Genomic DNA, 57,671 nt, shown 5'->3' on the forward strand with positions numbered 1-57,671 from the left:
AGCGGCCCCGGCCGCGATCAGGCTTTGCCGATCGACGATCACCGGTCGCGCCTTGAGACGCTCCTACCGCCAGTCCCGGCAGTCTCTCGCACTGCTGAAGCTTCGGATCCACGGACCTTCCTGCCAGCTCAACTCCTGTGCGAGCGCCCCCGGCCGCGACAGCATCAACGCACGCGATCCTCACCGTCACTGAATCCTGCCGCCGCCACGATCGCGGCATGAGCAGCTCTTCCACCCGCGTGATCGATGCCGTCGGCCAGACCCTGGCCGAGGAATTCGCCCTGCCCGAGCCGGCCACCGCCACCTTGATCGCAGCCCGCCTGCTCAGTGCCATCGTGCTCGGCGGTGTGCTGGGGCTGGAGCGCGAGGCCAAGGGCCGCGCGGCCGGGCTGCGCACCCATATCCTGGTCTGCACCGGCTCGGCCCTGTTCGTAATGGCCCCGCTGCTGGCCGGGGTCAGCGAGGCCGAGGTGACCCGGGTAATGCAGGGCGTGGTGTCGGGAATTGGCTTTCTCGGCGCCGGGGCCATCCTCAAGCTGGACGGCAGCCAGCGCGTGCAGGGCCTGACCACCGCCGCCGGGATCTGGGCCACCGCGGCCATCGGCATGGCGGTGGGCATGGGCATGCATCTGCTGGCCCTGGCCAGCACCCTGGCCGCGCTGCTGGTGATCAGCGTGCTGCCATTGCTGCTGCCGGACAAGCCCGACCCGCAGCCCTGACCACGCCCAGCTACCGGGCGCGGCCTACTGCCGGCGCAGGGTGATCAGGTCGATGCGCGGCTCGATGCCCAGACGCGGCGTGAAGCCATCCCACTGCCCGGCACCACCGCTGACGAACAGGGTCATCTCGCCGATGCGGTAGGCATCGCGCACGAAGCCGTCATTGGCCGGGGCCACCAGCCAACGGTCCATGCCGATGATGTGGCCGCCGTGGGTATGCCCGGACAGCTGCAGGTCCACCTGGCCGCTGGCCGCCACCTCGCGCGCCAGCTTGGGCTGGTGCACCAGCATCAGGTGCAGGGCCGAGGCCGGGTCAACCTGGGCCAGGGTGGCCGCCAGCTCCGGGCCGGGAATCCCGGCCGCCTGGGCGCTGGGCCGACGCGCGGCCAGGTCACCCAGGCCGGACACGGTGAACCCCGCACCCTGGTGCTGCAGGCGCACCGTACGGTTTTCCAGCACCGGCAGGCCGAGGCTGGCAAAGAAGGCCATCCAGTCGGCGTAGTCGTGGTAGACCTCGTGGTTGCCCGGCGAGGCCCACACCCCCAGCGGCGCCTGCAGGCCGGCCAACGGGGCCACCATCGGCCCGCTCACCGCCACCGGGCCATCGACCATGTCACCGGGCAGCACGATCAGGTCCGGCTGCGCAGCCAGGGTGCGTTCGACAATGCCCTGGGTGCGTGCACGGCCCTTGGCCGGGGTGATGTGCAAGTCGGCCAGCACCGCGATGCGCAGGCCATCCAGGCCTTCGGGCAGGCCGGCGATGGCCAGCTCGCTGTGGCGCACCTGCGGCAGCTTCAGCCCATTGTAGATGCCGGCACTGGCCATCACCGCGGCCAGCAGCACCGCCGTGTTGGTCAGCCACGGCGCATGCCAGCGGCGCAAGCCGATCCCCGGCGCACACCGCAGCACGCGCTCAAGCCCGGCATGCAGGCCCCAGCCCAGCGTGCGCAGCAGCACGAACAGCAACAACAACATGCCCAGCACGATCAACCAGCCGGCACCGAGCTGCAGCCAGGACACCGTGGCATAGCCGACCAGGTCCGCCCGCCACAGCACGATCAACAACGGCAGCAGCAAGGCCGGCAACAGCGATATACCGATCCGGCGCCAGCGCGCGCCACGGCTCAGTGCGCCCAGCGGCCACCACAGGGCGAACACCAGCAACGGCAGGATCAGCGATACAAGCAACATTCTCATTGTCGGCAAAACCCGGCCGGCAGTACGGCAAGCAGATGGAAGCCGTGCAGGGTGTCATGCCCGGCGCCGGCGGCCAAGCCCACCGGCGTGACACTGTGGTGCAGGGACAACCCACAGGCAGCGCGCACTGCCCGTGGGTGCGGCCCGGGCCGCGACCGGGGACTTCCCGATTCTCAAGATTCAGCCGCGTCGCGACCGGGGTCGATCCAACAACAGCCTAAGCGGTTGCAGCTGCCATCGGCACCGCCCAGTGGGAGCGGCCCGGGCCGCGACCGGGCGTTTCCCGACTCACCTGGCTCAGTGCAATCGCGAGCGGGGCCGCTCCTGCAACAGCGAAAGCCGGCCGCAGGATGCGATGTTCCCCGCCCCCCGGTGGGAGCGGCCCGGGCCGCGACCGGGAGTTTCCCGATTGACCCGACCCAGCGCATTCGCGACCGGGGTCGCCCCTGCAACAGCTGGCAGGCAACTCAGCCCTGCTGGCTGGCGATCCAGGCCTGCAGCTTGGTGTCCAGCAGGTCCAGCGGCAGGGAGCCGTCCTTGAGCACTTCGGCATGGAAGGCGCGGATGTCGAACTTCTCGCCCAGCTCCTGCTCGGCCTTGCGCCGCAGCTGCTGGATCTTGAGCTCGCCGGTCTTGTAGGCCAGGGCCTGGCCGGGCCAGGCGATGTAGCGCTCGGCCTCGGCCACCGCATCGGGCTCGCTCACCGAGGAGTTGGCCTTCATATAGGCCAGCACCTGCTCGCGGCTCCAGCCCTGGTCATGCAGGCCGGTGTCCACCACCAGGCGCACCGCACGCCACAGCTCGCCCTGCAGGCGGCCGAAGTAGCTGTACGGGTCGGTGTACACGCCCAGTTCGCGGCCCAGGCTTTCGGCATACAGGCCCCAGCCTTCGATGAAGGCGGTCTGCCCGCCGAAGCGGCGGAAGGCCGGCAGGCCGGTCAGTTCCTGCTGCAGGGCCAGCTGGAAGTGGTGGCCGGGGATGGCCTCGTGCAGGTACAGGTCCTCGGCATCCCAGGTCTTGCGGGTGGGCAGGTCGAAAGTGTTGACGTAGAAGATGCCCGGGCGCTTGCCGTCCTCGCTGGGGCTCATGTATTCGCCACCGGCGGCCGATTCGGCGCGGAACGCCTCGATCGGGCGGATCTCGAAGGCGGCCTTGGGGGTCAGGGAGAACAGCTCGGGCACCTTGGCCCCCACCCGGGCTTCCAGCGCGCGGTAATGGGCCAGCAGGGCCGCTTCGTCGGCAAACTCGAACTGCTTGTCGCTCTGCATGAAGGCAAAGAACTCCTGCAGCGTGCCCTTGAAGCCGACCTGGGCCATCACCTGGCGGATCTCGCCGTGGATGCGCGCCACTTCGGCCAGGCCGGTGGCATGCAACTGGGCCGGGGTCTGCGCGGTGGTGGTGCTCTGGCGTGCGTTGTAGGCATACCAGGCCGCGCCATCGGGCAGCGCGCCCAGCGAGACGCTGTCGCGGCAGGCCGGCAGGTATTCGTTGGCGATGAAATCACGCTGCTTGCGCAGGGCCGGCAGCAGCTGGGTGTCGATCAGCTGGGTGTAAGCCGCGCTCAGGCGCTCGCGGTCGGCCTCGCTGAAGTCGGCCGGCATCGTGCTGATCGGGCCCCAGAACAGGCTGTTGGCCGCGCCATCCACCTTGACCACCGCATCCATCTGGCCGATGACCTTGCTCATCAGCACCTTGGGCTGCACCACCCCGGCGGCCATGCCCTGGCGCATGTTGGCGATCTCGGTGTCGATCAACACCGGGATGCGCGCGGCGCGGGCCAGCCAGTTGTCGTAATCGGCCACGGTCTTGAACGGCTGCGCGCTCTGCCCCGACCCCAGCAGCACGGCATAGCTGGCCAGCGAATCCATCTGGCTGACCGGCAGCATCCAGCCGGGGAAACGCTCGCCTTCCAGCGCCAGCTCACGCTCGGACACAAAGATGCGGTAGCTGAGCAGGTCCTGGCCCTGCAGGCCCTCCTCGCCGATGGCGCGCGCCGCGTCCAGCCAACGCTGCTGATAGGCATGCACTTGGGCGCGGTAATCAGCCGCGCCAAAATCGGGCAGCTGGTCATCAAAGCGATGGTCGCCCTGGAAGGTGGCCTGCACCGGGTTCAGCTGCAGCCCTTCTTCCCAGAAATCGGCATACAGGGTGTTCAACTGCTGCGCCGCGCTCTGGCTGGCGGCGGCAACCGGCGCGGCGGCCGGTTCCGGCGCGGGGGAACAGGCGCTCAGCCCGGCGGCCAGGGCCAGGCAGAGGGACAGGCAGATCGGGCGCAGACGGGGCATCGCACAACTCCAGGCAACAGGGCAAAAACCGCCCATCTCAGACGCCGCTTGCAAGGACAAACCAGGCAAAGGGCACGGCGACGGGCCGAACTGGCGATAATACGCCCCGTTTGCTCCCTCTACGCCCCCGGTTGTTGCATGTCCCTGTCCCCCTCTGACGCGCCTGCCAGCGCACCGCAAAAACGCCCGCTCGGCTTCTGGTCGGCCACCGCCCTGGTGGTTGGCAGCATGATCGGCTCGGGCACCTTCCTGCTGCCGGCCGCCCTGGCCCCGTATGGCGCCGCCAGCCTGCTCGGCTGGGGCATCACCCTGTGCGGTGCGTTGCTGCTGGCGGTCACCTTCGCCGCGCTGGCCCGGCGCTGGCCGCAGACCGGCGGCCCGTACGTGTACGCGCGCAACGCCTTCGGCGAGCTGCCCGGCTTCATCGTGGCCTGGAGCTACTGGGTGTCGATGTGGTGCGCGATTGCCGCCATCGCGGTCGCCTTCGCCGGCAGCATCGGCGCGATCTTCCCGGCCTTCACCGCGACCCCGGTGCGCGCGGCCGCCTGTGGCCTGGGCGCGCTGTGGCTGTGCGCAGGCGTCAACCTGCTCGGCGTGCGCGAGGCCGGGCGCATGCAGCTGCTGACCACCGTGCTCAAGGTGGTGCCGCTGCTGCTGTTCGGCCTGGTCGCACTGTGGTTCATCGACACCAGCCACTACGTGCCGTTCAACCCCAGCGAGCAATCGCTGGGCGGCGTGGCCGCGGCCACCGTGGCCCTGACCCTGTGGGCAATGATCGGCCTGGAAGCGGCCACCGTGCCGGCCGATTCGGTGCAGGATGCGCCGCGCACCATTTCCCGCGCCACCGTGGCCGGCACCGCCATTGCCGGCGTGGCCACCGTACTGGCCTGCACCACCGTGCTCGGCCTGCTGCCGCGAGAGGTGCTGGCCGCCTCCGGTGCGCCGATGGCCGATGCCGCCGCCGCCCTGTGGGGGCCGACCGCCGGCCACATCCTGGCCGTGGTGATGGCCATTTCCTGCCTCGGCGCGCTCAATGGCTGGACCCTGCTGGCCGCCCAGCTGCCGATGGCGGCAGCCCGAGATGGCGTGCTGCCGGCCGCCTTCGCCCGTGAGAACCACCGCGGCACGCCGGCCTTCGGCGTGCTGGTCAGCGCCGGCCTGGCCAGCGTGCTGGTGATTGCCAACTACAACCGTTCGCTGGTGGACCTGTTCACCTTCTCTGTGCTGCTGTCCACCGCCGCCACCCTGCTGCCGTACCTGGTCGGGGCGCTGGCCTGGGTCTGGCGTGGCAGCGGCCTGGCCAGCCGCATCGCAGCCAGCGGCGCGCTGGCCTTCAGCCTGTACGCGGTGATCGGCGTCGGCAGTGAAGCCCTGCTCTGGGGCCTGGTGCTGGTCGCCGCCGGCCTGCCGCTGTATGCGTGGATGCGTTACCGCCGCGGTTGACCCCTGACAGGCCAAGGCTCGGCCCACCTGCCGAGCCTTGGCCCACCGGCATCCCGCCCCGGGCGTGCCGCCTGCTGCCGCCAATGGCCAAACTTGGCACAGCAGAAACCGCTCACCGTGCCGTTATGGAGTGTCAGTACTTCCCGGTACGGCCAAGCAATGTGCAGGCACGCCGGCGTGCTTCCCGCGCTTGCTGACGAGCCCTCCATGCCCTGCCCGCCGCCCTGCCCGCCTGTTCCGTGCTCCGCCCTGCCCAGCAGGCCGGCTGCAGCCACATCGGTGCCCGCCAGGCGCGCGCCCGCGACGCCCTCCCATCGCGGCAGCTGCCGCTGTCATCGCGCACGGCCCGCAACGCCCGGGCCGCTGGCCTGCGCACGCCGCAAACGGCGCAGGCAACCGGCTGCCGTCGGCATTCTCCCAGCCCGCATGCACTGCCCCGGCATCCCCGGACGCAGCACGGCCGGCACCGCGCAGCTGCGCATCACTAGCCACACACCATCGCTCCCACCTGCCTGCACAGCGCGGCAGCCAGGCCTGCGCACTTTGCCTCCCCCATCCGTCGGGCTCTCCCTCCCCCGTGTGCCCACGGCATCCCTCCCCTGTCGGTAGCCCTCAATGAACACATACCTGCAACGTTTCAGGATCGGCAGTCGTCTGACTGTTGCCTTCGCCCTGCTGCTGGCCTTGATGCTGACCATCGGCATCAGTGCCCTGCTTGCCGTTTCCGCACTGGACAAAGGCATGCATGCCGTCGGTACCCAGAGCGCCCAGCGCCTGAAGTACGCCAACCAGGTGCTGGACGCCAACAACGGCCTGTTCAACCACCTGCAGGCGATGATCATCGCCTCCAGCCCGGCGCAGCAGGCCAGCATCAACGATCAGTTCCTGCAGACCCGCCGGGGCCTTGTGCAGGCACTGAAAGACCTCGATGCCCTGCCCGCCGATGCGCAGACCCGTACCGCACTGGAACAGATCAACGAGGTCCGCAGCCACTCCATCACCTTCAACAACCAGGTCGCCCAGCTGGCCATGGCAGGCGACAAGGACGCCGCTGCCACGACCATGCGCGAGCAGGCCACCCCGGTACTCAATGACCTGCACAGCAAGGTCGTGGCCTTGGTCAGCCATGAGGAGGCGCTCATGGGCGCCGCCGTGGCCAGCGCCCAGGCCACATCCAGCCAGGCAAACCGGGTGATCATCACCATCATGCTGGGCAGCCTGCTGATCGCCATCGGCATGGCCGTGGCCATCACCCGCAGCCTGACCGGCCCGCTGGGCCGTGCTGCAGCTGCTGCCCGCGACCTGGCCGACGGCAAGCTGGAAGGCAGCGTATTGAGCGGTGGCGCCGACGAAGCCGGCGATGTGCTGCGCGCCATCCAGCACACCCGCGATTCGGTGATCAGCCTCAAGGACGGCCTGGAGGAAATGGCCCGCCAGCATGAGGCCGGGGCGGTGTCCTGGCGCACCGATGCCAGCCACCTGCAGGGCCAGTACCGCGATGTGGCCGAGTCGATCAATGCCCTGGTCAATGACCACATCACTGCAGCGATGCTGGCCGGCGAGATGGCCAGCCGCTATGCCCGTGGTGACCTGAGCCAGGATTTCCCGCGCGTGTCGGGCGAAAAGCAGGTGCTGATGCATGCCATGGACGAGGTGAAGGCCAGCATCCAGGGCGTGAGCAATGAAATCCTGCACATCAGCCAGGCGGCCATGCGCGGTGACTTCAGCGTGCGCGGTGATGAAAGCCGCTTCGAATTCGGCTTCCGCCAGATGGTGGTCAACCTCAACCAGCTGATGGCCACCGCCGACGGCAGCCTGGCTGACCTGTCCGGCCTGTTGCGCGCCATCGCCCAAGGCGACCTGACCCAGCACATGCAGGGCGAGTACGAAGGCGTGTTTGCCCGCATGCGCGATGATGCCAACGCCACCATTGCCACCCTGACCGGCATCGTCGCTGACATCCAGCAGGCCAGCCAGAACATCACCACCGCCGCCAGCGAGATTGCTGCCGGCAGCGCCGACCTCTCGCGCCGTACCGAGCAGCAGGCGGCCAACCTGGAGGAAACCGCCGCCTCGATGGAGGAACTGACCTCCACCGTGCACCAGAACGCCGGCCACGCCCAGCAGGCCAATGCGCAGGCCATGGCAGCCGCCGATGTAGCCAGTGCCGGCGGCGTGGTGGTGGGCGATGTGGTGGCCACCATGGCCGGCATCGAGCAGTCCTCGCGCAAGATTGCCGACATCATCAACGTGATTGACGGCATCGCTTTCCAGACCAACATCCTGGCCCTGAATGCCGCGGTGGAAGCCGCGCGTGCCGGTGAGCAGGGCCGCGGCTTTGCCGTGGTGGCCAGCGAGGTACGCACCCTGGCCCAGCGCAGCGCCAGTGCGGCCAAGGAGATCAAGGAGCTGATCGACGACTCGGTGGCCCGCGTGGCCAGCGGCTCGGCCCTGGTCGGCCAGGCCGGCAGCACCATGCGCGAGATCGTGAGCTCGGTGCAGCAGGTCACCGCGATCATGGCCGAGATCAGCGCTGCCTCGCAGGAACAAAGCGGCGGCATCGAGCAGGTCAGCCAGACCGTGGTGCAGATGGACCAGACCACCCAGCAGAACGCCGCCCTGGTGGAGGAAACCAGCGCCTCGGCCCACGCCATGGAAGCTCAGGCCCATGCACTGGCCCGCGCGGTGGCCGTGTTCCGCCTCTGAGGCCTGCGGTATCGCCCACACCGGTGTCATCGGCCGCACGCTGATGATGCCGGTGGCAGGCGCACATGGCCCGAGCATGGCAAGCAACGGCCGGCACTGCCCGCTAAACTGGGCAACATTGGCCGGATGCGGCCCGGCCCGGCGCCTGGTGCGCCCCATCGTCCACGGAATCACCGATGCGTACCTTTGTCCTGCGCGCCCGCGCCGCCCCCACCGACAGCCAGAAACTGCTGGCCGGCATCGGCCAGGAAGCCCACACCGAAATCCTCGCCCACACCCTGATGAACGCCATCTTCGTGGCCCAGGGCCATCGCGAGGACGTGGTGGTGTACCTGGTGCTGGAAAGCACCCAGGACTTTTCGCGCAGCATCCGTTTCACTGCCCGCGAGATGACCAACATCGGCGGCTTTGACGAGCGCAACCTGCTGGCCAAGGTCGCCGCAGCACTGGATGCCTCGCGCGGCATGGGCAAGGAAGAAACACGCCCGGTCGCCCCCGGCATCGAGGTCAGCACCATCAGCTTCGAAGCCCTGGTCAAGCAGCTGGCGGCCGATCACCAGCTGTACATGCTGCAGCCCAAGGGCACCGCCATCGGCGAGGAAGCCTTTGGCGACAACCCCTGTTTCCTGCTCACCGACCATATCCCGATGCCGAAAAAGACCTTCGGCAGCCTGGAGCGGCTGGGCACCAAGCACCTGTCGCTGGGCAAGAAGATGCTGTTTGCCTCGCAATGCGTGGTGTTGATCCACCACGCACTGGACCAGCGCTGAGCCGGCCGCTCTGATGCCATAAGCCACCTGCCGCCACTGCCATGCGTGGCAGGCACGGCAAGCTGAACCTTGGCGGCAAGGCTGTGGATGCCGCCTGCACACAGCGCCCGGCACCCTGCGCGGCATGCAAGCCATCATCCCACCGCCTGTCACCCTGGCCAGCATCAACCGCGAGGCCTATATCTACCTGGGCGCCGGTGCCGCCGTGGCCTGGCAGCTGGCCCTGCCCGGCGTCGGCCGCGGCGTCGCCCGCCACAGCCAGACCCTGCAGCGCCCGCTGTCGCGCCTACGCGCGACCATGGCCTATATCTATGCGGTCAGCCTCGGCACCGATGCCGACCGTGCCGCCATTGCCAACCACGTCAACCGTGCCCACCGCCCGGTGCAGGGCGAGGGTTATTCGGCCTTCGACCGCGACCTGCAGCTGTGGGTGGCCGCCACCCTGTACCAGGGCGCACTGCAGATGCATGAGTGGTTTGTCGGCCCGGTGCCGCTGGCCAGCCGCGAACCGCTGTACCGCCAGGCCTGGGCCTTCGGCCGCGTGCTGCAGGTACGCGACACACAGTGGCCGCCCAACCACCAGGCCTTCGCCCAATGGTGGCAGGGCCAGCAGGCCCGCCTCGCAGTGGAGCCGGAAGTGCGTGAGTACCTGCACGCCCTGCTCGATGGCCGCCACGCCCCCTGGTACCTCAAGCCGGCACTGCCGCTGCAGTCCTTCGTCACCCGCGCCCTGCTGCCCAAGCACCTGCGCCAACTGTTCGCCCTGCCCTGGAGCGAACGCGACCAGCACCGCTGGCAACGCCTGCACCACTGGGCACCACGCCTGTACTGGAAACTCCCCGCCTGGCTACGCCACTGGCCGGCCAACCATTACCTGCGCAAGCAGCATCAGCAGCGTTGAAAATAACGAGCGTGCTCCATAGGAGCGCCCCAGGCGCGACCAGCGACTGGAACCGTTGCCTGCGTCGTCAGCACGGAAAAGCACAGCCCATGACTCCGTAGGAGCGCCCCCGGGCGCGACCGGTCAGCCCACAACCCGCCCCACCAAACGCGTCCCAACCAATTCCCCGGTGCGCAGATCCAGCGGGATTACTTCCAGACTCAAAACACCGGCGTCATCGAAATTGAACAACGGCAAAGCCTCATCAAACGACGATGTCCTCGGATAGATAAGACTCATCCGCCCCTGACCACCTAGGTATTTCTGACCATAGGCAAAGAGCTGGTAGAGATCAGCCTGGCTGATGCCGTACTTGTTTGCCCGGTTACCGGCATCCAGCCGCTTCCATTTCGCATCGCCCACCCAGCAAAAGCCGGATTGGTCGATGAGGAAATCCGGCTGCAGCTGGAACATCGCACCGCCCTCATGGCGACACAGCGACTGGCTGGCGGCTTGTTCGCGCAGGCGGACGCCAACTGGCAGATGCAGCCGCAGGGCCCAGCCGACGAAGCGCTCGAATACCCGCTGCATCGGAAACAGCAGGCTACGGCCCTGCCACTGCCCCAGCATCGCCAGAGGATTGCGCTCACCCAGAATCATCGCCACCCACGGCCGGATATCGCGGTAATGCGCCATCAGGCGGTCATCGCGCCAGCACTGAAAATCGCGGGTGTTGTCTCGTGAGGCAGGCACCTCGTGGAACACATGCGCCAGCTCGTGGCTCAGGCGCCAGTTGCCCGGATCGCGTGTCAGGCCACGCACCTTGTCCAAGGCCGAACGGATCAAGCGGTTCTCCGGGCGATCGGCATCAAAGACCTGATGCTCCACTTGGAACAGGTGCGCGCGGCCGGCCGGCTGGCGCAGCTGCTGGGCGATGAGCAGACGGCCACGCAGATGGCGCAACTGATCCTGCTCGGCGCGGTAGTCGCAGCGCACACCGCGCTGCACCAGCGTCTCCAGCGCCAGCAGGAACTGCTGCATGATCCATTCGCTGACCGGCATGGTGTGCGTCTGCAGCGATGCCTCGCCCAGATCACGCACCGGCAGATCCAGACAACGTTGCAGCATAGCCAGCAAGGTGGCACGTGAGCGCGCCGGATCCTCGTTGCCATCCACCGTCTTGGGCAGGATCTCGATGCGCGTACCGCAGGGCGTTTCGATCAGACCGACATGGCCATCCAGACGCAGCCATCGCTGGTCTTCCATCTGCACCAGCGACACGCCACCGCTACCCAGCAGCCGGCCCTGGCGGCAAAGCCAGTCAAAGGCTGAAGGTGGAATGCACCGCTGGTGCATCCCTTCCTCCTGCAAGGGCGCGCTCGTCAGTCGCGCATGTTCATGGACCAGGATCACGCCTGCGCTACCGACGCATCCTGGTAAATGCCCATGTAGGCGGCAGGATCATCGAAAGCCTCATCATCCAGCTGCCACAGCCGCGAAAGACCGGGAAGATCGATGCCCTCACCGAACAATGCCGAACTCCCCATGCCCGGTTCGATCAGGAAACGCGGCGCGCTTGCCTTGCGATGGTCATTGAGGACCCAGGCAATCTTCTGCCAGTCCTCGTAAAAGTATTCCTGCAACAGCGGAATGACCTGGCGACGGAACACCTTGGCCAATGCCGCCATCGAAGGGGCATCCTTCAACCCCATGAACCAGGCATGTCCGATCTGGTAGTCGCGCCCCAGGAGTACCGCGATGCGCTGGTTCATGACCGTCAGCATCTGCGCAACGTCGATATCTTCGATCAACACCCCTGCCAGCAATTCCGGCCTGGGTGGCAGTTCGATGAACTCGAAGCGGCGTCGCAGCGCCACATCCAGCGAGGCCAGCGATCGGTCTGCATTGTTCATCGTACCAATCAGATGCAGATTGGAAGGCACACTGAAACGCTCCTTCGAATAAGGCAGCGTTACCGACAGCGCCTCCTTCTGACCATCGCGCTTGGACGGCTCGATCAAGGTGATCAGCTCGCCGAAGATGCGCGAGACATTGCCGCGGTTGATCTCGTCGATGATCAGCACGCGTGCTTCCGGTCCATTTACTTCGGCCTGCCCACTGTCCAGCAGTGCAACCAGGCGATCGCGCTTGATCGCCGAAGGCTCATAGACCGTCATCTGGCTGAAGCGTTTGTCGGTCAGCTCCTGGTACGGGCGCCCCGGTGAGTACTGGCGCAGCCAGCGCACCGGGCGGCTGTGCGTGTATTCGCGATCCTCGCTGTCCACGAATTGGTAGTCGCCGGTGATCTCGCCAATGGCCCTGAACTTCAGATTACCTTCGGTCACCAGGATCAAGTCTCCCGGTTTCATCTGCCGTACGAACACATTCAAGGCTGTTGCCGGGTAACCACTACCCTGCTGTCCGGCTGCCTTCAGACGATCAGTGATGTCCTGCCGGGAGGCCACACCGGTCAGATCCACACCTGAGCCAAAGCCGAGCAAGGCGCAGCCGTTGGCCATGCATTGCTCAAAGATATGACCTTCAGTCAGCGCATCCCCCAGGGACAACTTCCAGATCCGACGGTCGCTGACATCGAGGCCTTCGCTTCCCTCAGTCACGACACGGCTGCGCGCCGCTTCGCAAACGGTCTTGAACACGCCGGGCTCGACACTGTATTCCAGTCCACCACCCTCTTCGGCCGCATTGGCACGGATGCCTTCAACAAAGTCCTCATAGCTGAAGCTCTGGTGGAAGGTCACAAAATGGATGTGGCCACTTTCCGCAAGCTCGTCAAAACGCTGCTTCAGCGCATCACGATTCTTGGCATTGACGGCAAGGAAGCTTGGATCGAGCAGTTCCAGCGCAGCGTCCACTGTGCCGTGTGTCTTGCCGGTACCGGGCGGGCCGTAATAGATGCGGTTGATCGGCTGAAGGCATTTGTCTTCCATGTTGACCTCTGCGTCTGACGCCCCATCTGATATCTGCGTAACAGCAGGGCTGGTGGATTCGGCAATACGGCTCTTCGACTCATGCCGGATGCGGTAGACGCCATCCTCGTCTTCGGCGATGACGATGGCATCTCCTGCACGTACCCCCTTCTGCCGGAAATAGCTTCCCAGACGCTTGCGCAACCTACCGCTTTCGCCGGTCGTGGTACGGAAATCACTTTTGAAGCGCTCACCGGTATCGGTCAGGAACTCCAGCGGCTCGCCGGCCTCAGCATCTGTAGCGCCGCCTCGGACAGTCTCCGGAAACGGAGCACTGATAAGACTGAAAGACAGATAGCCATTGTCGATTGCCCCTTGGGTCAGGGTGATGCGCAAGGGGTTGGCTTCGACCCAATCCCGCCAGACCTTTCGGCTGAATGCCATCAGCGGCTCGTCTTCTTGCCGCATTGCCGCGATTCCGCCATAGAGCTGGCTGAGCGGTGTACGACGATCCGTGGCCGGCAGGCCCATCGCATGCAGAAGTGGTTTGCGGGAAAAGACACAAGGAAAAGGCGCACCGTCCCGCTGCTGGTAATGGAAGGCGATCTTCCAGCGATACGATTCCCCCAGGCGACTGCGGTCAACCACGTCCAGCTCGCCACGACTTGCCGCTTCGGCTATGGCGAGCACCTCGGAACGTACAGCATCGAAAGCTCGCTCGGGCGTGCTGCCGAACTGCTGGTACCAGCCATAGTGCTCGTCATAAGCCCGCGAACCATCGCCCACCTTTGGCGTGCTGTCATTGCGCGAGTAGATCCCGAACTTGAAGGCCGAACCACCCCAGATGCTGCCGTAGCCATCCAGACGCCCTTCCATCCAGTAAGTGAAGCAATCCTTGTCACCGGCACGGGTGTATTCATCCAGTGTCATCATCCTCAGACGGCTGATGGGCCACTGCACCAAAAACTCATCCCAAAGACTTTCATTCAGATCGAATGCCACACATCCCCCTACTGTCTGCAAACGCCATCAAAAGAACATCAATGATGAAAATAAATATTAATCATATCGAATGAATGCAAAACATCCTCAAGGAGAAATACCACATAAAGATATCCATGAGCGCAGAGAGCCCATACCCCCATCACCTTGATCAAGGACTACATATCCCCAGGATCATTTACAACTTAATTCAGCTTAATTCATCCGCCTCCACGCCGAGGAGGCCGGCAATGCAGCACTGAGCCGCCAGCTCATCAAAACCTTCATTAACAATCATGACATCGATCTCATGTCCCTGATCCCCGCAGGCATCAGATCACCTGCTTGATAACGCCACTGACTTCATCACTGCTTCCCAAATATTTCTTTGCAGCAAGATAGTAAAATTATCGACTCTAGCTAGATTCCCCACTGAAAATCAGGCGCAAGACCCGGCACCTACCGCGAGCCAGCAGGAAAAAGCATCGCGGCCGGGGCCGCTCCCACAAAACCGGGGCCTACGAGGCTGTGGGAGCATGCTTGTATGCTGCTTACCGGCTGCCGGCTTCCAAGCTGTAGGTGGTACTGGCCCGGTATTCCCCACCCGGCAACTGGGCGCGCACTTCGACTTGGTGCTCACCGACGGCGAGTTTGGTAGGCAGTGCGCCGCGCCACAGGTGCGGTGAGGGCTTTGCTTCAGGGCTGCGGTCATAGCTGCGCAGGCCATCGGCAAGGTCATCAGCCACGTTTTCCAGCAGCAGGGCCGGGTCCGGCGCGGTGACGCGCTTCATGGGCTGCCAGTCGCCGCCATCGACACGGAACTCCACCTGCGTATCGGCATCACCCATCCACACGTTGGCGTACAGGCCCCAGGCCGGGTAGGCGCCCTGGCGCAGCACCTTGGGCGCGTGCAGGTGCATCTGCGCATCATCCGGGGCGCGGGCGGCACGGTATTCGAGCTGGTAGCCGCCCTGCCCGTCCACATGCAGCAGGCCGTAACCATTGGGCGTGCCATCGGCCATGGTGGCGGCGGGAATGCCGTCCTTGTCGGTTATGCCAGACCAGAACGCGCCACAGGCGGCGCCAACATTGTATTCGTGCAGGCGCCCTGCCCCGTTCCAGCCATCGGCGCTGCTGTAGTAGCGATGCTCCTGGGTGTGGGTGTGGCCACTGAGCACCAATCGCTTGGGGAAGCGGGCCAGCAGGTCGAACAGTTTCTGCCGGTCGGCTGCGCGGAAGTTGGCATCAAACAGCGGCATGTGCAGGCCGATGACCACCAGCCGCGCGTCATCCAGGGTGGCCAGGTACTGCGCCAGCCAGGCGAACTGCTCATCGCGCAGTCCGCCGATATAGGCCGGGCGCTGGCCGGGCTGGGCGATGATGTCGTCCAGGCCAATAAACACCGCCTGCGGCTCTTCCCAGGCGAAGGTGTCCGGGCCCAGCGCACGCTGGAAACTGGTCAGGGCATCGGCATCGCTGCTCGCATCCAGGTCCATGTCGTGGTTGCCGGGGATATGCAGCCACGGCACGCCCAGGCGCGTGGTCTGCGCGGTCAGCGCCGGGTACAGGGACAGGTCGTCATTGGCGATGTCGCCCAGGGTCAGGCCCAGGTGGGCACGGTGCGTGCCGATCAGCGGTTCGATAATGTCGCGGGCGTAGTAACCCACTTCGGTGAGGTCAGCGGTCTGCGAATCGGCAAACAGCAGGCTGCTCAGGGTGGCCGGGGCCAGGGTCTGACGCTGCAGGGCAAAGCTGCGGCACTGCGCCGGACGTGGGGCAGGCGGCAGGCCATAGGAATCCAGCGAGCGCGAATCATCCCGGTGGCGCCAGGTATCGGGCAGGCCATCATGGCGCGCCACACTGGCCCAGCCGGCGGGTTTGACGATGGACACCAGCGCCGCGTCGGAGATCGGCAACAGGTAGTGGCCATGCGCATCGGTACGCACCAGCGCCTGGCCGTCGCTGACCAGCACGCCAGGCACGCCCTCACCGCTGGCTTGGTCGACCACCTTGCCGGAAAAGCACGGCCACTGGGCGGCGGCAATCGGGGACAGGGCCAGCAACAGGCTGGCCGCCAGGACGTGGCGCATGGGGCGCTCCGGAAGGTGATCCAAGGAACGCCCATTGTAGAAGGTCGCGACCGGGGTCGCTCCTACGGGAGCTGGCTGCTTCGGTGGCGCGGCAGTGCCTGCCGGCCAGTACAGCGATGATCGTGCCTGGCATGCCGCTATGGCCGCATCCACTGGGCACATCATGCAAGGCCATCTGCTGCCCGGCCCGGCCTGCCGTGCGCAGCTACCGCATGAATGCGCAAGTGGCTTGCCCTTGGCACTGCCGCCGTCGCTGTCTTTTCAACGCCATCGCCGTGACAAGCATCACCTATCTGACGCGACAACCCGACACATCGGCATCAACGCGAAAAACGGACCATTCCCCCTTGCCGCCCAGCGTGCTATTACCACCCCACAGCCTTGCGCACGCAGCCCGCTCTCGTTTGAAGAGAGATGCGATGACCTTGCCCGCCCGATTGCGCCCCCTGTACGCAGGTGCCCTGGCCCTGCTCTGCCTGCCCAGCCTGATCGCCTGCGCCCGAACCGGAAACGACATGAACCCGAACGCTGCCCATTCGCCCGTTAGCGCTGCCGCCGACCCGATGGCGGAATTTCGCAACCCCAAGCCCCGGCAGGCATACCGCATCACCATGACGATCACCGGGGCACCCGGCCCCTTTACCTGGATGCGCCCGATTGCCCACTACGATGTCACCAACCGCGAATGCTTGAGCCCTCCGAAGGACAACCCGGGCGGGCGCAGCGCGCCGGTACCGACGGCCCCTACGGATTTCCAGCTCACCCAGACCGGCGAAGGGATCTATACCGGCGTGGTCCATGCCGACCTGATGCTGGACCGGGATTACAACGGCCACGGCATCTGCCACTGGGAGATGACCTCGGTGGTGGTGCAGATGAAGCCAACCGGGGCAGCAGGCGAAACGTTCTTTGTACCGGCCATCCCCGGCAACAAACTCTCACCCGGCAACACGCTGACCATTTACTACAACAAGAACGCCTATACCCGCAAAGATGCCAGTGCACTGGGCAACCCAGGCTTCAGTGACCGCCAGCACGTGTCGCCCTCGATAGCGGAATCGGACCTGTTCACCATCACCTTCCGTGTCGAAGAAGAGGCATCACCATGAGCATGGGAAGCCAGCAATACGCTTATCTGGCTGACCATAGCTATGGCCGCAATGAGAGAGGCAAGCAATCTGTAGAACAACTGAAAACCACGATCGAGCCGCCCGATCTCCCCTGGCTGCAGCGGCAACAAGCGAACATGTACAACGGGCAGCGACAGCCCTGATCAAAGCCCCTCGTCATCCACGCTGATGACCTTGCCATCGCGCATGATGAAATCCACATAGCGCTTGCCGTCGGGTTCGTAATCACGCACACGTCCCACAGCCACGCCGTTTTCCATTACTCCTTCACTCTTGAGCGTGCCATCAAAACGCCAGAACGTGTAGGGGCCTTCCTTCTTGCCCGCCGCATAGGTGTACATGCCACTGGGGCGGCCGTTTTCATACCAGGTCCAAGCCTGCCCATGCTTCTTGTCATCGACATAAGGCATGCGTGAGGCGCGTTTGCCACTGGGATAAAATACAAGCTCTTCTTGCCACACGAAGCCGTCACGGGAAATTCTGTTGGCCCGGCGCCCATTGTCATACCAGCTCTCATACAGGCCCGTGCCCCGGTCCTGAATGTAGGTACCCCTGCTCTCACGCCGGCCATTGGCATGCCAGGTTTCATACACCCCCATGCGTTGGCCGGCACGGTAATTTGCCCGGGACTGCAGCTGTCCATCTGGGTAATAGGTCAGTGCCGGGCCGTCCAGCCGGCCGTCGCTGTAGAACATGTCACTTTTGACCTGCCCGTCATCGTAGAACGCCCGGCTGCGCTGATTGAGCTTGCCATCCACATACTGGCCTTCGAACGTGCGGACACCCGCCTCGTTCCAGTAGATATGGCTGCCGCTGTTTTGGCCTTGGCGGTAGCCAACATCCGACGCCTTCTGCCCATTGCGGTGCCAGCTGGTCTGCCGGCCCGTGGCACGCATGACCTGCAGATCAGACTGGGCCAGCAGATTGGTCGGCATATACACACGGATGCTGGTGCTGCGTTGCTTGCCATCAGGCCAATAGCTGCTGATTTCACGCCAACCGTGCGCATCACCGCCATCCAGCACGCGGTAATAAGCCACTTCTGGCAAACGCTCAGGTGTAATCGCCCCCTGCAGCAATACGCCATTGCCACTGTAATAGCCGACCACGCAATGAGCGATGGACTGCACCACTACCGGTGAGTAAAGACAGGGGTAACCATGTCGCTCTGGCTCGGGAATGCCATCGAGGGCATCGGCTGCAGCATGCGAAGCAACACCGAACGACAGCATTGCGGCGAAAATCTTGGGGAAACTCAGGCGCATAATCATTCGCTTGCCATAATTCCGTTTATGGAAAGCGCAGGGTAAGCCATCGTGGCCAGGGTTACTGCGACCGAGCGCATGAAACAGCAGCCGGCTTCCGGCCTGTCCAGCCGGGATCCCGAAAAAAGCCGCCCTGAAGGACACCGTATCGCGCCAAGGTCCGCTCGCACCCGTCAGGCCGCAGCGCGCAGGCGTTGATGGATACCCCATAGCGCTCGGTTCGCGGCCGGGGCCAATCCTGCAAAGGTAGAAGCAGCCCGAATGGAGTCGCTCCCACAGATGCGGCAGGTTTCTTCAGCAGCAAGCGACTGTGGGAGCGTGCCTGCCCGACGGCCTCAATCGTGCAACAGGCTGGGGTCGGCGTGGCGGGCCTTGAGCAGGGTGATCACATCTGCCAGGCCCAGGCCGCGATCACGCAGCAGCACGGTGAGGTGGAAGATCAGATCCGCCGCTTCACCGGTGAGCTCTTCCGGCGTCTGGGCCACGGCAGCCAGGGCCGCTTCGACGCCCTCCTCGCCCACCTTCTGCGCGATGTGGCGGGTGCCCTTGGTGAACAGCTTGCTGGTGTAGCTGCCCTCGGGCATGTCGGCCTTGCGCCGGGCCACCAGTGCATCCAGCTCGGCCAGGAAGTTGCCCGGTGCCGCCGGGAAGCAGCTTGCGGTGCCCTTGTGGCAGGTGGGGCCATCCGGGTTGGCCAGCACCAGCAGGGTGTCGTTGTCGCAATCGACCTTGATGTCGACCACGTTGAGGTAGTTCTCCGAGGATTCGCCCTTCATCCACAGCCGCTGCTTGGTGCGGCTGAAGAAGGTGACCTTGCCGCTGTCGCAGGTCATCTGCAGGGCGGCCTGGTCCATGTAGCCCAGCATCAGCACGCGCAGGTTGGACGCGTCCTGCACGATCACCGGCACCAGGCCGTCGACCTTGGCCCAATCCAGCGCAGGCAGTGCGCTCATATCAATAGACATCACGCACCTCGATCTGTTGCTCGCGCAGGAAGGATTTGAGTTCCGGGATCGCAATCGCGCCACTGTGGAACACGCTGGCGGCCAGTGCACCGTCCACATCGGCCTGGTCAAACACGTTGGCAAAGTGGGCCATCTCGCCTGCACCGCCGGAGGCGATCAAGGGCACCTTGCACAGCGCGCGGGCGGCACGCAGCTGGACGATGTCATAGCCACGCTTGACCCCGTCGTTGTCCATGCAATTGAGCACGATCTCCCCTGCCCCGCGCTGCTGCACCTCGGCCACCCAATCCAGGGTGCGGCGGGCCTCGCTGCGGGTCTTGGACGGATCACCGGTAAACGAGCGCACCCGCCACTGGCCGTCCTCCTCCTTGATCGAATCGATACCCACCACCACGCACTGCTCGCCGAAGGCCTGGGCCAGTTCGCCGATCAGCGCCGGGCGCTGCAGGGCCGGGGTGTTGATGGAGATCTTGTCGGCGCCGGCATGCAGGATGGCGCGGGCGGTTTCCACATCACGGATGCCGCCGGCCACGCAGAACGGGATGTCGATCAGCCGGGCCACACGCTCGATCCAGCTGCGGTCCACGCTGCGCCCTTCCGGGCTGGCGGTGATGTCGTAGAACACCAGTTCGTCGGCACCGTTGTCGCGGTAGCGCAGGGCCAGCTCGACGATGTCGCCCATGTCGATGTGGTCGCGGAACTTGACGCCTTTGACCACCCGCCCCTCGCGCACATCCAGGCAGGGAATGATTCGGCGGCTCAGCATGCCAGGGCCTCGCTCAGTTGCAGGCGGCCTTCCAGCAGTGCCTTGCCCAGCACCGCGCCACCGCAGCCTGCGGCCTTGGCGGCAGCCACATCGGCCAGGTCACGTACACCCCCGGAGGCCTGCACGGCCACGCCGGGCAGCAGTGCCACAAGATGTGCGTAGAGCTCGATATTGGGGCCGGACAGCATGCCGTCGCGGGCAATGTCGGTGCACAGCAGATGTTTCATCCCGGCGTCCGCATAACGCTGGGCCAGCTCGTCCAGGGTGACATCGGCCGTTTCCGTCCAGCCATGTACCGGCAGGCGCCAGACACCATCGGCGCCTTGGCGGGTATCCAAAGCGATGGTCAGGCGCTCTGCGCCGAACTCGGCCAGCCAGCCAATGACGGTATCCGGGTCACGCACGGCCACCGAGCCGACCACCACACGCGCCGCGCCAGCGGCCAGGATCGCGGCCACATCATCACGGCAGCGCACGCCACCGCCGGTCTGGATCTTCAGGCCGGTCTGCGCGCTGATCGCCCCCAGGGTTTCGGCCAGGGTGTAGCCGCCAGCCTTGGCCGCATCCAGATCGACCAGGTGCATCCACTGCGCACCGGTATCGGCGAAGGCCTGCGCACGCGGCAGCACGTCATCGCCATAGGTGGTCTGCTGGTTGTAGTCGCCCTGGACCAGACGCACCACGGCGCCGTTGCGGATGTCCAGTGCGGGATAGACGACAAAGCTCATGAGAAATCCATTGCCAGGAAGTTGCGCAGCAGTTGCTCGCCGGGGCCGGCCGAACGTTCGGGATGGAACTGGGCACCGCAGTACAGGCCGTGCTGCACCATGGCGGTGAACAGCCCACCGTGGTGGCTCACCGCCACCGTATGGCTGGACACCGGTGCGGCGTAGCTGTGCACGAAGTAGGCACTGGCACCGGCTGCGATGCCCTCGAGCAGCGGCGATTCGCGCAGGGCCAGCAGTTTGTTCCAGCCCATGTGGGGTACGCGGATGCCCACGGCCGGATGCAGGCGGCGCACCACGCCGGGCAGCAGGCCCAAGGCATCCACGTTGCCCTCTTCGCTGTGTTCGTACAGCAGCTGCATCCCCAGGCAGATGCCCAACAACGGCTTGTCCAGCTGGCGCAGCGGCTCAACCAGGCCCTGGCTGTGCAGGCGCGCCATGCCCTCGGCAGCGGCGCCCACGCCGGGCAGGATTACCCGCTGGCAGGCGGCCAGTTCATCGGCATCGCGCACCAAGGCCACCTCAACGCCGATACGCTCCAGTGCATAGCGCACCGAGCCGAGGTTGGCGCCACCGGCATCAATCAGGCCGACCGTCGGTTTGCTCTCGCTCACAGCGCCCCCTTGGTGGATGGCAACTCGGTGCCCACGCGGGCAATGGACTGGCGCAGGGTGCGGGCGAAGGCTTTGAAGCCGGCTTCGATCTTGTGGTGGTCGTTGTCACCTTCCACGGTGAGATGCAGGTTCATGCCTGACGCATCACACAGCGAGCGCCAGAAGTGCTCGACCAGCTCGGTCGGCAGGTCGCCCACCTTCTCGCGCTTGAATTCGGTCTTGAACACCAGGTACGGGCGGCCGGAAAAATCCAGCGCGCACGAGGCCTGGGTTTCATCCATCGGCAGCACGAAGCCGTAACGGCCGATGCCACGCTTGTCACCCAGCGCCTCGCGCAGGGCCTGGCCCAGGGCCAGGGCCGTGTCCTCGACGGTGTGGTGCTCGTCGATGTGCAGGTCGCCCTTGGCCACCACGTCCAGGGCAAAACCGCCGTGGCGGGCGATCTGCTCGAGCATGTGGTCAAAGAACGGCAGGCCGGTATCAAAACGGCACGGGCCGGTCGCGTCCAGATCCACCGCGATACGGATCCGGGTTTCCTTGGTATTGCGCTCTACATGCGCACGACGCGGCGCATCGGCCAACTCGTGGGCAATGCCGTCCCAGTCCCACTCACCACCGAACTCATCGGTAGCGAGCTGGAAGGCGCGGATCTTCATGTTGTCGGCAAACTGCACGTCGGTCGGGCGGTCGCCCACCATCGCGCTGCGCGACCAGTCGATCGTGCGGTCCTGCAGGTAGCCCAGCATCATGCCGATGCCCGGCTTGCGGTTGGGGCTGTTGTCGGCCGGGAAGCTGGGGTCGATCAGCACATCGCGGAAGGTGATGCCCTGGCTTTCAAAGACCTGCATCATCAAATCGTGCGGGCCGTCGAATGTGGCTTGCGGGTAGGCGTCGGTGCCCAGGCCGTCCTGGTTGGAGACGATCACGAACTGCCAGCCGGCATCGCGCAGCTTGATCAGCGCCGGGATCACGTTGCGCACAAAGCGCAGCTTCTCGAACGCATCAATCTGGTAGTCGGCCGGCTCCTCGATCAGGGTGCCGTCGCGGTCGATGAAAAGAATCGGGGTCATGCGGTGGCCTTCAAAGCGCAGAGCGTGGCGATCACGCGGTCATTCTGTTCGGGCGTGCCCAGGGTAATACGCAGGGCGTCACCAAGCTGTGGCGCAGCACGCTGGTCGCGCACCACGATGCCGGCAGCCAGCAATGCCTGGAACGCGGCCTCGGCGTCGTGGAAACGAGCCAGCACGAAGTTGGCATCGGAAGGATAGACGCGGCTCACCACGGCCAGCTGGGCCAACGCGTCCTGCAGGCGGACGCGCTCGTCACGGATCTGCACCACGCGCTGGGCGGTAAGCGCACGTGCCTGGGCACTGAGCCCGGCCAGGGCCAGGGCGCTGCACGGGGTGGGAACCGGGTACGGCGCCTGCACACGGCGCAAGACGGCGATCAGCCCGGCATCGGCAATCAGGGTACCGATGCGCGCCGCAGCCAGGCCATGCGCCTTGGACAGCGTACGCAGCACCGCGATATTGGCGTACTGGCCCATCAGGCTGACCGCAGACGGCTCATCGGCAAATTCGCCATAGGCCTCGTCCACCACCACCAGAGCGCGACCGGCCAGCGCCGTGGCCACCCGCACCACATCGGCCAACGGCACGCTCTTGCCGCCCGGGTTGGACGGCGAGCACAGGAACACCAGCTTGGCCTTGCCGGCGATGGCGGCGGCAATCACGGCCTCGATATCCGGCACCAGGCCGTCATCGGTATCGAGCAGCGGCACCTCGATGGCCTTGGCACCCTGCAACCGGGCACTGACCGCATACATGCCGAACACCGGCGGGGTGAACAGCACGCCATCGCGGCCGGGTTCGCACAGGCTGCGCACCAGCAGGTCGATGGCCTCGTCGCTGCCACGGCCAACCAGCACCTGGGAGGCTTGCGCGCCGTAGAGCTCGGCCAGCGCGGTCACCAGGGCAGCCGGCTGCGGCTCGGGATAGCGGCGGCAGGAACCGCCCTCATCACCCGGGTTGGCCCAGGCCGCCTCGTTGGCATTGAGCCAGACATCACCGCTCAATTTGGCGGTGCGCGCGGAGGAATAACCGCCGAAGCCGGCCAGATCCGCCCGCACCAGATTCAGCACGTCGCTCACGGCTGCACTCCCAGGCGCAGGGCCACCGCATTGGCGTGGGCACCCAGGCCTTCGGCGCGGGCCAGGGTGAGCGCACAGGGGCCGATGGCCGCCATGCCTTCGGCCGAGGCCGACTGCACCGAGATCAGGTTCTGGAAGCTGGCCACGCTCACGCCCGAATACGCGCGCGCCGCACCGGCGGTGGGCAGCACGTGGTTGGTACCCGAGCAGTAATCGCCCAGTGCTTCGGGGGTGTAATCGCCCAGGAACACCGAGCCGGCGGCCTGCACCTGGTCCAGCCAGGTGTCCGGCTGGCGCAGGGCCAGGATCAAGTGCTCCGGCGCATAGCGGTTGGAGATGGCAAAGGCCTGGGCGATCGATTCCACCCGGATCAGGCGCGAGGCATCCAGCGCCTGGCGGGCGATGCCTTCGCGGCCGAGCTGGGCCACCTGCTTTTCCACCTCGATGGCCACGGCCGCAATCATCTGCTCACTGTCAGACAACAGCAGCACCTGCGAGTCCGGGCCATGCTCGGCCTGGGACAGCAGGTCGGCAGCAACAAAGGCCGGATTGGCACCGGCATCGGCAATCACCAGCACCTCGGACGGGCCGGCCGGCATGTCGATGGCAGCGGCGCCGTCCTGCGCTACCTGCTGCTTGGCCTCGGTCACAAACGAATTGCCCGGGCCGAACAGCTTGTCGCAGGCCGGCACCTGTTCGGTGCCGTAGGCCATGGCGGCAATGGCCTGGGCGCCGCCGAGCTTGAACACGCGTTGCACGCCGGTCAGACGTGCGGCCACCAGCACCGCCGGGTCGGCCGTGCCGTCCTTGCGCGGCGGCGTGCACAGGATCACCTGCGGGCAGCCCGCCAGCTGCGCCGGCACGCCCAGCATCATCGCGGTGGACGGCAGCGGCGCACTGCCGGCCGGCACGTACAGGCCAACGCGGCCAATCGGGCGGATGATCTTGCCGCAGGTCACGCCGGGGGCGGTCTGCAGCGAATACGGCTGGGCCATGCCCGCCTCGTGGTACAGGCGGATGCGGGCGATGGCATCGACCATGGCCTGGCGCAGTTCAGCCGACACCGCGGCCTCGGCAGCAACGAATTCGCTCTCGCTGACTTCAAAGCTGTCCGGCGCCACGCCATCAAAACGCTGGGTGATCGCGCGCAGGCCGGCATCGCCCTCGCTGCGTACCTGGGCAATCAGGCCCGCCACTGCATCGCGGGTCTGCGCGGCCACGGCCTGCACCGGCCGGGTCAGCGCCGCGGCCTGGCCGGCAGCATCGAGTTCATTCCAGATCAGGGTGTTCATGCCAGCGATTTCTCCACGGCCAGCACCATGAGCTGCGAGGCCCCGGCGCGTTCGATTTCTTCCAGCTGCTGCCAGCTCAGTCCACTCGGGCACATCGCCTGCAGGCGTGCCGGCTGGGCGGTGCCCGGCAGGCGGATCAGTTCGGCACCGGCCGGCAGCAGGCTGCCGATGGACGGCAGGGCCTCATCGGCGGCACTGAACATCACCAGCTTCTGCTCGCGGCTGGCATTGATGCCATCCAGGCGGCGCAGCAGCATCGCCATCAGGCCGGCGCGGCTGTCGGTCAGCTCGTCCACCGGCCCGGCCAGCACAGCGGTGGATTCCATCAGGATCTCCACCGGCTTGAGCTGGTTGGCGCGCAGGGTGGCGCCGGAAGACACCAGGTCGGCAATCAGGTCGGCGGTGCCCAGCTTGGGGGCAATTTCCACCGAGCCGGACAGCTCGACCACATCGGCCTTGATCCCGCGCTCGGCCAGCCAGGCGGTGAGGATGGCCGGGTAGCTGGTGGCAATGCGCTTGCCCTGCAGCATGTCAACGCCGCTCCATTCCCATTCTTCTGGAATGCCCAGCATCAGGCGGCAGTCGCCGAAGGGCAGCGCGCGCAGCGACTGGTAGGCATCGCTCATGCCGATCTGGCGACGGGCCTTGGCCTGCTCGTCCAGTTCGTTGAAACCGACGATGCCCAGATCGCACACGCCATCGGCGATCAGGCCGGGGATGTCGTCATCGCGCACCAGCAGCAGATCCACCGGCAGCGACTCACCAAAGCAGAACAGCTTGTCGCGCGATTCACGCCAGCTCAGGCCACAGGCGGTGAGCAGGGCGCGGGCCGGGTCGGCCAGGCGGCCCTTCTTCTGGATGGCAATGCGCAGACGGTCACGCGCCGGCGCGGCAGGACTTGGGGACATGGGAGCAATCTCGAATCGAATGGGGGATCAGCGCGGGGCAAGGCGGTCGATGGCAACGGCATAGCCGCCATGACCCTGCTCCAGCGTGCGCGCCACGCGCCCGGTGGTGGTCACACTGACCCCGGTGCGTTGATGGATATCGCGATACGGCACGCCATCGCGCAGCAACGGCACCACCCGCCAGCGGTCGCTCATCGCCTCCAGCTCGGCCGGCGTGCACAGGTCACGCAGGAAGGCGATCACTTCCTCGGCACTGCGCAGTGAACCGATGGCCTGGGCCAGGCTGTCCAGCGCCTGCGGATCCGGGCGCTGCGGGGTGGTGACGGGACGTGGCTTCATCTTGTATCAATGTAATAGCGTGCTATTACATTACGCCGCAATGCAGCAGTGGTCAATGCCCCGGCTAACACCAACATGGCCGGCCGGGAAGTCCATTCAGCCCAATGTCGTCCCACTTGGCACCGCGCTCCGGCGATTGCCCCTACTGCAATGCAGTGCACCGAGCCGATGAACACGACCACGCCCGATTTGGCGTCACCCTTGTTGGCCAGCATCATGGCCGCGTCGACACCTGCCCCACACCCAAAACGCCCGCATGGCATTGATCAAAAATCTGCTGGGATCAGGCCACGCTTCAAGTGCGTCAGGCACACCTCCAATCCTGCCAGTGCGGCCACGCACCCGGAAATTTCCGATACAAGAACGCAATATTTCCTGACCTTGCCCAATCACCCATCCGCCAACTACATCGCAGGACCACCCACACCACGCCGTTACCATCAAACCTCATCCCACTGCAGGGGCCAGGCTGCAGGCCCCGCATGACACGCCGCGCCACGTTTCCCTGGAGACAAAGCCATGCAAGGATTGAAAACCGCCCCCACCGGCATGCGTACCGCCACCCGTGCCAACCGCTTGCCGCTGCTTGCCATGAGCGTATTGCTGACAGCCTGCCACGCACCACAGGCCGAGTCGGCTGACACTTCACAGCCCCGCGCGGAAAACACAATCGCCACCACCGCCCCGGCTGCGGAACCGACACCGGCAGCCGGCGATCAAGCCCAAGCCTTGACCACCCAGCCTCCCGCCACCGCGGCAACCGAAACCCACCCCCAGATCGATGCGGACGGCAATCCGTATCGCCCCGATGATTCCTACAGCCGGGCCAACCTACGGCCGCAGTACCGACAGTGTGTCGCGGCCAGCGGAGCCGATATATCCGCACTGCGCGCCTGCATGGATGAAGAATTCCAACGGCAGGATGAGCGGCTACGCCTGGCTTGGGGAGCTATAGCAAACGGCCCGGACAGTTCATTCAAAGACAGACTGGCCGATGAGCAGCACATATATATGCGTGACACCTACCAAAAATGCCACTACGACCCGATAACTAAAGATCAAAACCAATTGATTGCTGCGCAACCCTGCCTAACCAATCGCTACGCCAATCGTTCCGCTGCGCTTGAGGCATTGATGCACAACGCTCCGATGTAGCGACCGGCCCCATCTCACATGATAGCGCGAGAAAAATCAGGCGACTGGACGGCGAAGAGAGCACGCAAAACCGGCACCAGCCAAACCCGCCAGTTATTGAACACAGGCTGCAAGCGGCGCATCGCAGGCTGCTGATTGCCAAACGCTTCCCTAGAGGCAGACCGATGCAAGGATTGAACTGGGCACATGCTTCCAATCACGTCATCGCGCGCACTTCCTGCTGGCCGATCCTTGCACTGAGCTTGACGCTATCTGCTTGTCAGCCCCGGCAGACTGATGCCGCCATATCAGCCCCACCAGTTACGGCAGTGGTGCCCAACCCACTGGGTAAAACCCGATCCACCGCAGAGTTTTCGACATCCCCGGATGCGCCCACTCCCGCCGGACAATACGCATCACCGTCGACCATGGAAAGCACAGACAGCGCGCACATCCTCGCAGAAGAAGACGATGTGCATCTGCCGGATAACTCGTACAACCAGGCCAACCTGCGGGCGCAGTACGAAACTTGCGTATCCGCCAGCGGCGGCGTGACGCCCGCCATTCAAGCCTGTATGGATGAAGAATTCCGTTGGCAGCAAGCACGCTTGCGTAATGCATGGGAAACCATCGCTGATGGCCCGGACAGCACATACAAGGACGAACTGGCCGACGAGCAGGATGCCTACATACGCGATACCGACCGTTACTGCCGCTTCGACCTCACCCCCCAAGGCCAAGGCCAGATGCTGGATGCCCGATCCTGCCGCATCAACCGCTACGCCAACCGTACGGATGCTCTGGAGAAATTGATCAACAAGTGATGCCTATTGCAAAGGAGTGCTGCAAATGGACCATGACGATCTGCAAAAGAAAACCACAATAGCTGGGAAAACCCAGTCGGATGACACACCATCGATCACATCGCAGCGCGCCAACCACCAGGATCCAGCGTTTACAACTGGCGAACGCATTCAGGTCATCGAGCCATATGGCAACACCGACAACACACTCAATCGGGTCATTGCACGCGGGACCTCCGGAGAAGAGGCATACAACGACTTGCAGATCCACCACCCGCGCACAAACCGCGCGGCGGTTCTAACAAGCAATACAGCCTTGACCGACCGACCTTCACAAATGATGGAAGGGCATCTCGAGGCCGTGCGCATCACAGGCGACCGCAACGGCATACCACTCGTGCAAAAGGATCTCATCCTTACTGATGAAAAAGGCTACCGCAGCATCATGATCCCCAATCCGGTTGCCGGCTTTGTGGAGATAAACAAAAACGCCTGGAACTCGGTGAGCATCTGGAGCCAGCCTGCCGGCCACCCGGACCGCGAGTTGTTGGGCCAGGTACTGCATGGCGAACGCGGCAGCTCACCGTACAAGACCGGCGATTACGTCGAGTACGGCGCCCCGTTGATCAAGCAATCCAACGCAGGCACGGGGGCGGTGCATACACATATCGAGCTGGAGCCGGATCAATTCCGGAAGTATCTGGGCGACATGCTCAATGACCGCGTTACCCTGAGCCAGGACACTGCCTCCCGGAATCCATCCACGCGCAGCGCCATGGCCGACGGCATGCTGACCAGAGCCGAGCGCGGCGGTGAGGTCAGGGCCATGCAGGAAAAACTGGCTGGCCTGGGCTATCGGGGCCAGGACGACAAGCCGTTGGCCAGTACCGGCTACTTCGGCGATGACACCTTCGCAGCAGTGCAGGCCTTCCAGCGTGCCAATGGCCTGAAGGACGACGGCAAAGCCGGCAGCAAGACCCTGGCCGCCCTGGACGTGGCTACCGAGGCCAAGCCGCAGCACGCGGCAGGACCGGACATGCGCGATGCATCCAGCCCGGACAACGCCCGCTTCCAGCAGGCCATGGAAAAGCTGCAGGAGATGGAAAAACAACGCGCACACGCAGGATTGCAGCCACTGTTTGCCGACAACCAGCAGGTCGAGCGCACTGCCGGGCAACTGGTGCTGGCGAGCAAGGCAGCGGGCATGGACAGGATCGACTCGGTAGTGGCGCGCCTGGATGGCACCGGCGTGTTCGCCATCCAGGGGCAGTGCAACGATCCGGCCGCACGTCGTGCGGCTGTCGAATGCAATCATGCGCTCTCGCAGCCGCTGGAAGCCAGCAGCCGCCAGGCCGGACAGCTCGATGCACAGCCCCAGCAAAGCCCGCATCAGCAGCAGGATCAAGAGCTCAACCGCGCACGCGGACTGTAAGGCAGGCTTAGATGATGCTGCCCGCCTTCTGCATCAGCCACCGCACGGGCTGCAAGCGGGCATGCGGCTGCGGCCAACGGCCAGCAATCCTTGATTTCCTGCACATCACCCTGTGCTGCACACGGCTGGTGGCATGCGTGATGCCGCCAAAAACCTTTCCGACTTCAATAACGGCGCCGTTTGGAGTCCGGGATGCACTTCCCCATCGAGCAAAGCAAAAGCCCCCGCAACGCGGGGGCTTTTGCAGGGCGTCCAGCCACCGGATCCAGGCCCGATGGCGGATGGCCCGTCAGCGCACCATGGCGCGTGCCTGCTCCAGCTCCACCTGCAAGGTGGTGGCCAGCTCTTCGCGGGCGACTTCGAACTGCTGCTCACGCACCAGGTCCTTGACCGCCACCACGCCGCGGTTGATTTCATCCTCACCGGCCAACACCACGAAGCGGATGCCCGCCTTGGCTGCGTACTGGAACTGCTTGCCGATCTTCTTCGGCTCCATCTGCACTTCGGTGTTGATGCCACCGGCACGCAGGCGACGGGCGATGTCCAGCGATTGCGGCATGGCTGCCTCGTCCATCAGGGCGACCATCGCCTGCACGCTGGAAGCGGCGATGCCATCGATCAGGCCGGCCTCGCGCAGCTGCCAGAACAGGCGGGTCAGGCCGATGGAAATGCCCACGCCCGGCAGCTTGCTCTTGGTGTAGTGGCTGGCCAGGTCCTCGTAACGACCGCCGGAGCAGATCGAACCGATTTCCGGGTGCTTGGTCAGCTGGGTCTCGTACACGGTGCCGGTGTAGTAATCCAGGCCACGGGCAATGGAGAAGTTCAGGCAGTACGCGGTTTCCGGCACGCCCAGGCCACGCACCAGCTCGATCACCTCGCGCAGTTCGGCCACGCCGGTGCGCAGCATGTCGGTGGCATCGGCCGAGGCCAGCAGGGCATCGAGCTGGGCCAGCGCGTCGGCATGGCCGGTGGAACGCACGCCGATGAACTCCAGGATCTTGGCCACGCGATCAGCCGGCAGGTTGAAGCCTTCGCCCATCAGGGTGTCGCGCACATAATCCGGGCCGCGCTTGTCGATCTTGTCGACCTCGCGCAGCACGGCCAGCTGCAGTGCACCGTCAGCCACGCCCTGGGACTCGAAGAAACCACGCAGCAGCTTGCGGTTGTTCAACTGCACCGAAAAGTCACCGATGCGCAGCTCGGTGAACACGGCATTGATCACCGCCAGCACTTCGGCGTCATAACGGATGGACAGGTTGTCCTTGCCGATGACATCGATGTCGCACTGGTAGAACTCGCGGAAGCGGCCGCGCTGGGCGCGCTCGCCACGGTAGACGCGCTGCATCTGGTAACGGCGGAACGGGAAGCTCAGGTCATGCTCGTGCTCGGCCACATAACGGGCCAGCGGCACGGTGAGGTCAAAACGCAGGGCCATTTCCGGGGTGCTCTTGTCACCGGCCTCGGCGGCATTGGCCAGCGCACCGGTGGACTGCACGAAGTACACCTGGCGCTCGGTTTCACCGCCGCTCTTGGTCAGCAGCACATCGGACAACTCGAACACCGGGGTTTCCACCGGCAAGAACCCGAAACGCTCGTAGTTGCGGCGGATGACGTCCAGCATGCGCTGAAACGCAATCTGCTCACGCGGCAGCAGTTCCATGACGCCGGCGGGCGTGCGGGGCTTGATCACGGTAGAACTCCATCAAACAGTGCAATAGGTCGAACGCCTATTCTAATACCGCAGCCGGCTCCGAGCATGAAGTAGAATGGCCGCAACTGCACAGCATCCTGCGACATGTCCTGGCCCCATCCTCCTCCAGATGCCGCGATGAACGGCAACCCTGCAAACGGCAAGGATTGCTCGCCGGTCAGCGACTGTATCCACTGTTCGGTGCGCCACCTGGCCGTGTGCTCGGCCCTGTCGGCCGAAGAAGTGCATGCGCTGGAACAGGTCACCACCTCCTATGCAGTAGACAACGGCGCCACCCTGGCGCGCGCCGGTGAAGACCGCCTGCATGTCTATACCTTGACCGCTGGTGCCCTGCGTCTGGTCCGCACCCTGGCCGATGGCCGTCGCCTGGTGACCGGTTTTGTGCTGCCCGGAGACTATGTCGGTCTGTCCGGCAGTGATACCTACCGCTATGACATCGAAGCCATTGCCGACAGCCGCGTCTGCCGCGTCGGCGTGGCCCAGATGCGCGAGCTGCGCCTGCGCTACACCCACCTGGAGCGCAAGCTGCTGCAGCGCGCCTGCCAGGAGCTGGACAACGCCCAGGACAGCGCCCTGGCCTTGGCCCGGATGCAGCCGCCGGAAAAGCTGGCCGATTTCATCCTGCGCCTGGCCGAGCGCCAGGCCCGCCACCAGGGCAGCGGCAACCGCGTGGCACTGCCGATGGGCCGTGGCGACATCGCCGACCATCTGGGCCTGACCATGGAGACGGTCAGCCGCACCTTCACCAAGTTGCGCCAGTCCAATTTGATCGCCCTGCCCCACCTGACCGTGGTGGAAATCCTCGACCGTGAGGGGCTGGAAAACCTGGCCAGCGACGGCCTGGAATAAGCCTGCCGGCGCCGGTACCGGCCCGTGGCGGCAAGGGACAGCGGGTTGATGTTTTTTTCATCAACCCACCTCCGAGCCAGGTGGCACAAGGGTTGCACCCAGTTGTCCACAAGGTTGCCCCGCAAGATTTCCACAGCCCCTGTGGACAACTAGGCCTCAGCCCTGCAACTGCTCGCGCAGCGCGGCATAAGCCGCCGCCAACGGTTCGGCATGTGCCGGGCGCGCCAGCAGCGCGGCCAGCGCCGGTGGCACCGCCAGTTCACGCCCGATCAGCGGCTCGACCACCGCCTCGAACTTGGCCGGGTGCGCCGTGGCCGCCACCGCCCAATCCTGCCCTGCCTGGGCAATGCCCTCGTTGCGCAGCTGCTCCAGCACGGCCACCGCACAGGCGGTATGCGGGCAGAACACTTCGCCCTGCTCCCGGTAGCGCCGGGCGATCACGGCCTGGATCTGCGCATCATCGACACTGCGGGCAATGAACTGACCACGCAGCACCGACACATCACCGCCATACAGCCACTGCAGGCGCTCGAAGTTGCTCGGCGCGCCCACATCCATGGCATTGGCCAGGGTCGCCACGCTGGCCGCTGGCGCGTAATCGCCGCCGGCAAAGAAGGCCGGCAGCACCGCATTGGCATTGGTGGCCAGGGCAATGCGACCCAGCGGCACCCCCAGCGCGCGCGCCAGCACCGCGGCCATCGCATTGCCGAGGTTGCCGGTGGGCACCACCAGGTTGAGGGGGCGGCCAGTGGCGGCCTGATGCGCCAAGGCGGTATGGGCGTAATAGGCCATCTGCGGCAGCAGGCGGCCCAGGCTGATGGAGTTGGCCGAACTCAGCGGCTTGTGCGCCTGCAGCGCGGTATCGGCCAGTGCCTGCTTGGCCATGGCCTGGCAGTCATCGAAGCTGCCGGCCACCTTGTAGGTGTGGATGTTGTCACCCAGGCAGCCCAGCTGGTGGGCCTGGCGCGGCGAGACCCGGCCATCGGGATACAGCACCACCACTTCCAGCCCCGGCACCTGATGGAAGGCAGCCGCCACGGCCGCACCGGTATCGCCGGAAGTGGCCACCACGATGGTCAGCGGCTGGCCGGCGGGGCGCGGCAGACGCGACAGGCACTGGGCCAGAAAGCGCGCACCGAAATCCTTGAACGCCGCGGTCGGCCCGTGGAACAGCTCCAGCACATGGTCACCGGCAGTAGCCAGGGGCAGCAGCGGCGCGGGGAAATCAAAGGCACTGCCACAGATCGCGGCCAGCTCGTCCTGCAGGCCATCACCGGCAAAAAACGGCGCCAGCAGTTCACTCGCGGTAGCCGCGAGGTTGGCCCCGGCTTGCAGCGTGCGCGCCGCCGGCAATGCCTGCGGCACATACAGCCCACCATCAGGCGCCAGACCGGCGGCAATGGCCGCCGACAGGCCCACGGCCGGGCTCTGGCCACGAGTGGAAACAAACAGCATCGGCTCAGACATCAGACAGGTCCTGCGCAGTGGCGCACAGCTGCGCGCCGGGAGAATTGATCGGGCAGACATAGGCCTGGCTGCTCTGGCCGGCCGCCGCAAAAGCGGCCTGCACCGCAGATGCCGCCGCATGTGCCGCCGTCGCGTCTTCAAACCAGGCAAACAGGCTGGGGCCGGCACCGGAGATGCTCGCCCCCATCGCCCCGGCCGCCAGCGCGGCCGCCTTGGCTGGCGCAAAGCCGGCAATCAGGCCGGCGCGGCGTGGCTCGATCAGCACATCGGCCAGGCCGGCGCGCACCAGGTCCGCCTCACCGCGGTAACAGCCGGCCAGCAGCTGGGCCAGGTGGCTGCTCTGGGCCACAAACTCACCCAACGCATAATTGCCCTGCAGCACGGCGCGCGCCTGCCGGGTTTCCAGCACCGCATCCGGATGCACCAGCAGGCAGTGCCAGGCATCGGGCACCGGGATCGGCACCATGCCCGTGGCCGTCGCCAGCACCAGGCCGCCGAGCAGCATCGGTGCGATGTTGTCGCCATGCTGGCCACCACTGGCCACTGCCTCGCCCACCAGCGCGAACGGATACAGCTGCTCGCGGCTCAATGGCGTGTCCAGCAAGGCATTGGCCGCCACCAGCGCGGCCACGGCCGAGGCCGCCGAGCCGCCCATGCCCGAACCCAGGGCGATGCCCTTGTCGATCACCAGCTCAAACCCATGAGCCAGCCCGAGCCGCTCACGCAGTGCGATCAGGGCCGCACCGGCGGTATTGCCGGGAGCCTCCAAGGGCAGCGCAAACGGGGCAAAACGGATCGCGGCAATGCGCACCACCGGCTCGGCGATGCGCCGCACATGCACGGTATCGCCGATGCCACCCAGGGCATGGCCGAGGATGTCAAAGCCCACCGCCACATTGCCCACCGAGGCCGGGGCAAACGCACTGGACCAGGCCGAAGGCAACAGCTGGCTCACAGACGCACCCCTTCCCCGGCAGCCACCCGCAGCACGTCGGCAAACACACCGGCTGCGGTGACTTCCGGGCCGGCGCCTGGACCCTGCACCACCAGCGGGTTGTCGCAATAACGGGCGGTGGTGAACTGGACCACGTTGTCGGTCAGGCGCAGATGGGCAAAACCATGGCTGGCCGGCAGCGCCTCCAGGCCCACGGTGGCGCCCTGCCCCGGCAACAGCCTGGCCACGTAACGCAGCACCTTGCCATCGGCCGCCGCTTGGGCATGGCGCTGCGCAAACACGGCATCCACCTCCTGCAGGCGAGCCATGAACTGCTCCACCTGCGCATCGCGCAGGCTTGCCGGCACCAGGCTTTCCACCTGCACGTCGTCCAGCTCCAACGTCAGCCCGGCCTCGCGGGCCAGGATCACCAGCTTGCGTGCCACATCCACCCCGGACAGGTCATCGCGAGGGTCCGGCTCGGTATAGCCCATGCCCCGTGCCTGGCTGACCAGCTGCGAGAACGGCACGCTGCCGTCGTACTTGTTGAACAGCCAGGCCAGGGTGCCGGAGAAGATGCCCTCGATGCTGCGCAGGGTGTCGCCGGTATCGACCAGGTCGCGCAGGGTGGTGATCACCGGCAGGCCGGCGCCCACCGTGGCCTCGTAGCGGAAGCGCGCACCGCTGGCCCGTGCCGCGGCGGCAATGGCCGCATAGCGCGCCTGAGGGCCGGCACCGGCCTGCTTGTTGGGGGTGATCACATGGATGCCGGCCGCCAGCCAGGCGGCGTAGTGATCGGCCACCTGCGAGCTGCCCGAGCAATCGATGATCAGCGTGTGCGGCAGGTTGCTGGCCCACAGGTGGCTGGCAAAGGCCTCCAGGTCCAGGCCCTGCGACTGGCTGGCCAACTGCTCGCGCCAGTCCTCACCCAGTGCCGCACCTGCCAGCAGCTGCTGCTGGCGGCTGCCCACCGCCAGCAGGCGCAGGTCCAGATTGGCCCGTTGACGCAGGCCCTGGCGGGCCGCGAGCAGCTGCTCGATCAGCGCCGCACCGACGTTGCCCGGGCCGATCACCCCGATCGCAAAGGCCTGCTCGGACAGCCAGAAACCGGCATGCGCCGCGCGCAGTGCACGCTGTGCATCGACACTGGCCACGGCCACGGAAATATTGCGCTCCGACGAGCCCTGGGCGATGGCCAGAATGTTCACCTGGGCCTGGCCCAGGGCCTGGAACAGACGCGCCGCCACACCGGGCTGGCCGGCCATGCCATCGCCCACCGCCGCCAGCACGCTGACTCCATTGGTGAGCTGCACACGGTGCACCTGGCCGTTGCCCAGTTCATGGGCAAAGGACTGCAGCAGGGCCTGGCGGCCACGCTCGGCATCGGCCGCCTTGACCACGCAGCAGATCGAATGTTCCGACGAACCCTGGGAAATCATCACCACCGACACCTGGGCATGGCGCAGGGCGGCGAACACGCGCTCGGCGGTACCCGGCACGCCGATCAGGCCACTGCCCTCCAGGTTGAGCACGGCCAGGCCTTCGCTCAGGGTCAGGCCCTTGATCGGCCCGCTGGGCTGGCTCTGGGCGACGATGCGGGTGCCCGGATGGGTCGGGTTGAAGGTGTTGCGGATCACGATCGGCATCTGCCGCGCGATCGCCGGGCTCATGGTCTGCGGGTGCACCACCTTGGCCCCGAAGTAAGCCAGCTCGCAGGCCTCGTCGTAGCTGAGCGTGTCCAGGGTGACCGCCTCGGGCACCACCCGCGGGTCGGCCGAGAGCACGCCATCCACATCGGTCCAGATGTGCAGCTCGGCCGCCTCGAACAGGGCGGCGAAGATGGCGCCGGAATAGTCGCTGCCGTTGCGCCCCAGGGTGGTGATGCGGCCCTGGCCATCGCGGGCAACAAAACCGGTGACCACCACCCGCGACTGCGGGTTGGCCTGGCGCCAGGCTGCCAGATTGGCCGCACTGCGCTGCCAGTCCACGCTGACCCCGAGCTCACCGTGGGCCACCACCAGCACCTCGCGGGCATCGAGCACCGCGCAATCATGGCCGAGCTGGTTGAAGTAACCACCCAACAGCTGGGCCGAGAACACCTCGCCCAGGCCCTGCACACGCTCCAGCACTTCCTCGGGCAGGCCGCCGATCACCGCCAGTGCTTCGAGCAGGCCGGCCAGCTTGTCAAAACGCCCGTCCAGCCAGGCCAGCAGGTCGGCCGACTGCTCGCCCAGCAGCTCGGTAGCGGCCAGATGGTGGCGCTCGCGCAGGGCCTGCCAGGCCTGTCGCCACTGCACATCACCACGGGCGGCCAGGTTGGCCAGCTCGATCAGCGCATCGGTGACGCCCTTCATTGCCGAGACCACCGCCACCTGGGTGGTCTCCTGGCGCTGCAGCAACAAGCCGGCGACATGCCGGTAACGCTCGGCCGAAGCCACGGAGGTACCGCCGAACTTGTGGGCGACCACCTCGGCCGTGCGGGATTGGGCAGGTACTGCAGCAAGCGATGACATCGAAACTGACCTCTGCTGTGGAGGCCCTGCACCGCTGGTTGGGGAAGTCCCGCAACCTGGTTCGGTGCGGGGCCGTAGTTTTCGGGGGTTAGACGAAGACGACGGGCCGCACCAGGCAAGTGGTGACGGTAATAATGGTCATGGTCATGCCGGCCGACATCACACCGGTCCCGTTGCGCTGGGCGCAGACAGGTTCAGTGGCGTGGACGAGGGCGTGATTGGCTGACATGACCCGCAGCAAAACGCAGTGGCCTGCGCGCTGTCAACTGTTGCATTGCAAAATAATTTGCACACGATCATCGGCGAACACGCCGCGATTTTGTTGCAAATGTGATCGTCAGCGATCTTCGTGCAATTGCCCGCCATTACCGGCAGACAATCGCCACCGCGCGCCGTCGCCAGCGAGGCGCTCTGGCCTGATCCCGGCCTTGCACCGCTGACCGACACCTTGTGCCAGCTACCGCCCGCCAGCGGCCACATTGCGCAGCCGCATCAGCCGCGGCGCTGCTCCCAGCGCGTATGGGCGCGGGCGGCCAGCACCACGCCGCCGACCAGCAGCAGTACGGCCAGCCCCTCCAGCAAGCCCGGCCAGCGTTGCTGCCAGACAAACCCGTACAACAGGGCAAACAGGGTCTCGAACACGATCAACTGCCCGCCCAGGCTCAGCGGCAGGCTGCGGGTGGCGCGGTTCCAGCAGGCATTGCCCAGCACCGAGGCGCCGATGGCCAGCAACGCGCAGATACCGGCAAAGTGCAGCCATTGCGCCGGTGCCTGCCCCTGCGGCCCCAACCACAGCGCCAAGGGCAGCAACAACAGGGCAATGCCACCGGTGGCCACCCCGGTCAGCAAGGACCAGCCGTGGCCGGAAATGACAGGGTAGCGGCGCATCCACACCACATTGGCAATCGAATAGGCCGTCCAGCTGAGCAGGGCCGCCAGCGCGCAGGCCAGGCCGAGCAGGCGCTGGCCGACAGGAACAACCGCGTTGCCCGCCGCCCCGCCATGCCCGGCCGGGTTGGCCAGGGCGGCCCAGGCCACCAGCACGGTGCCGGCCACGCACAGGCCCAGGGCTGGCGCCAACCAGCGCAGCGGCAGTACCCCTGGCCGGCGTGCGTCAAACACCGCCACCAGCACCGGCACCATGCCCACGATCAGGGCCGCGGCCGCGCCGCCGGCCCAGTGCACGGCCATGGCCAGGAACACGAAATACACCAGGTTGCCCAGCAGGCTCAGCCCGGCCAGGGCAATCCACGCGCGACGGTCCACCTGCTCGCGCAGGGCCGGCCACAGCGGCAACAGCAGGACCAGGGCAACCGCGCCATAGAGCAGGTAACGGCCTACGGCCAGCTGCAGCGGCGAAAATGCCGTGGTCAGCGCCGGGGCCAGGAACACCATGCCCCACAGCGCCCCGGCCAACACCCCGTTGAACAAACCCCACGCCGTGCTGTTGTTGCGGTCGATCACGCTGACAACCCCGTAATGCGAACAGGCCGAAGGCGACACAGCGCGCTGCGCTGGTTGCTCTATCGGCCTGTACGGATGGTGGCCCCGACACGATTCGAACGTGCGACCTGTCCCTTAGGAGGGGACCGCTCTATCCAGCTGAGCTACGGAGCCATGAAGCAGGCGATTCTAACATTTGCCCTGCATCAGGGCCATCGCTTGCGCATAACCGGTGTCGGCAGCGGTCAGTGCGGCTGATGAAGGGAAATATCCGGCTTGCCCTGCACGCATGACCAGCGCCACTGCACAGGCATCAGTTTGGGTATCAGGCTTGCATATTCAGTGGTCTGTTAATATGGGCGGGCACATGCCGCCTCCCCCCGGACGCACCGCGGGTGCGTGACCTTTACGTAACGTAATCTGGAGTTTCCATGTCGTTTGAACTGCTCAAGGCCCTCGGGCTGGACACCACCAATTCCGGCACCTATCTGGGTAACGGGCAATGGTCCCCGGCCACCGGCGCTGGCGTGATCAGCCCGCGCAACCCGACCACCGGGGAGGTGATTGCCGAGGTCCAGGCCACCACCGAGGCTGACTACGAAACCATCGTGGCGCGTGCCCAGGAAGCCTTCAAGGTCTGGCGCACCACCCCGGCACCGCGCCGCGGCGAAGCCGTGCGCCTGTGTGGCGAGGCCCTGCGCAAGCACAAGGACGCCCTGGGTTCGCTGGTCGCGCTGGAAATGGGCAAGTCCAAGCCGGAAGGCGACGGTGAAGTGCAGGAGATGATCGACATCGCCGACTTCGCCCTGGGCCAGAGCCGCATGCTGTACGGCTACACCATGCATTCGGAGCGTCCGGGCCACCGCATGTACGAGCAGTACCAGCCGCTGGGCCTGGTCGGCATCATCTCGGCCTTCAATTTCCCGGTGGCCGTGTGGGCCTGGAACAGCTTCCTGGCCGCGATCTGCGGTGACATCTGCATCTGGAAGCCGTCCAACAAGACCCCGCTGACCGCCATTGCTTCGATGAAGATCTGCAACGAAGCCCTGCGCGAAGCCGGCTTCCCGGACATCTTCTTCCTGATCAACGACGCCGGCACCGCCCTGTCGGAAAAGCTGGTGGCCGACAAGCGCGTGCCGCTGATTTCCTTCACTGGTTCCACCCAGGTCGGCCGCACCGTCAACCAGGTCGTGGCCAAGCGCCTGGGCCGCTGCCTGCTGGAGCTGGGCGGCAACAACGCCATCATCCTGGATGAAACCGCCGACCTGAAGCTGGCCGTGCCGGGCATCGTGTTCGGCGCCGTCGGCACTGCCGGCCAGCGCTGCACCACCACCCGCCGCCTGATCGTGCACGAATCGATCTACGACAACGTGCTGGCCACCCTGGTCAAGGCCTACAAGCAGGTCGAAGGCAAGATCGGCGACCCGCTGGATGCGGCCAACCTGATGGGCCCGCTCAACAGCCCGGAAGCGGTGCAGCAGTTCCTGGCCTCGATCGAGAAGGCCAAGGCGTCCGGCGGCACCGTGGAAACCGGTGGCACCGCCATCGACCGCCCGGGCAACTTCGTCCTGCCGGCCATCGTCACCGGCCTGAAGAACAGCGATGAAGTGGTCCAGCACGAAACCTTCGCCCCGATCCTGTACGTGATGAAGTACAGCAGCCTGGACGAAGCCATCGACATGCAGAACGGCGTGCCGCAGGGCCTGTCCTCGTCGATCTTCACCACCAACCTGAAGGCCGCCGAGAAGTTCCTGTCCGCTGCCGGCAGCGACTGCGGCATTGCCAACGTCAACATCGGCACCTCCGGCGCCGAGATCGGTGGCGCCTTCGGTGGCGAGAAGGAAACCGGCGGTGGCCGTGAGTCCGGCTCGGATGCATGGAAGGTCTACATGCGCCGCCAGACCAACACCATCAACTACTCCGATTCGCTGCCGCTGGCCCAGGGCATCAAGTTCGACCTGTAAGCCCTACCGCTCCCGCACCCCGGTGCGGGAGCTTTATGCCAGGAGCGTCTGCGCAATGACCGAAGTGCCCTCCACCCCGTCCGGCTCCTCCAACGCCCCGCCGCCGGCCCCCGTGGTCAACACCCCTGCCGTCAGCACCACCAATGGCTATGCCGTGGTCGCACTGACCCTGGGCATCCTGGGCTGGACCCTGATCCCGTTCCTGGGCAGCATCGGCGCCATCATCTTTGGCCATATCGCCCGCGGCCAGATCCGCCGCCAACCGCAGGACGGTGATGGCCTGGCCCTGGCCGGGCTGATCCTGGGCTGGATCTCGGTCGGCCTGTGGCTGATCGGCGTGATCTGCTTCATCCTCTTTTTCGGCGGTCTGGCAGCACTGGCTGCCATGAACGCCTGAACCGGTAGTACCGCATGTATTCGCTCCTTCGCCCCGCCCTGTTCTGCCTTGATGCCGAAAAGGCCCACCATGCCGGCCTGCGCAGCCTGGAATTTGCCCACCGCAGTGGCCTGATCGGCCTGGCGGCAAGCAAGCCGGCGCCGCTGGTGACGTCGGCCTTCGGCCTGAGCTTCCCCAACCCGGTCGGCCTGGCCGCTGGCCTGGACAAGAACGGCGAACACATCGATGCCCTGTTCGCACTGGGTTTTGGCTATGTGGAGATCGGCACGGTGACCCCGCGCCCGCAGGCCGGCAACCCGGCCCCGCGTCTGTTCCGGGTGCCCGAGCACATGGGTGTGATCAACCGCATGGGCTTCAACAATGCCGGCGTCGATGCACTGGTGGCCAATGTGCGCCGCGCCAAACGCAATGCCGGCATCCTGGGCATCAACATCGGCAAGAACAAGGACACCCCCAACGAGTCGGCCCATACCGACTATCTGGCGTGTCTGGAAAAGGTCTACGAACTGGCCGACTACATCACCGTCAACATTTCCTCGCCCAATACCGCCGGCCTGCGCGAGCTGCAGGAAGAACAGGCCCTGCGCGACCTTGTCAGCCGCCTGCGCGACGGCCAGGAAAACCTCGCTGCCCGCCTGGGCAAGCGCGTGCCGATGCTGGTCAAGGTGGCGCCGGATTTGAGTGACGCCGATGCCGATGCCGCCGCACGCGTGCTTGGCGAGCTGCAGGTGGACGGCGTGATCGCCACCAACACCACCATTTCGCGCAGCGGCATCGAAGGCCATGCCCTGGCCAACGAGGCCGGCGGCCTGTCCGGTGCCCCGGTGATGGCCCGCTCCACTGCGGTGCTGCGCCGCCTGCGCACCCGCCTGCCCGAGGCGATTCCGCTGATTGGCGTCGGCGGCATCTGCTCCGGTGCCGATGCGGCAGCCAAGATGAGCGCCGGTGCCAGCATGGTCCAGCTGTACAGCGGCCTGGTCTACCGTGGCCCGGCCCTGATCGGCGAGTGCGTGGATGCGATCCGCCGCCGTCGCGAATCCCCTTCCAGCGGGGTCGCCCACCTGTGAGCACGCCCGGCTGGACCCTGCAGCACGATGTTCCCCTGAAGCCGCTGAACACCTTCGGCGTTGCCGCCACCGCCCCCACCCTGCTGCGCGTGCACGACAGTGCCACCCTGGGCCAGGCACTGGCATTACCGGAAGTAGCCGGGAAGGCGCTGCTGCCGATCGGCGGCGGCTCCAACCTGCTGCTGGTCGATGACCCGCAGGCGGTGGTACTGATGATCGACGATGCCAGCGTGGGCATCATCGAGCACCGTGCCGACCATGCCATCGTGCGCGCCGGCGCCGGCCTGGTCTGGCATGCGCTGGTGATGTGGACCCTGGACCAGGGCCTGTCCGGGCTGGAAAACCTGGCCCTGATTCCCGGCACCGCCGGTGCCGCCCCGATCCAGAACATCGGTGCCTATGGCGCCCAGGCAGGCGACTTCATCCATGCGGTGGAAGCCTGGGACCGGCACAGCGGCCAGCTGCAGCGCCTGTCCCCGGAGCAGTGCCAGTTTGCCTACCGCGACAGCGTGTTCAAACAGCAGCCGGACCGCTGGATCATCACCGCCATCGAGCTGCGCCTGCCCTTGCTCAGTGAGTTGCGTACCGGCTATGCCGGCATCGAACAGGAAATGCAGGCCCAGGGCGTGACCCTGCCCGAGGCGCGCGACGTGGCCAACGCTGTGATCGCGATCCGCCAGCGCAAGTTGCCCGACCCGGCCGTGCTGGGCAATGCCGGCAGCTTCTTCAAGAACCCGATCGTGACCGCCGAGCAGGCCCTGGCCCTGCAGCAGGACTGGCCGCAGATGCCGCTGTACCCGGCTGCCAGCCCGGAGATGCGCAAGCTTTCTGCCGGCTGGTTGATCGAACAGGCCGGCTGGAAAGGCGCACGCCAGGGCGATGCCGGCGTCTCGGCCGAACATGCCCTGGTGCTGGTCAACCACGGCGCTGCCAGCGGGGCGCAATTGCTCGATCTGGCCCGCCAGATCGCCGCCGGGGTGCAGGCCCGCTTCGGCGTGGCAATCGAGCCGGAACCGCGCCTGATCGGGGCTGCGTGGTGAACAAAAGCGCGCCCATGCGTGCAGCCTGGCTGATGCTGGGCAGCACCCTGGCCTTCGGTTTGATGGCCGTGACCATCCGCCTGGCCACCGCGTACGTTCCCACCACCGAGGTGGCCTTCTTCCGCAATGCCTTCGGCCTGGTGGCCCTGCTGCCGATGCTCATCCATGCCGGCCCGCAGGTGTTCAAGACCCAGCAACTGCCGCGCTACGCCCTGCGCGCCGGCATCGGCCTGGTCTCGATGCTGTGCGGCTTCTGGGCCCTGGGCCACCTGCCCCTGTCCCAGGCGGTGGCCATCTCCTACTCCACCCCGGTGTTTGTCACCATCGCCGCGGCCTTGTGGCTGGGCGAAGTGGTGCGCGTACGCCGCTGGGCGGCGGTGATTGCCGGCTTTGCCGGGGTACTGCTGATCGTGCGTCCGGGCCACCAGGATTTCAGCCTCGGCCTGCTGGTGCCGGTGGCCGCGGCCATCCTCAGCGCATTGGTGGCCATCCAGATCAAGCAGCTCACCCGCATCGATGCACCCGATACCGTGGTGTTGTACACCTACCTGTTCTGGGTGCCGCTGTCGCTGCTGCCGGCCCTGCTGCAGTGGGTCTGGCCGGCACCGGTTGCCTGGCTCTGGCTGGCCGCCACCGGCGTGCTCGGCACCGCCGGTCAGGTGCTGTGGACGCGCGCCCTGCGCCTGGGCGATGTCTCGGCCCTGACCCCGATCAGCTTCACCCAGTTGCCGCTGGTGGCAACCATGGGCTGGCTGTTGTTCGGTGAGAAAATCGATGCCTGGACCGTGGCCGGGGCAGCGGTGATCCTCGGCGCCAATGCCTACATCGCCCACCGCGAAGCGGTGCTGGCACGCAAGGCAGCCAGCAGCCGCCCCAGTGCCGAGGCCAAACCGGCCGAATGACGCGGCCGGCTCAGTAGCCCACCACCTGCAGCTGGGGCGGGCCGTTGAGCTTGCCCAGGCACTGCGCCACGGCAGCGGCCGGCAATGCCGGTGCATACAGAAAGCCCTGGCCCAGGCGGCAACCGGCGGCCAGCAGCAACTCACGCTGGCGGATGTTCTCCACCCCTTCGGCCACCAGGTCGATCTGCAGGCTTGGCCCGAGCGTGGCCACGGCCTGGATGATGGCGCGGATCGACGGCTCGCACTCCATCCGGCTGATGAAGCTGCGGTCGATCTTCAGGCAATGGATCGGGTAGTCACGCAGGTGGGCCAACGAGGAATGCCCGGTGCCGAAATCATCCAGGGCAATGCGCACCCCGGCGTCCTTGAGCTTGTGCAGCGCCCGCACCACGAACGCCGCACCACGATCAGCCAGCACCTGCTCGGTGATCTCCACCTCCAGCAGGGCTGGCGCTATGCCATGCAGGGCGGCACGCTCAAGCAGGCCTTCGGCAAAATCATCACGCAGGAATTCCACCGGTGAGGCGTTGATGGCCACCGGCAGCACCGGCAGCCCCTGCCGTTGCCAGCTGGCCATGTCGGCCAGCACCTTGTTGTGCATCTGCTCGGCCAGGCCCACGGCCAGTTCGTAATCGGCGAAAGCCTCATCCATCTGGCAGCTGATGGCCATCTGCCCGTCCTGCCGTTCCTGCCAGCGCAACAGCGCCTCGAAACCGACCTGGCCACCGTCGCTCAGGCGCACCTTGGGCTGGTAATACGGCTGCACCCCGCCGTTGCGCACGATCTGCCGGGCCAGACGCAACTGCCCGGCCGCCTGTTCTGCCGCCTCGAGCAGGCGCAGGGAATACATCCGCACCCCGCCGCGGCCGTTGGCCTTGAGGTCGTTGAGCGCCGTGTCGGCGGCACGCAGCAGTTCATCGGCGCTGCCACCATCATGCGGATACAGCGCGCAGCCCACGCTCATGCCGCCATTGATCACCTTGCCGGCGTAATGGATCGGCTGGTAGGCCAGCAGACGCAGGCGCTCGGCCATCTGCGCCAGCGCCGGCGCATCGTCGATGTCGCTGACCAGGATCGCAAACTCGTCCCCACCCAGCCGGGTGACCATGCCCTGGCTGCCCACCGCCGCATCCAGACGCCGCCCCAGCACCCGCAACAGGTGGTCACCGGCCGGATGGCCCAGGGTGTCATTGGTGTGCTTGAAGTGGTCCAGGTCGATCATCATCAGGCCCAGCGGCCGCCCCCCGCCGCTGCGGCCGGTCAAGCGGCGCAGGCGGCGCATGAAGGCACTGCGGTTGAACAGGCCGGTCAGCGCATCGATCTCGCTGCTGCGCTGCAGGCGCAGTTCCGCCTCACGCTGGGCGGTGATGTTGCGCGAGACACACAGCACCCCGCTGACACGGCCATCGGGGCCGACCATCGGGGTAAGCAGGTTGTCCCAGTACTGGGCGGCCTGCCCGTCGACCACACTCTTGCCGGAAAAGCGCGCGTTGCGTCCGGCCAGGGCCCGTGCCAGAGCACGCCGGCCGCGGCCACGGATGTCGGCCGGTAACAGGTCCAGCCAGGGCATGCCGAAGGCCTGCTCGTCCGGCGATACCCCCAGGGCAAGGCAGCCGGAACGGTTCATGTGGCGCAGGCTGCCATCCACATTGACCACCTTGATGCAGTCCACCGAGGCATCGAGCATGGATTGGCGGACCTGCATCTGCGGCAGGCCATCACCCGCATCGGCCTGCGAGGCCAGCGGTACTGCCTGCAGCAACCAGCCCGAGGCCTGCTGCCCGCGCTGGTTCAATTGCAGATGCAACTGCCAGCGTTGGCCTGCTGCGCCTTCCACTTGCAGGGTTTCGGTCACCGATTGGCCGTGGCCGGACATCCGCGCCATCAAACCATGCAACGGCCTGCACCAGCTGCGCGGCAGGCTGCCCAGCACCCCGCGCAGGCCCGGCCTGGAAACAGGCCCGTAATGCTGCTGCCAGTGCCGGTTGGCAATGACCTGCAGCGTGCGTGCATCAAGCAGCAGGGCCGGCCACGGCCCGGCATCGAGCAGGGCCCGCGACGCACTTGTCTCAAGGTCTGCTGCGGCCAGCCACGCACTCCCCTGACGCCGGTCAGCGACCCGGCGCTCTACTGCACTGTGCTGCATAACCTTGCCCCCGAAACATGACTTTCCCCGTCAAACGCCGCCATGTTGCCCGGCACCGCGCATAGCGCCGGTGAAGTCTCCCCGCTCAGGATGCTGAACATCATTGCCCTTATGGGCGGCATGCCCCTCCCACAGACAACAAGGGCGCCAATGGCGCCCTTGTCATCAATCATCCAAAGCGAAGCGGCTTGTCGCTCACTCCCACTCGATCGTTGCCGGCGGCTTGCCGGAGATGTCGTAGACCACGCGCGAGACGCCGCGTAGTTCGTTGATGATGCGGTTGGACACGGTGCCGAGGAAGTCATACGGCAGGTGCGACCAATGCGCGGTCATGAAGTCGATGGTCTCCACTGCACGCAGTGCGATCACCCACTCATAGGCACGCGCGTCACCGACCACGCCGACCGACTTGACGGGGAGGAACACGGCGAAGGCTTGGCTGGTCCTGTCGTACAGGTCGGCCTTGCGCAGCTCGTCGATGAAGATCGCATCGGCCTTGGCCAGCAGCTCGGCGTACTCGCGCTTCACTTCACCCAGGATGCGCACCCCCAGGCCCGGGCCCGGGAACGGGTGACGGTAGACCATGGCACGCGGCAAGCCGAGTTCGACGCCGAGGCGACGCACTTCGTCCTTGAACAGCTCGCGCAGCGGCTCGACCAGGCCCAGCTTCATGTCTTCGGGCAGGCCGCCGACATTGTGGTGGCTCTTGATCACGTGGGCCTTGCCGGTCTTGGAACCGGCCGACTCGATCACGTCCGGATAGATGGTGCCCTGGGCCAGCCACTTGGCATTGGACAGCTTGTTGGACTCTTCATCGAAGATCTCGATGAACAGGTTGCCGATGATCTTGCGCTTGGCTTCCGGATCGCTCACCCCTTCCAGGGCGGCAAAGTAACGGTCGGCAGCGTTGACACGGACGACCTTGACGCCCATGTTTTCGGCCATCATCGCCATCACCTGGTCGCCTTCCTGGTAACGCAGCAGACCGGTATCGACAAACACGCAGGTCAGCTGCTTGCCGATGGCCCGGTGCAACAGGGCAGCCACCACCGAGGAATCCACGCCACCGGACAGGCCGAGGATGACCTCGTCGCTGCCGACCTGCTCGCGCACGCGGGCAATCTGGTCATCGATGATGTTGGCTGCGGTCCACAGGGTGGCGCAGCCGCAGATGTCCACCGCGAAGCGGCGCAGCAGCGCGGTGCCCTGCTTGGTGTGGGTCACTTCCGGGTGGAACTGCACGCCGTACCAGCGCTTTTCCTCGTTGGCCATGGCGGCCACCGGAATACGGTCGGTATCGGCGGTGATGACAAAGCCCGGCGGAATGCTGGCCACGTGGTCACCGTGGCTCATCCACACGTCCAGCAGCGCGGCACCGTCATGGTCGCTCAGGCCGGCAAACAGGGCATCCGGGCTGACCACACGCACCTGCGCGTGGCCGAACTCACGCTGGTCGGCCGCTTCGGTGGAACCACCGAGCTGGGCGGCCATGGTCTGCATGCCGTAACAGATGCCCAGCACCGGCAGGCCGCTGTCGAACACTTCGGCCGGGGCCGTCGGGCAGCCCGCTTCGGTGGTCGATTCCGGGCCACCGGACAGGATGATGCCCTTGGCACCGAAGGCGGCGATATCGGCCGGGTTGTGGTCCCAGGCCCAGATTTCGCAGTACACGCCGAACTCGCGCAGGCGGCGTGCGATCAGCTGGGTGTACTGGGCACCGAAATCGAGAATGAGGATCTTGTCGTTGTGGATGTTGGTCATGACGGCAATGGCCTGGGACTGCGATGGAATGGGGATAAAAAAGAAGGGAAACGCAGGCGTTTCCCTTCATGGCTCGGCGATGGATCAGCCGGCGCGGTAGTTCGGCGGTTCCTTCATGATCTGCACGTCATGGACGTGGCTCTCACGCTGGCCGGCGCCGCTGATCTTGACGAACTTGGGCTTGGTGCGCATTTCCTCGATGGTGGCGCAACCCACATAGCCCATGGTCGCGCGCAGGCCGCCCATCAGCTGGTGGATGATGCCGCCGACCGGGCCGCGGTACGGCACACGGCCTTCGATGCCTTCGGGCACCAGCTTGTCGGCGGTGGCGGCGTCCTGGAAGTAGCGGTCCTTGGACCCCTTCTCCATCGCGGCCAGCGAGCCCATGCCACGGTAGCTCTTGTAGGAGCGGCCCTGGTACAGCTCGGTTTCACCCGGAGATTCCTCGGTACCGGCGAGCAGGCCGCCGACCATCACGGTGGAGGCACCGGCAGCGAAGGCCTTGCCCAGGTCACCGGAGTAGCGGATGCCACCGTCGGCGATCAGCGGGATGCGGTCCTGCAGTGCCTCGGCCACCAGGTCGATGGCGGTGACCTGCGGTACGCCGACACCGGCCACCACGCGGGTGGTGCAGATCGAGCCCGGGCCAATGCCCACCTTCACTGCATCGGCGCCGCTGTCATACAGGGCCAGGGCAGCATCGCCGGTGCAGATGTTGCCACCGACCACCTGCACCTGCGGGTAGTTCTTCTTGACCCAGGCCACGCGGTCCAGCACGCCCTGCGAATGACCGTGGGCGGTATCGACCACCAGCACGTCCACCCCGGCAGCGACCAGCGCCTCGACCCGGCGCTCGGTGTCACCACCCACGCCAACGGCGGCACCGACCAGCAGGCGGGTTGCCGCATCCTTGGCCGCGTTCGGGTTGTCGGACTTCTTCTGGATGTCCTTGACGGTGATCAGGCCGCGCAGGTTGTACTCGTCATTGACCACCAGCACCTTCTCGATGCGGTTCTTGTGCAGCAGCTGCAGCACTTCATCCGAAGCAGCGCCTTCCTTGACCGTGATCAGGCGGTCCTTCTTGGTCATGATGTGGCGAACCGGATCGCTGAGCACCGATTCAAAGCGCATGTCACGGTTGGTGACGATGCCGACCAGCTGGCCGTTCTCGTCCACCACCGGCACGCCGGAGATGTTGTGCGCACGGGTCAGGGCGAGCACGTCGGCGATGGTGGTTTCCGGGCCCACGGTGATCGGGTCGCGGATGACGCCGGCTTCGAACTTCTTGACCTTGGCCACTTCGATGGCCTGCTGTTCGACAGTCAGGTTCTTGTGGATGATGCCGATGCCGCCCAGCTGGGCCATGGCGATGGCCAGGCGGGCTTCGGTGACGGTGTCCATGGCGGCCGACAGGATCGGCAGGCGCAGGCGCAGGTCACGGGTCAGGCGGGTCCCCAGGTCCACATCCTTGGGCAGGATGGTGGAGTGGGCCGGAACGAGGGAGACATCGTCGTAGGTCAGTGCTTCAGCCTGGATGCGTAGCATCGGCGTACCCGGTATGTGTGGGGAAGCGCGACATTTTACCCCTAAATCTTGTGTTTAGGCACTCCCCCCGATAACTGCAGCCCCGCTGGGGGCCGGGCTGCAGTTTCAGCCGATGCGTCGGTTCAGCCAGCCGCCTCGGCGGCCTCGATGGTGTTCTGCATCAGGGTGGCCACGGTCATCGGGCCGACACCGCCGGGGACCGGGGTGATCCAGCTGGCACGCGCGGCGGCCGCCTCGAAGCCGACGTCGCCGACCAGGCGGCCATCGTCCAGGCGGTTGATGCCCACGTCGATCACCACTGCACCTGGCTTGACCCACTCGCCCGGGATCAGCGAGGGAATGCCGACGGCCACCACCAGGATGTCGGCATTGCGCACGGCGCGCTCCAGCTCTTCCTTGGGGGTGAACTTGTGGCAGCTGGTCACGGTGCAGCCGGCAATCAGCAGCTCCAGGCCCATCGGCCGGCCGACGTGGTTGCTCACCCCCACGATGGTGGCATTGCGGCCACGCACCGGCTGGTCGGTATGGCCGAGCAGGGTGACGATGCCGCGCGGCGTGCACGGGCGCAGGCCGAACTCGCGCAGGGCCAGGTGGCCGACGTTCTGCGGGTGGAAACCATCGACATCCTTGCGCGGGTCGATGCGCTGGATAAGCCGGTTGGCATCGGGGATGCCCGGCAGCGGCAGCTGGATCAGGATGCCGTGGATGGCCGGATCGGCATTGAGGCGGTCGATCAGGCTGGCCAGCTCGGCCTCGGTCGTGCCCTCGGGCAGATCGAAATCATGCGCCACGATCCCCACCTTCTCCGCCGCACGGCGCTTGTTGCGCACATACACCGACGAGGCAGGGTCGCCGCCGACCAGGATCACCGCCAGCCCCGGCTGCGTCTTGCCCTGGCCAAGGCGGGCATCGACCCGGGTCTTCAACTCATCAAGCAATTGTTCTGCAATGCGCTTGCCATCCAGGATGCGGGCAACATCAGGGGTCTCAACGGTCATGGTTCATCGGCTGCGGGGGCGGATCGGATGGGTATTGTCCCCGATTCAGCCGACGCCGTCAGGCCGTTGCTGCACCTGCCCCGCTTCGCTGTCCAGACGCTGGGCATCGCGCCGCGGCCGGGTGAAGGGCACCGGCTGCGGCTGGCCGGCGTTGCCATAGAGCAGATCACTGTCGGCCATGGGATCGGCCAGGGCGACCTCCAGTGCCAGGCGCTGCCCATCCAGCTCGCGCACCCGGGCAATCACCTGTTCGGCCTGCTCGGCATCATCGCCCAGCGCCTGCAGGGCCTGCGCGCCCATGCGCAAGGCCGATTCGAAAGTCTCGCGCACCGGCGCATCGACGCCGGCAGCGACCAGGCGGCAGGCATGGCCACGGTCCCAGGCCCGCACCACCACCGGCACCAGCGGCGCCAGGACCCGGACCTGGGCCAGGACCCGGTCCGCCTGCTCGGCACCCTGCACGCAGATCACCACCAGCCCGACCTGGTCGATGCCACAGGCGCGCAGCACATCCAGCCGGGTGCCATCGCCGTAATAGATGCGCAGGCCGAAGCGCTGCGCGGCACGGATCATGTCCGGGTCGGCATCGATGATGGTGACCTCGGTGCCCCGCGCCAGCAGGGCCTGGCTGACCACCTGGCCGACCCGGCCGAAACCGATCACCAGGGCCTGGCCGGCCTGTTCCTGTGGCCGCTCCAGATCGGCATCGTCCAACGGCTGCCGACGCGCGCGCAGGCGACCATGGACCAGCACCGCCAGCGGTGTCAGGGCCATCGACAGCACCACCACCGCGGTCAACTGGGCATGCACCCGGGTCGCGATCAAGCCGGTGCCGGCAGCGGCGGCGTACAGCACGAAGGCAAATTCGCCGCCCTGGGCCATCAGCACCGCACGTTCGGTGGCCACGCCCCCGCTGCTGCCGCACAGCCGCGCCACCAACCATACGCAGGCAGCCTTGGCCAGCATCAGGGCCAGGACCAGGGCGCCGATCCAGCGCCATTGCTCGGCCACTACGGCCAGATCCAGGGCCATGCCGACACCGAGGAAGAACAGGCCCAGCAACAACCCACGGAACGGCTCGATCTCCGCCTCCAGCTGATGCCGGAAGGCCGATTCACTGAGCAGCACACCGGCCACGAAAGCGCCCATCGCCATCGACAGCCCGCCCCACTGCATCAACAGGGCCGCGCCCAGCACCACCAGCAAGGCGGCGGCGGTCATCACCTCGCGCGCGCCGGCCCGGGCCAGCAGCACAAACAACGGGTCCAGCAACCAGCGCCCGGCGGCCAGCAACAGCAGCAAGGCCAGCAGCCCCAGGCCCAGCGACTGCCACAGGCCGCCACCGTCGGCATGCGCGCCAGCCGGCGCCATCCACGCGGCCAGGGCCAGCAACGGCACGATCAACAGGTCCTCGAACAGCAGGATGGAGACGATCTGCTGCCCCGGACGGGTAGACAGCTGGCCACGTTCGGCCAGCAGCTGCATCACCACCGCGGTGGAGGTCAGCACGAAACCGGAGGCGGCAATGAAGGCCACCGGCCAGGCCAGGCCAGGCCAGGCCGGCAGCGTGGCAGATCGCCGTGAGCAATGCCGTGCAGCCCAGGATCTGCGCGCTGCCCAGGCCGAAGATCTGCCGTCGCAATGACCACAGGTGGCTGGGCCGCATCTCCAGGCCGATCAGGAACAGGAACAGCACCACCCCCAGCTCGGCCAGGTGCAGGATGGCCTGCGGATCACTGAACCAGCCCAGGCCAAGCGGCCCGACCAGGACCCCGGCGGCGAAATAGCCCAGTACCGAACCCAGGCCCAGACGCCGGAACAAGGGCACCGCGGCCACCGCCACACCGAGCAAGGCCACCACCGGCAACAGCTGCCCCGTTTCCTGTCCTGCAGCCATGGCCCACACCGTCAGCAAAGAAGATGCCGACTCTAGCAATGCCGGCCCTGCCCGTGCGTGCATGGCAGTGCCCGAGGCCGGGTAGCCACTGGCAAGGCGGCAGATACGACAACGGCGCGGATGCCCGCGCCGTTGTTGTTTGCCTGCCCGCAGGGCCGGGTTGTTACTTGCCCTTGACGTGCTTCATCAGGCGGCGCTTGCGCGCGATCTGGCGATCGGTCAGCGGGTTCTTCTTGCCCTCGTACGGGTTGGCACCCTCACGGAACAGGAAGCTCACCGGGGTACCGACCAGCTTGAAGCGCTTGCGGAAGAAGTTTTCCAGATAGCGCTTGTACGAATCGGGCAGCTCCTTCAGGCGGGTGCCATGGACGATGAAGGTCGGCGGGTTGGAACCGCCCGGATGCACGTAACGCAGCTTGGACACATGCCCGCGCACCGACGGCGGCGGATTGCTTTCCACCGCCACTTCCAGCGCCTTGTTGACCTCGGCGGTGGAAAACTCCTTGGTCGCCGAAGCATGGGCACGGTGGATGGCAGCAAACAGCTCGCGCATGCCGGTACCGTGCACCGCAGAAATACGCACGGCTTCGGCCCAGGGCACGAACGGGAACTTCAGCGACAGCAGGGTTTCGGCCTGCTCACGCTCGTAGTCACTGCGCCCGTCCCACTTGTTCAGGGCAATCACCAGCGCCTTGCCCGCATCAAGCACGGCACCGAGCACGGTGGCGTCCTGATCGGTCACGCCTTCAGAGGCGTCCAGCATCAGCACCGCGACCTGGGTCTGCTCGATGGACTGCATGGTCTTGAAGACGGAGAACTTCTCCACCGCCTCGTCCACGCGCGAACGACGGCGCAGGCCGGCCGTATCGATCAGGCGGTACTTGCGATCGTCACGCTCCAGATCCACCGCGATCGAGTCACGGGTGGTCCCCGGCACGTCGGAAGCGATCATCCGCTCCTCGCCCAGCAGACGGTTGACCAGGGTCGACTTGCCCACATTGGGGCGGCCGACGAAGGCGATACGGATACGCTCCGGATCATCGTCCAGGGTTTCGGTGGTGCCTTCTTCGGGCAGGCGCTCCAGCACCTCCTCGACCAGGTCATCCAGGCCCTGACGGTGGGCCGCGGAAACGGCCAGCATCTCGCCGAAACCGTAGTGGGCAAAATCCGCACGCATGCCGTTGGCTTCCACGCCATCGGCCTTGTTGATCAACAACATGGTCGGGCGGGAGAGCTTGCGCAGCCACGCAAGGATTTCATCGTCCAGCGCCGACGGGCCTTCACGACCATCGACGACAAACAGGATCAGGTCGGCTTCGGCAGCCGCAGCGCGGGATTGGCGCGCAGTCGCGCCAGCCAATCCCTCTTCTTCGCCGGCAATACCGCCGGTATCCACGATCAGGAACGGATTGTCGGCATCAAGCCGGCAAGTGCCGTAATTGCGGTCACGCGTGACGCCCGGTTCGTCATGAACCAGGGCGTCGCGGGTACGCGTGAGCGCATTGAACAGTGTGGACTTGCCGACATTCGGCCGTCCGACCAGGGCGACCAGAGGCAACATCCCTTAACTCCTTTATTGGCGCAGCCCGTAGGCGGCCAGCTTTCCGTCAACGTCCTGCACCAGCAGGACTCCATTGGCTACCCGTGGTGCCGCCAGCAGGCGCTCACCACTGTGCTTGATGCGCCCGGCGAATTCGCCATCAGACAGACGCATCAGATGCAGATAACCTTCCAAATCACCAACCACGGCGTAGTCGCCGAGTACGGCCGTACCGGTCAGCTCACGGCGCGCCAGCGCCGGCTGCGACCACAGGGCGGCGCCACTGTACTTGTCCAGCGACCAGACCGTCCCCTTGCCATCGGACAACACTACCGCACCGGAGGTCACTGCCAGCTGACCGGCTCCACCGTGGTCACGCACCCACATCGGGCGGCCGCTGGGGCCGTCGATGGCCAGGGTCTGGTCCTTGTAGCTGGACACGAACACCACATTGCCATCGATCACCGGGGCGGCGTCGACATCGGCCATGCGCTCCAGGTCGGTACGGCCTTCGATCGGGCCGACCATCTGCTCCCATACCGGCGAGCCGTCATTCATGGCCAGGGCCGCCAAGGTGCCGTCATCGTTGCCGACGAAGGCCACACCCGGGCCAGCCAGCACCGGCGCGTTGCCACGCACGGTCAGGGCCGGCAGTTCCTGGGAATTGAACCAGCGCTGGGTACCGTTGCTGGCCTCGAAGGCGGTCACCCGGCCGTCGTTGCCACGCACGAACACCAGGCCATTGGCGATGGTCGGGGCGGCAATCACTTCCGAACGCACCTTGGCGCGCCACTGCTCGTTGCCGCCAGCGGCATCCAGCGCGATCACATCACCATTGAGGGTGCCGATCACCACCAGGCCACCACCGGCGCCCGGGCCACCGGACAGGCGCAGCTCCGGCTTGCCCTTTTCCTTTTCCGGCTTCCAGTGCCACAGGCTCTTGCCGGTGTTCAGGTCCAGCGCATGTACGCCGCCCTCCAGCGCAGCGGCGTACACCACACCATCGGCCACCGCCGGTGCCTGGGCAATACCGATACGGCCCTCGCCCTTGCCGACATTGGCCGACCACAGGCGACGCAGTTCCACGCTGGCGTCAAACTTGACCAGTTCGGCCGGCTCCAGTGCCTTCTTGGCCTTGGCCTTGTCCGAGGTGAACCAGTCCTTCATGCTGGCGCAGCCGGTCAGGCTCAGGCCCACCAGGGCCACTACCGCGAGTCGCTTGTACATGTACACCTGCCTCATTACGCAGTGGCGTCATCGTTTGCCGGCACTTCACCGCCGACATCGCTCAATTTGGTTTCCAGCAACCCGCGCTGCGGGGCATCGTCCTTCAGGCCTTCCAAGGCGCGGGCATAGACCTCACGCGCCTTGTCGGCATCGCCGCCGGCCACGTGGGCATCGCCGATGATTTCCAGACTGGTCGCATCGGTTGCGGCAGCCAAGGTGGTGATCGCCTCGGCCGGCTTGCCCGATTCGATCAGCAAGCGCGCAATGCGCTGGTCGACCAGGGACTTGAATTCACCTTCGGCCTTGAGCTCGCGCAGTACGCCAATGGCCTCCTCGACCTTGCCGGCATCCACCTGCGCCTTGACCAGCGCCAGCGCGGCCAGATCGACATAGATGCCATTGCTTTCGCTTTCCAGCGCCTTGACCTGACGGGCGGCCTCGTCCAGATCGCTGGAGGCCAGCTGATCCACCACGGCCTGATAACGGGCATTGTCGGCAGCCGAGCTGTTCAGCCGCGAGGACTGCCAGTTCTGCCAGCCCCAGATGGCCGCAATACCCAGAGCCACGCCACCGAGAATGCTCAAGCCATTGCGGCGCAACCAGTCCTGTACCCGCTGCCCTTGTTCGTGCTCGTCAAGAAGATCGTCGATCGCCATGCGTACTCTCACCCGCCGCGTGGGCTGGGCCTATGTGGAAAAACAGCCTCGCCACCATCAGTTGGACAGCGGAGACACCGAACCGTCAGAGGATACCGTAAAGCGGGCCACGTTGGACCGCCCCATTGTTGCCAGATCAATCGCACGGCCATCGATGCTGGCCTGCACCTGGGTGGAATTGCCCAGCAATACCCGGCCGATGGTCGTGGCCGGATAACTGCGCTGCTGGCCGGCCTGGACCAATGATTTCTCCACTACCTGGCCTTGCGGCCCGGCAATTTCAATCCAGCTGTCGCCGGCAAACACGAGCAGCAATTGCGCACCACCGGCCACCGCTGCGGCCGTGGCTGCCGGTTCGCCAGCCGGCGACGGCGCCGGACTGGCCACTACCGGAGAGGGCGCAGCGGTCACTGCACCTTCGGCGCCGGTCGACGCAGCCGGAACCGCATCCGCCACCGGCACTGGCAAGGCCAGACGCGCATCGTCCACGGCCACTTCAGCCGGCAGGGTATCCAGCGAGGTGACTTCGGCCTGTGGCTGCAACCAGGCGCGCAGCAGCATTGCGCCCGGCACCACCAGCACTGCGGCCAGGGCCACATAAGCCAGCTTGCGCCCCAACCCACCGGCGTAACGACGCATGCCCGGCCCGGGCCCATGACTGACCAGGGCCACCGGCGTCTGCTGCTCGGCCGGCACCTGGGTCATCAAGGGTGCCGGGTCCAGCTGCAGCAGGCGCGCATAGCTGCGCAGCTGCCCACGGATGAACACCGGCGCGCCCAGACGCTCCCAGTGACCTTGCTCCAGGGCTGCAACAACGTGCAGCGGCACCCGCAACTGGGTGGCGGCCTGATCCAACGACAATCCTGCTGCCTGGCGCGCCTTGCTCAACTGCTCCCCAGCAGCCTGCGCACCACTCCCCTCAACAACCGCTTCAGTGGTCACTGTTGATCAACCCTTGCGTCAGCGTCCTGGCCGGCACCCTGTGCCTGGTCCAGACGCGATTTATAGTGCTCGGCAGCAGCCTTGTCGCCCAGCTGTTCTTCAACCTTAATGGCCAGTTGTAACACGGAAGCCGTTGCCGGTGCAGCGCCCAGACGACGCTGGTAGAAAGCGCGCGCCGCCATCGGGTTGCCGCGCTGCAGCTGCAGGCTGGCCATCGATTCCAGCGCCCCGGGGTGCTCGGGATAGAACACCAGCGCCTTGCGCAACTCCTCCAGCGCCCGCTCCCACTGGCCACTGCGCTGGGCGCAGATGCCTGCATTGACATGCAGGTCAGCCGGCGCCGCATGCGCGTCCAGTGCAGCACGATCAAACAGCACCAGGGCCTCGGCCGCCTGTCCGTGCGAACACAGCCAGCCACCGTAATTGTTGAGCAGGTCGCCGCGGCGCGGAGACAAGGCCAGAGCGGCCTGGTATGTCTGCCCGGCCAGTTCATCGCGCCCCTGGGCTGCGTACACCGCCGCCAGCAAGGTCAGGCCATCGGGCTGGTCGCGATCAAAGGCCACTGCGCGCTTGGCCAGCCGCTCGGCTTCTTCCCACTGGCCATTGGCATAGGCACGCGAGGCCTGCAGGAAACGCCGCGACCACTCGCGTTCATCGGCCAGCTGGCGGGCAAGCTGACGCTCGCTCAGGACGGGAGCATCGGCTTGTTGCCCGGCGGCCCCGGCCTGCGCCGATACAGCACACGCCGACACGACGGCCAGCAGCACTGCCGGCAGCCGCCATGAAACAGGCTCAGAGGCCGGCCGCAGCACCGCCGCCAGCTTCCAGCGAACGCTTGAATTCGGCATTGCGCCGGGTACGGTCCATCACCTGGCCCTTGAGCTGGCCACAGGCCGCGTCAATGTCATCGCCACGGGTACGACGGACCATGGTCAGCACGCCCGAATCCAGCAGGATCTTCTGGAACGCACGGATGGACTCTTCGGTCGGGCGCTCGTAGCGGGTACCCGGGAACGGATTGAACGGAATGATGTTGATCTTGCCCGAATCCTTGGCCTGCACCTGGTTGTCGAACTGGCGCATCAGGCGGGCCAGCTGGCGGGCATGCTCGGGCAGGTCGTTGACGCCCTTCATCAGGGTGTATTCGAAGGT

Annotated in this window: 46 protein-coding genes, 1 tRNA gene and 1 pseudogene (1 of these 48 running past the window's edge); 16 read left to right on the top strand and 32 right to left on the bottom strand. The window is 66.0% G+C overall.

Going from position 1 to position 57,671, the window contains the following annotated elements; genetic code table 11:
• Positions 1–218: 218 nt before the first annotated feature.
• On the top strand, positions 219–719 hold the full coding sequence (locus ABB30_RS14135; RefSeq protein ID WP_152980761.1) for an MgtC/SapB family protein: 501 nt from the start codon (positions 219–221) through the stop codon (positions 717–719).
• A gap of 24 nt (positions 720–743) precedes the next feature.
• Here ABB30_RS14135 and ABB30_RS14140 read toward each other — a convergent pair whose 3' ends face one another.
• Both ABB30_RS14140 and ABB30_RS14145 read right to left on the bottom strand, forming a co-directional pair.
• Entirely contained in the window at positions 744–1,916 is a 1,173-nt protein-coding gene (locus tag ABB30_RS14140) for a metallophosphoesterase (RefSeq protein WP_211263495.1), read from the bottom strand.
• 467 nt (positions 1,917–2,383) lie between these two features.
• A complete protein-coding gene (locus ABB30_RS14145) occupies positions 2,384–4,201 on the bottom strand; it encodes a DUF885 domain-containing protein (RefSeq protein WP_057638957.1) in 1,818 nt (605 codons plus the stop codon).
• A gap of 138 nt (positions 4,202–4,339) precedes the next feature.
• Between ABB30_RS14145 and ABB30_RS14150 the strand changes: the two genes are divergently transcribed.
• From ABB30_RS14150 to ABB30_RS14165, 4 genes are all read left to right on the top strand, one after another.
• Positions 4,340–5,644: an amino acid permease gene (locus ABB30_RS14150; RefSeq protein WP_057638958.1), complete on the top strand. Its 1,305-nt coding sequence runs from the start codon at positions 4,340–4,342 to the stop codon at positions 5,642–5,644.
• A gap of 615 nt (positions 5,645–6,259) precedes the next feature.
• Positions 6,260–8,350, top strand: coding sequence for a methyl-accepting chemotaxis protein (locus ABB30_RS14155; protein ID WP_057638959.1), 2,091 nt, complete (start codon positions 6,260–6,262; stop codon positions 8,348–8,350).
• 176 nt (positions 8,351–8,526) lie between these two features.
• Positions 8,527–9,120 carry a tRNA (pseudouridine(54)-N(1))-methyltransferase TrmY gene (gene trmY / locus ABB30_RS14160; RefSeq protein WP_057638960.1) on the top strand — a complete coding sequence of 198 codons (594 nt, stop codon included), beginning with the start codon at positions 8,527–8,529 and terminating at the stop codon, positions 9,118–9,120.
• A 124-nt stretch (positions 9,121–9,244) separates the two neighbouring features.
• Entirely contained in the window at positions 9,245–10,021 is a 777-nt protein-coding gene (locus ABB30_RS14165; protein ID WP_057638961.1) for an oxygenase MpaB family protein, read from the top strand.
• Positions 10,022–10,144: 123 nt separating this feature from the next.
• Here ABB30_RS14165 and ABB30_RS14170 read toward each other — a convergent pair whose 3' ends face one another.
• The 3 genes from ABB30_RS14170 to ABB30_RS14180 form a co-directional block, all read right to left on the bottom strand.
• Positions 10,145–11,413, bottom strand: coding sequence for an McrC family protein (locus ABB30_RS14170; RefSeq protein WP_057638962.1), 1,269 nt, complete (start codon positions 11,411–11,413; stop codon positions 10,145–10,147).
• On the bottom strand, positions 11,410–13,929 hold the full coding sequence (locus ABB30_RS14175; RefSeq protein ID WP_057638963.1) for an AAA family ATPase: 2,520 nt from the start codon (positions 13,927–13,929) through the stop codon (positions 11,410–11,412). The genes ABB30_RS14170 and ABB30_RS14175 overlap by 4 nt, the downstream gene beginning before the upstream one ends.
• Positions 13,930–14,459: 530 nt before the next feature.
• Positions 14,460–15,998: a calcineurin-like phosphoesterase C-terminal domain-containing protein gene (locus tag ABB30_RS14180; protein WP_057638964.1), complete on the bottom strand. Its 1,539-nt coding sequence runs from the start codon at positions 15,996–15,998 to the stop codon at positions 14,460–14,462.
• A gap of 419 nt (positions 15,999–16,417) precedes the next feature.
• Between ABB30_RS14180 and ABB30_RS14185 the strand changes: the two genes are divergently transcribed.
• Together ABB30_RS14185 and ABB30_RS16535 are read left to right on the top strand one after the other, a co-directional pair.
• Positions 16,418–17,107, top strand: a complete 690-nt coding sequence (locus tag ABB30_RS14185) for a hypothetical protein (RefSeq protein ID WP_152980762.1) — start codon at positions 16,418–16,420, stop codon at positions 17,105–17,107.
• The gene (locus ABB30_RS16535) at positions 17,104–17,271 is read left to right on the top strand and encodes a hypothetical protein (protein ID WP_161808867.1); all 168 of its coding nucleotides are present in this window, start codon (positions 17,104–17,106) and stop codon (positions 17,269–17,271) included. The genes ABB30_RS14185 and ABB30_RS16535 overlap by 4 nt, the downstream gene beginning before the upstream one ends.
• On the opposite strand, the gene ABB30_RS14190 is transcribed toward ABB30_RS16535, so the two are convergent.
• The 10 genes from ABB30_RS14190 to ABB30_RS14235 form a co-directional block, all read right to left on the bottom strand.
• Positions 17,272–18,399 carry a toxin-antitoxin system YwqK family antitoxin gene (locus tag ABB30_RS14190; protein ID WP_161808868.1) on the bottom strand — a complete coding sequence of 376 codons (1,128 nt, stop codon included), beginning with the start codon at positions 18,397–18,399 and terminating at the stop codon, positions 17,272–17,274. It lies immediately after the preceding gene.
• A 329-nt stretch (positions 18,400–18,728) separates the two neighbouring features.
• A complete protein-coding gene (hisIE, locus tag ABB30_RS14195; RefSeq protein WP_057638967.1) occupies positions 18,729–19,358 on the bottom strand; it encodes a bifunctional phosphoribosyl-AMP cyclohydrolase/phosphoribosyl-ATP diphosphatase HisIE in 630 nt (209 codons plus the stop codon).
• Entirely contained in the window at positions 19,348–20,124 is a 777-nt protein-coding gene (gene hisF, locus ABB30_RS14200; RefSeq protein WP_057638968.1) for an imidazole glycerol phosphate synthase subunit HisF, read from the bottom strand. The genes hisIE and hisF overlap by 11 nt, the downstream gene beginning before the upstream one ends.
• Positions 20,118–20,852: a 1-(5-phosphoribosyl)-5-[(5-phosphoribosylamino)methylideneamino]imidazole-4-carboxamide isomerase gene (gene hisA, locus ABB30_RS14205; RefSeq protein WP_057638969.1), complete on the bottom strand. Its 735-nt coding sequence runs from the start codon at positions 20,850–20,852 to the stop codon at positions 20,118–20,120. Before hisA ends, hisF begins: the two co-directional genes overlap by 7 nt.
• Positions 20,849–21,463, bottom strand: a complete 615-nt coding sequence (hisH, locus tag ABB30_RS14210) for an imidazole glycerol phosphate synthase subunit HisH (RefSeq protein ID WP_057638970.1) — start codon at positions 21,461–21,463, stop codon at positions 20,849–20,851. Before hisH ends, hisA begins: the two co-directional genes overlap by 4 nt.
• A complete protein-coding gene (gene hisB, locus ABB30_RS14215; RefSeq protein WP_057638971.1) occupies positions 21,460–22,533 on the bottom strand; it encodes a bifunctional histidinol-phosphatase/imidazoleglycerol-phosphate dehydratase HisB in 1,074 nt (357 codons plus the stop codon). Before hisB ends, hisH begins: the two co-directional genes overlap by 4 nt.
• A complete protein-coding gene (gene hisC, locus ABB30_RS14220) occupies positions 22,530–23,612 on the bottom strand; it encodes a histidinol-phosphate transaminase (protein WP_057638972.1) in 1,083 nt (360 codons plus the stop codon). The genes hisB and hisC overlap by 4 nt, the downstream gene beginning before the upstream one ends.
• Complete coding sequence (gene hisD, locus ABB30_RS14225; protein ID WP_057638973.1) at positions 23,609–24,904, bottom strand: histidinol dehydrogenase; 1,296 nt, start codon at positions 24,902–24,904, stop codon at positions 23,609–23,611. Before hisD ends, hisC begins: the two co-directional genes overlap by 4 nt.
• Positions 24,901–25,812 (bottom strand): ATP phosphoribosyltransferase, encoded by a 912-nt coding sequence (gene hisG, locus ABB30_RS14230; protein ID WP_057638974.1) that lies wholly within the window; start codon positions 25,810–25,812, stop codon positions 24,901–24,903. The genes hisD and hisG overlap by 4 nt, the downstream gene beginning before the upstream one ends.
• A gap of 27 nt (positions 25,813–25,839) precedes the next feature.
• Positions 25,840–26,151, bottom strand: coding sequence for a YerC/YecD family TrpR-related protein (locus tag ABB30_RS14235; protein ID WP_057638975.1), 312 nt, complete (start codon positions 26,149–26,151; stop codon positions 25,840–25,842).
• A gap of 519 nt (positions 26,152–26,670) precedes the next feature.
• Here ABB30_RS14235 and ABB30_RS14240 point away from each other — a divergent pair.
• From ABB30_RS14240 to ABB30_RS14250, 3 genes are all read left to right on the top strand, one after another.
• Positions 26,671–27,306, top strand: coding sequence for a lysozyme inhibitor LprI family protein (locus ABB30_RS14240; RefSeq protein ID WP_057638976.1), 636 nt, complete (start codon positions 26,671–26,673; stop codon positions 27,304–27,306).
• A gap of 164 nt (positions 27,307–27,470) precedes the next feature.
• Positions 27,471–28,109 carry a lysozyme inhibitor LprI family protein gene (locus tag ABB30_RS15895; protein WP_083489894.1) on the top strand — a complete coding sequence of 213 codons (639 nt, stop codon included), beginning with the start codon at positions 27,471–27,473 and terminating at the stop codon, positions 28,107–28,109.
• 25 nt (positions 28,110–28,134) lie between these two features.
• Positions 28,135–29,520 carry a peptidoglycan-binding domain-containing protein gene (locus ABB30_RS14250; RefSeq protein ID WP_083489895.1) on the top strand — a complete coding sequence of 462 codons (1,386 nt, stop codon included), beginning with the start codon at positions 28,135–28,137 and terminating at the stop codon, positions 29,518–29,520.
• A 289-nt stretch (positions 29,521–29,809) separates the two neighbouring features.
• Here ABB30_RS14250 and hisS read toward each other — a convergent pair whose 3' ends face one another.
• A complete protein-coding gene (gene hisS / locus ABB30_RS14255) occupies positions 29,810–31,210 on the bottom strand; it encodes a histidine--tRNA ligase (RefSeq protein ID WP_057638979.1) in 1,401 nt (466 codons plus the stop codon).
• Positions 31,211–31,348: 138 nt separating this feature from the next.
• Between hisS and ABB30_RS14260 the strand changes: the two genes are divergently transcribed.
• Entirely contained in the window at positions 31,349–32,080 is a 732-nt protein-coding gene (locus tag ABB30_RS14260; RefSeq protein WP_245626516.1) for a Crp/Fnr family transcriptional regulator, read from the top strand.
• Between the two features lie 156 nt (positions 32,081–32,236).
• Here the strand turns inward: ABB30_RS14260 and thrC are convergent, their stop codons facing one another.
• From thrC to ABB30_RS14285, 5 genes are all read right to left on the bottom strand, one after another.
• A complete protein-coding gene (gene thrC / locus ABB30_RS14265; protein WP_057638981.1) occupies positions 32,237–33,535 on the bottom strand; it encodes a threonine synthase in 1,299 nt (432 codons plus the stop codon).
• A 4-nt stretch (positions 33,536–33,539) separates the two neighbouring features.
• The gene (locus ABB30_RS14270) at positions 33,540–34,502 is read right to left on the bottom strand and encodes a homoserine kinase (RefSeq protein ID WP_057638982.1); all 963 of its coding nucleotides are present in this window, start codon (positions 34,500–34,502) and stop codon (positions 33,540–33,542) included.
• Positions 34,499–36,994 carry a bifunctional aspartate kinase/homoserine dehydrogenase I gene (thrA, locus tag ABB30_RS14275; protein ID WP_057638983.1) on the bottom strand — a complete coding sequence of 832 codons (2,496 nt, stop codon included), beginning with the start codon at positions 36,992–36,994 and terminating at the stop codon, positions 34,499–34,501. The genes ABB30_RS14270 and thrA overlap by 4 nt, the downstream gene beginning before the upstream one ends.
• A gap of 492 nt (positions 36,995–37,486) precedes the next feature.
• Entirely contained in the window at positions 37,487–38,497 is a 1,011-nt protein-coding gene (locus tag ABB30_RS14280; RefSeq protein WP_275452403.1) for a DMT family transporter, read from the bottom strand.
• Between the two features lie 37 nt (positions 38,498–38,534).
• Positions 38,535–38,611: transfer RNA gene (locus tag ABB30_RS14285), tRNA-Arg, on the bottom strand.
• A gap of 257 nt (positions 38,612–38,868) precedes the next feature.
• Between ABB30_RS14285 and amaB the strand changes: the two genes are divergently transcribed.
• Genes amaB through ABB30_RS14310 form a run of 5 tightly spaced genes read left to right on the top strand, consistent with a single transcriptional unit; the run spans position 38,869 to position 43,807 of the window.
• Positions 38,869–40,401, top strand: coding sequence for an L-piperidine-6-carboxylate dehydrogenase (gene amaB, locus ABB30_RS14290; RefSeq protein ID WP_057638984.1), 1,533 nt, complete (start codon positions 38,869–38,871; stop codon positions 40,399–40,401).
• 55 nt (positions 40,402–40,456) lie between these two features.
• A complete protein-coding gene (locus tag ABB30_RS14295; protein WP_083489896.1) occupies positions 40,457–40,798 on the top strand; it encodes a DUF4190 domain-containing protein in 342 nt (113 codons plus the stop codon).
• A gap of 14 nt (positions 40,799–40,812) precedes the next feature.
• Positions 40,813–41,865 (top strand): quinone-dependent dihydroorotate dehydrogenase, encoded by a 1,053-nt coding sequence (locus tag ABB30_RS14300; RefSeq protein ID WP_057638985.1) that lies wholly within the window; start codon positions 40,813–40,815, stop codon positions 41,863–41,865.
• Positions 41,862–42,905, top strand: a complete 1,044-nt coding sequence (murB, locus tag ABB30_RS14305; RefSeq protein ID WP_057638986.1) for a UDP-N-acetylmuramate dehydrogenase — start codon at positions 41,862–41,864, stop codon at positions 42,903–42,905. The genes ABB30_RS14300 and murB overlap by 4 nt, the downstream gene beginning before the upstream one ends.
• A 14-nt stretch (positions 42,906–42,919) precedes the next feature.
• On the top strand, positions 42,920–43,807 hold the full coding sequence (locus tag ABB30_RS14310) for a DMT family transporter (protein ID WP_057638987.1): 888 nt from the start codon (positions 42,920–42,922) through the stop codon (positions 43,805–43,807).
• Positions 43,808–43,817: 10 nt separating this feature from the next.
• Here the strand turns inward: ABB30_RS14310 and ABB30_RS14315 are convergent, their stop codons facing one another.
• From ABB30_RS14315 to rlmN, 11 genes and pseudogenes are all read right to left on the bottom strand, one after another.
• On the bottom strand, positions 43,818–45,953 hold the full coding sequence (locus tag ABB30_RS14315) for a putative bifunctional diguanylate cyclase/phosphodiesterase (RefSeq protein ID WP_057638988.1): 2,136 nt from the start codon (positions 45,951–45,953) through the stop codon (positions 43,818–43,820).
• 195 nt (positions 45,954–46,148) lie between these two features.
• The gene (guaA, locus tag ABB30_RS14320) at positions 46,149–47,714 is read right to left on the bottom strand and encodes a glutamine-hydrolyzing GMP synthase (RefSeq protein ID WP_057638989.1); all 1,566 of its coding nucleotides are present in this window, start codon (positions 47,712–47,714) and stop codon (positions 46,149–46,151) included.
• 84 nt (positions 47,715–47,798) lie between these two features.
• Complete coding sequence (gene guaB, locus ABB30_RS14325; protein ID WP_057638990.1) at positions 47,799–49,259, bottom strand: IMP dehydrogenase; 1,461 nt, start codon at positions 49,257–49,259, stop codon at positions 47,799–47,801.
• A 122-nt stretch (positions 49,260–49,381) separates the two neighbouring features.
• On the bottom strand, positions 49,382–50,257 hold the full coding sequence (gene folD / locus ABB30_RS14330; protein ID WP_057638991.1) for a bifunctional methylenetetrahydrofolate dehydrogenase/methenyltetrahydrofolate cyclohydrolase FolD: 876 nt from the start codon (positions 50,255–50,257) through the stop codon (positions 49,382–49,384).
• Between the two features lie 45 nt (positions 50,258–50,302).
• Positions 50,303–52,154 (bottom strand): annotated as a pseudogene (locus ABB30_RS14335) (monovalent cation:proton antiporter-2 (CPA2) family protein).
• Between the two features lie 163 nt (positions 52,155–52,317).
• A complete protein-coding gene (der, locus tag ABB30_RS14340; protein WP_057638992.1) occupies positions 52,318–53,715 on the bottom strand; it encodes a ribosome biogenesis GTPase Der in 1,398 nt (465 codons plus the stop codon).
• A gap of 12 nt (positions 53,716–53,727) precedes the next feature.
• Positions 53,728–54,936, bottom strand: coding sequence for an outer membrane protein assembly factor BamB (gene bamB / locus ABB30_RS14345; RefSeq protein ID WP_057638993.1), 1,209 nt, complete (start codon positions 54,934–54,936; stop codon positions 53,728–53,730).
• Positions 54,936–55,577, bottom strand: a complete 642-nt coding sequence (locus ABB30_RS14350; protein WP_057638994.1) for a YfgM family protein — start codon at positions 55,575–55,577, stop codon at positions 54,936–54,938. The genes bamB and ABB30_RS14350 overlap by 1 nt, the downstream gene beginning before the upstream one ends.
• 57 nt (positions 55,578–55,634) lie before the next feature.
• Positions 55,635–56,519: a helix-turn-helix domain-containing protein gene (locus tag ABB30_RS14355; RefSeq protein ID WP_083489897.1), complete on the bottom strand. Its 885-nt coding sequence runs from the start codon at positions 56,517–56,519 to the stop codon at positions 55,635–55,637.
• On the bottom strand, positions 56,516–57,286 hold the full coding sequence (locus ABB30_RS14360; RefSeq protein WP_057638996.1) for a tetratricopeptide repeat protein: 771 nt from the start codon (positions 57,284–57,286) through the stop codon (positions 56,516–56,518). Before ABB30_RS14360 ends, ABB30_RS14355 begins: the two co-directional genes overlap by 4 nt.
• Before the next feature lie 25 nt (positions 57,287–57,311).
• Positions 57,312–57,671: the end of a dual-specificity RNA methyltransferase RlmN gene (gene rlmN, locus ABB30_RS14365; protein WP_425477413.1), read on the bottom strand. Its footprint extends 840 nt past the window's final position; only the last 360 of its 1,200 coding nucleotides appear in the window; its start codon lies beyond the right edge, outside the window; its stop codon occupies positions 57,312–57,314.

It is taken from the genome of Stenotrophomonas ginsengisoli, from assembly GCF_001431485.1.
Classification (GTDB): Bacteria; Pseudomonadota; Gammaproteobacteria; order Xanthomonadales; family Xanthomonadaceae; genus Stenotrophomonas; species Stenotrophomonas ginsengisoli.

Excerpts from the sequence above, each read along its gene's own strand:
- ABB30_RS14295 (WP_083489896.1), top strand. The coding sequence starts at position 40,457 with ATGACCGAAGTGCCCTCCACCCCGTCCGGCTCCTCCAACGCCCCGCCG.
- ABB30_RS14315 (WP_057638988.1), bottom strand. The coding sequence starts at position 45,953 with ATGCAGCACAGTGCAGTAGAGCGCCGGGTCGCTGACCGGCGTCAGGGG.
- ABB30_RS14310 (WP_057638987.1), top strand. The coding sequence starts at position 42,920 with ATGCGTGCAGCCTGGCTGATGCTGGGCAGCACCCTGGCCTTCGGTTTG.
- amaB (WP_057638984.1), top strand. The coding sequence starts at position 38,869 with ATGTCGTTTGAACTGCTCAAGGCCCTCGGGCTGGACACCACCAATTCC.
- ABB30_RS14260 (WP_245626516.1), top strand. The coding sequence starts at position 31,349 with ATGAACGGCAACCCTGCAAACGGCAAGGATTGCTCGCCGGTCAGCGAC.
- ABB30_RS14190 (WP_161808868.1), bottom strand. The coding sequence starts at position 18,399 with ATGATTATGCGCCTGAGTTTCCCCAAGATTTTCGCCGCAATGCTGTCG.
- guaA (WP_057638989.1), bottom strand. The coding sequence starts at position 47,714 with ATGACCAACATCCACAACGACAAGATCCTCATTCTCGATTTCGGTGCC.
- ABB30_RS14250 (WP_083489895.1), top strand. The coding sequence starts at position 28,135 with ATGGACCATGACGATCTGCAAAAGAAAACCACAATAGCTGGGAAAACC.
- ABB30_RS14180 (WP_057638964.1), bottom strand. The coding sequence starts at position 15,998 with ATGCGCCACGTCCTGGCGGCCAGCCTGTTGCTGGCCCTGTCCCCGATT.
- thrA (WP_057638983.1), bottom strand. The coding sequence starts at position 36,994 with ATGTCATCGCTTGCTGCAGTACCTGCCCAATCCCGCACGGCCGAGGTG.
- trmY (WP_057638960.1), top strand. The coding sequence starts at position 8,527 with ATGCGTACCTTTGTCCTGCGCGCCCGCGCCGCCCCCACCGACAGCCAG.
- ABB30_RS14235 (WP_057638975.1), bottom strand. The coding sequence starts at position 26,151 with ATGAAGCCACGTCCCGTCACCACCCCGCAGCGCCCGGATCCGCAGGCG.
- ABB30_RS14145 (WP_057638957.1), bottom strand. The coding sequence starts at position 4,201 with ATGCCCCGTCTGCGCCCGATCTGCCTGTCCCTCTGCCTGGCCCTGGCC.
- ABB30_RS15895 (WP_083489894.1), top strand. The coding sequence starts at position 27,471 with ATGCAAGGATTGAACTGGGCACATGCTTCCAATCACGTCATCGCGCGC.
- bamB (WP_057638993.1), bottom strand. The coding sequence starts at position 54,936 with ATGAGGCAGGTGTACATGTACAAGCGACTCGCGGTAGTGGCCCTGGTG.
- ABB30_RS14140 (WP_211263495.1), bottom strand. The coding sequence starts at position 1,916 with ATGAGAATGTTGCTTGTATCGCTGATCCTGCCGTTGCTGGTGTTCGCC.
- ABB30_RS14150 (WP_057638958.1), top strand. The coding sequence starts at position 4,340 with ATGTCCCTGTCCCCCTCTGACGCGCCTGCCAGCGCACCGCAAAAACGC.
- ABB30_RS14300 (WP_057638985.1), top strand. The coding sequence starts at position 40,813 with ATGTATTCGCTCCTTCGCCCCGCCCTGTTCTGCCTTGATGCCGAAAAG.
- guaB (WP_057638990.1), bottom strand. The coding sequence starts at position 49,259 with ATGCTACGCATCCAGGCTGAAGCACTGACCTACGACGATGTCTCCCTC.
- ABB30_RS14135 (WP_152980761.1), top strand. The coding sequence starts at position 219 with ATGAGCAGCTCTTCCACCCGCGTGATCGATGCCGTCGGCCAGACCCTG.
- ABB30_RS14240 (WP_057638976.1), top strand. The coding sequence starts at position 26,671 with ATGCAAGGATTGAAAACCGCCCCCACCGGCATGCGTACCGCCACCCGT.
- hisF (WP_057638968.1), bottom strand. The coding sequence starts at position 20,124 with ATGCTGAGCCGCCGAATCATTCCCTGCCTGGATGTGCGCGAGGGGCGG.
- hisIE (WP_057638967.1), bottom strand. The coding sequence starts at position 19,358 with ATGTCTATTGATATGAGCGCACTGCCTGCGCTGGATTGGGCCAAGGTC.
- ABB30_RS16535 (WP_161808867.1), top strand. The coding sequence starts at position 17,104 with ATGAGCATGGGAAGCCAGCAATACGCTTATCTGGCTGACCATAGCTAT.
- thrC (WP_057638981.1), bottom strand. The coding sequence starts at position 33,535 with ATGCTGTTTGTTTCCACTCGTGGCCAGAGCCCGGCCGTGGGCCTGTCG.
- ABB30_RS14165 (WP_057638961.1), top strand. The coding sequence starts at position 9,245 with ATGCAAGCCATCATCCCACCGCCTGTCACCCTGGCCAGCATCAACCGC.
- ABB30_RS14350 (WP_057638994.1), bottom strand. The coding sequence starts at position 55,577 with ATGGCGATCGACGATCTTCTTGACGAGCACGAACAAGGGCAGCGGGTA.
- hisB (WP_057638971.1), bottom strand. The coding sequence starts at position 22,533 with ATGACCCCGATTCTTTTCATCGACCGCGACGGCACCCTGATCGAGGAG.
- hisG (WP_057638974.1), bottom strand. The coding sequence starts at position 25,812 with ATGTCCCCAAGTCCTGCCGCGCCGGCGCGTGACCGTCTGCGCATTGCC.
- ABB30_RS14185 (WP_152980762.1), top strand. The coding sequence starts at position 16,418 with ATGACCTTGCCCGCCCGATTGCGCCCCCTGTACGCAGGTGCCCTGGCC.
- hisD (WP_057638973.1), bottom strand. The coding sequence starts at position 24,904 with ATGAACACCCTGATCTGGAATGAACTCGATGCTGCCGGCCAGGCCGCG.
- folD (WP_057638991.1), bottom strand. The coding sequence starts at position 50,257 with ATGACCGTTGAGACCCCTGATGTTGCCCGCATCCTGGATGGCAAGCGC.
- hisA (WP_057638969.1), bottom strand. The coding sequence starts at position 20,852 with ATGAGCTTTGTCGTCTATCCCGCACTGGACATCCGCAACGGCGCCGTG.
- ABB30_RS14155 (WP_057638959.1), top strand. The coding sequence starts at position 6,260 with ATGAACACATACCTGCAACGTTTCAGGATCGGCAGTCGTCTGACTGTT.
- der (WP_057638992.1), bottom strand. The coding sequence starts at position 53,715 with ATGTTGCCTCTGGTCGCCCTGGTCGGACGGCCGAATGTCGGCAAGTCC.